This window comes from Sagittula sp. (assembly GCF_052825245.1).
The window spans coordinates 1-57,671 of sequence record NZ_JBRBWD010000006.1; the positions used below are offsets into that span (position 1 = coordinate 1).

The following is a 57,671-nucleotide window of genomic DNA, read 5'->3' on the forward strand; positions in this document are numbered from 1 at the left end:
CAACAATCGCCGCCTTCTCGAACCCATCGGGAACATTCCGCCCGCAGAGGCCGAGGCAAACTTCTACGCTGCTCGGGAAACATCAGGCATGGCCGCGTAACTAAGACAAATCAGCCTCCGGCAAACCCGGCGCGGTTCAAACCTTGCCGGGAGGCGCTTTGGTGTGCCGCGTTCAGCGCGGACATGTGTCACGTTCGTTGCACCCTGCCTGCGCCCGTCCGGGGGCCGACCGTCACGGCCCGCAAGAACGCTTGCGGGGTGCAGAGGCTCTGGCCCTTCGGTCATCGAACGCGGTGCCGAACGGTTGCCCGATCAGCAGCCGGTGCCGTGGACAACCACGCGCACTGTCTTCAGCAGGACGCGGAGGTCCGTGACGAAGGACAGGTCGCGCAGGTAGTCGGTGTCGAAACGGGCGCGCTCGGAGAAGCTCGACTCGTTGCGGACCGAGGTCTGCCAGAAACCGGTGATGCCGGGGCGCAGCGAGTAGTAGGCGGTGCCCGGGTAGATCTCGCGCTGGTTCAGCATCATCGGACGCGGACCGACCAGGGACATGTCGCCCACAAGAACGTTGAGGAGCTGCGGCAGCTCGTCGATCGAGGTCTTGCGGATGATCCGCCCGATCGCCGTGATCCGCGGGTCGCGGCGCAGCTTCTGGGTGAGATCCCATTCCATGCGCGCTTCGGGATTGGCGGCGAGGTAGGCGCTGAGCTGGGCGTCGGCGTCCGGCACCATGCTGCGCAGCTTCCACATGCGGAAGGTGCGGCCGTTCCGGCCGACCCGCTGCTGGCTGTAGAAGGGCCCGTGCCCGTCTAGCATGACCAGGCCGGCGAAGATCAGGGTGAGCAGGACGGCGGGCAGCGCGACCAGCAGGACCAGCGCAATGTCGAGCGCGCGTTTCAGCACGTCGCGGTACGGGGTGGCCCCAATGTTGCAGAAAAGCGTTTCGTCAATCAGCGCTTCGAATTTCGCCGTCGGCAACGGCTGACGAATATGCAGTGTCATGATGACCTCCTGTGCGTCGTGAAAGACGGGGAGGCACACCAGCAGTGATCCAGTTTTTCGGCATAGCTTCGCTGTCGCGCAGAATGCGCGTTACACAACACCGGGCCGTTTCAGGCGACGGTCAGATTACCGATAACATTTCAAGGCAGATCGCAGCAGACGTACCTCAATACTCCCAAAGTGGAAGCACCAACCCCCAAGTGCCGTGGAAAGTGGAACTGGGCAGAAGTATGTCAGAACCACGCGACAAGGCTCTTATGCCCCCGGGCTAAAATCCGGTCAACAAACGCTTTTTCATACACTTTCTGGTTGATCTGGCTTGTTGGGAAGCGCCCGAAAACACCCGAAATTTCGCATGATTTCGTCTACACGATTAGGTTGCGTGGTATCCTAACGAGTATCATCGAAGTGGTATTTTTTGGGCCTTACGTCGCAAAAGGATAGGTCAAATTTCACGGACGAATATGACGCGATTGCGCGTCATCAGTTGACAATAATCCGGTCAATATATGCAGTTTTGCGATACTGTCATTCTGCTTTGCGGCGTGGAGGCAGGATGGATCGGGAAATCGTTTCCCGTTTGGAAACCTGCCCCCGGGTAAAAGCCCGTCTGGGGGCCTGAAACGTGCCGATCGCACACAGTTGACCGAACACCCGTAACGCGCGCGTGATCGAGGGGTGTAAAACAATTCCCGGGAGAGCACTTTTGATCACGGAATGTTACAGAGGCCCGGAATGCGTGAGAATCGGTGCCCGAATCGCACCCGATCTCCGCCGCATTTCCGCCCGAATCTGCCCTTCGGCTGCCTTTTTCCCAGTTCCGCAGGGGCCAATTGTGGCAAGCCTCCGCCGGGGGCTGAGTTGAAAGACCTGTGGCCTGCGGATATGTCGTCCCAGACAGTTTCCACCGCGAGGGGCGCGCTGACATGGCCAATCACCTGCACCACGGCGATCTGCCCGACGACCTCGACCTCGGGCCGGTGGTGGCGATCGACTGCGAGACGATGGGCCTGCATCCCCACCGCGACCGGCTGTGTGTCGTGCAGCTGTCGGCGGGGGACGGGAATGCGCACCTCGTGCAGGTGGCGCGCGGCCAGACCGAGGCGCCCAACCTCGCCCGGCTGCTTGCGGACCCGGACGTGCTGAAGCTGTTCCACTTCGGGCGGTTCGACATCGCCGCAATGTACAATGCCTTCGGGGCGCTCGCCGCGCCGGTCTACTGCACCAAGATCGCCAGCCGGCTGGTGCGGACCTACACCGACCGCCACGGGCTGAAGTCGCTGACCCAGGAACTGCTGGGCGTCGATATCTCGAAACAGCAGCAGTCGTCGGACTGGGGGGCGGAGACGCTGACCGACGCGCAGAAGGACTATGCCGCCTCGGACGTTCTGCACCTCCACCGGCTGCGCACCGTGCTGGACGCGATGCTGGAGCGCGAGGGCCGGACGGAGATCGCCCAGGCCTGTTTCGACTTCCTGCCGGCGCGGGCAAAGCTGGATCTGGCAGGCTGGCCCGATACGGACATCTTTGCCCATGTCTGAAACCGCATCTTCGCGAAGGTCTGACCGCCAGGCGCCAATGCCCCGTGCCGCGTCCGCCGTCTGGCGCCGCCGCAGCGCGGGGGCCTGAGCCATGGCCCGGGCGAGCGGGGGCTATTCCCGCCTGATCGCGTGGCTCAAGATCCTCCTGCCGATCGCCGCGCTGGCGATGCTGTCGACGATCTTCCTTCTGGCCTCCGACCGGGAGGTGCTGGAGAACGTGCCCTTCGCCGAGGCGCTGCGGCAGGGCGAGACCGCCACCGAAGGGGTGTCCGATCCCTATTACTCCGGCACCACGCGCGACGGCGGCCTGCTGACCATGACGGCGCGCCGGGCCTGGCCGCTGGAGGATGGCGACATCCTGGCCGATCGGTACTCTGCCCGGATGCAGATGGAGGACGGATCGGTCATCCAGCTCGACTCCAGCAAGGCGACGATGCGGGAGGGCGAACGGAAGGCCTACCTCGACGATGGCGTTCGCATTGAAAGCTCGCTGGGCTATGTCCTCACGACGAACGCGATGGTCAGTGCGCTCGACTCCGTGAACGCCGAAAGCCTCGGCCCGGTGGAGGGCAACGGACCGGCGGAAGAGCTGGAGGCGGGCCGCATGGTCATTGCCCCGGCGGACGAGGATGGCGCGGTGCAAATCCACTTCACCGGCGGCGTGAAGATGATATACCGGCCCGCAGACAAGGAAGTTGACGAATGACCAAGGCATTTTTCGCGGCGATCTGCATGGCCCTTATTCCGGCCATGACGCTGGCGCAGTCGCAGGTGTCTTTCGGCGGGGGCGGTCAGGACACCAGTGCACCGGTCGAGGTCACGGCGGATTCCCTGTCGGTGAACCAGTCGGACGGCACGGCGCTTTACACCGGCAACGTGGTGATCGTTCAGGGCGACATGCGTCTCGCCGCGCCGCGCGTGCTGGTGATCTATTCCGAAGAGCGGTCCGAGATCACCCGGATGGAGGCGACCGGCGGCGTCATCGTGGTGCGCGGCGAGGAAGCCGCCGAAGGCGAGCGCGCCGACTACAACATCGATGACGGCCAGATCGTGATGTCCGGCAACGTGCTGGTGACGCAGGGCGACAGCGCGATGACCTCCGAACGGATGGTGGTCAACCTCGAGGACGGCACGGCGCAGATGTCCGGCCGCGTGAAGACCGTGTTGCAGCAGGGCAGCCAGGACGGGGGCCAGTAACGCGGATGTCCCCACCTGACTTGCGACTGACCGAAGGCGACAGCGGCCTGCGTGTGAGCCACCTGCGCAAAGCCTACCGGAAGCGCGTGGTGATCCGCGACGTGACCATGCGGCTGGACCGGGGCGAGGTGGTCGCCCTTCTGGGCCCGAACGGGTCGGGGAAGACCACGTCCTTCTACGCCATCGCGGGGCTGGTGAACCCCGACGCGGGCGAAGTGCTGATCGACGGGCACGACGCCACCTACCTGCCGATGTACCGCCGCGCCCGGCTGGGCATCGGCTACCTGCCGCAGGAAATGTCGATCTTCCGGGGACTGAGCGTCGAGGACAACATCGGCGCGGTGCTGGATATCTCGGAACCGGACACCCACAAGCGGCGCGAGCGGCTGGAGGAGCTGCTGGGGGAGTTTTCCATCGAGCACCTGCGCCGCGCGCCTGCGCTGGCGCTGTCGGGCGGCGAGCGCCGCAGGGTGGAGATCGCCCGCTGCCTTGCCGCCGATCCGAAGTACCTGCTGCTGGACGAACCCTTTGCCGGGGTGGACCCGATCAGCGTGGGCGACATCCGGCACCTGGTGGCGGACCTGAAGACGCGCGGCCTTGGCGTGCTGATCACCGACCACAACGTGCGCGAGACGCTGGAACTGGTCGACCGGGCCTACATCCTGCACGACGGGCAGGTGTTGATGTCGGGGACCCCGGAAGAGGTGGTGCAGAACGAGAACGTGCGCCGCGTCTACCTGGGCGACAATTTCCGCCTTGTGTGACCCTGTGGCGTGCCGCGGCGCAGCATCCTTTGCCCCGTGCACGAAAAATTCGCAAATCTGTCGTATGAGCGTCGGCGGACGCCCGGATTTGAACCACTCTGTCACTCCGGTTTGCATTGACACACGAGGGGCTTTCCACCTCAAATGGCAACATGGTGCTCTGTATTGCGGCATGTCAGATCTTCCGACTCCCGGCTTTCCGGGTCGGAAGCGCGCTGACCGCATGCGGGCGCCTTTCCTGAACCGGCACCTTTCCGGCCGGGGGTATGGCGCCCCCGGAGGAAGTGTCTGGTGATAAGAGAGAAGGACGGATCATGCGTTACCAGATCACGGGCAAACAAATCGACATTGGCGAAGCTTTGCAGACCCACGTTCAGACCGAGCTTGGCTCGGTGCTGGAGAAGTATTCCCAGCGCCCGACCGACGCGACCGTGATTTTTTCCAAGGCGGCCCATGAGTACGTGTGCGAGGCCGTCGTCCACCTTTCGAGCGGGCTGAATGCCGCTGCGAAGGGCCATGCCACTGAAATCTATGCAGCTTTCGACGCCTGCACCGAGAAGATGGACAAGCAGCTGAGGCGCTACAAACGGCGTCTGAAGGACCACCACAAGGACCGTACGGAACCTGTTGAATTTCTCGGGGCCTCTTCGTATATCCTCGCGCACGATGGCGCAGACGACGCTGCCGAACCCGAAACGCTTCAGCCGATCATCGTGGCGGAGATGGAGACCAAGATTCCCTCCCTGTCCGTCGGTGAAGCCGTGATGCAGATGGAACTGGCCGGCGCCCCGGTGCTGGTGTTCCGGAACGAAAAGAAAGACGGAGTGAATGTCGTCTACCGGCGCGACGATGGCAACATCGGCTGGATCGATCCATGATCCGTATCCCGTGTTGACCGGTAACCGATTTTCTCCAGAGGCTGGATGATGAAGTTTAGCAATCTGCTGAAACCGGATGCCGTGAAGGTCATGGGCTCCTGTTCGTCGAAGAAGCGGCTGATGCATGACATCGCCGACCTCGCCGAAAGCGCCCATGGCCTGCATGCCCAGCGGGTCGTCGAAGCCCTGATGGAACGGGAATCGCTGGGGCCGACGGGTGTCGGCCACGGCGTCGCCCTGCCGCACGCGCGGGTGTCGGGCCTCGACGAGGTGCTGGGTGTGTTCATGCTGCTGGAACGGCCGATCGACTTCGACGCCGTCGACCGGCAGCCGGTGGATCTGGTGTTCTCGCTCTTCGCGCCCGAAGAGGCGGGGGTCGAACACCTGAAGGCGCTGGCGCTGGTGTCACGCACATTGCGGGACGCGGGGCTTTGCACGAAGTTACGCGCCAATCCCGACCCGGCCACCCTTTTCACGATCCTGACGGAGTTCGAGACGGTCAAGGCCGCCTGAGCCCGCGACTGCCGGCAGGACGGGACTCTGGCTTCGCCATTCGCCCTCCCGCCGGCCCTTCAACCCGAATGTCCCATCGGCCCAAGCTGCCTGATCGGCGGCACGTCGAAACGTGGAATTCAGGTATTTGGACCAAGATGAAGATGCACGCGCCTCGCCCTTCATCTTGGCGGAAATACCTCGGGGAGCGCGAGGGGCGGAGCCCCTCGTACCGCTGACGCCGAATGCGTCAGCCCCAGGTATCGAAGCCGAAATTCAGGTAGTCGCGTTGGTAGGCGTCCTGGGCGAGGGCTTCGATCTCCTCGTCGTAGATCTGGGCGAGGCCGAAGGGGGCCTTGTTCGGGACGGATTCGGGGTCCGGCGGGGCGGGGTGGCCGACCTGCATGGCGAGCGCGGGCAGGTAGTCGGCGGCTTCGGTTTCGCGGACGATCATGTCGGGCAGGGTGAAGTCGCCCATGCCCTGGATGGATTGCGCCTGTGTCGCCCAGTGGCCGTCGACGCGGACGGCGGTCTGGCCGGAGAGGTTGGCCTTCACCCAGCGCAACCAGGCGGTGAAGGCTTCGCGGTGGGCGTTCACGTCATAGTCCGCGCCGGGTTCGCCTTCGGGGATCGGCAGGGCGTGCACGCGGCGGAGCGTCTGGCGGATGCCCCTGAAGCTGCCCTTGCCGGTGGAGAGGATCTTCGAGCAGAAGGCCTCGTGCGCGCGGGCGAGCGGGTGGCGGATCACGGTGAAGCTGCGGTGGCCGGGGCGTTCGCGTTTCCAGGCGCGCAGGCTGCCCTGGGTGAAGTCGCCGGTGAGCTGTCCGGGGTTCACGTCGTCGAGCGCCGCCATCCAGTCCGTCACCATGGTTTCCGGGCCCGAGCGGATCGGCATGTAGAGGAGCGGCGTCCTGGCGCAGGCGAGGTAGCCGGGCACGACCGGGCCGCGGCGCGGTTCGAAGTTGGGCGTCCGCGTCAGGTTGAAGCTGTCCTGCCGGGAGAGCGCCTTCTGCATCTCGTCGAAGTTCTCGACCTTTTCCGACAGCGGTTCGGGGTTCTGCCGTTTCAGCGCGGTGTTCAGGCTGTCGAGCTGCGCATTGCAGCCGAGCCAGCGCGCCAGCCCGTTCATCACAGCCACGTCCTGCAGGTCCTCGTAGGCGACGTAAAAGGCCGTCTGCGCCGTGGTCTGCAGGGCGTTCAGGAGTTTCACCTGGAAGGCCTGCAGCCCGTTCACATGCGCCTCGAACTCGCGCGCGTCGAAGCGGGCCTTCGCCTCCTTGCGCTTCTTAACGTTGGTCAGTTTCCACTGGCCGGTGGTGCGGGCGATCTTCCACGACACGTAGCTGTCGACCGGGTTCCGGGTCAGGACGATCTTGGCGATCTTCGGGTCGGTCAGCAGCGTGTCTAGGATGCGCGGGTCGTGGTCGTGGAAATAGCGGAAGCCCCCCAGCCCGCCGGGTGTCGCCATGCGGATCTGGGTCAGCAGGCATTCCGGGTCGCGGTCGCGTTCCGACTGCACGATGCCCAGCACGTCCGTGGCGTTGGGGTAGCCGATGAAATGCGGGTTGAACGCCTCGCCAAAGCAGGACAGCCCGTCGAAGGCGTTGAGGTTGGCTTCGAGGAAATTCGAGCCGGTGCGCATTTCGGCGAAGACGACGAAGCAATCGAACTTGGGCATGGATTATTTCTTTACGAGGTAGGGTTTGCGCGTGGTGCCCCGGCTGTTGCGCGGGGCGGGATCGACGGGGAAATCGCCCATCAGGTAGGGGTGCATGCCCTGGTTCTTGAGGTTCTGCAGGAACTGGCCGAAGCCGGTCAGGTCTTCAAGCCTCGGCGCTTCGGCCAGTCGGCGCAGGGATTTCTGTCCGATCTCGTCGATGATGACCTGCAGCGGCTCCATCGGGCTTTCGATGAATTCGGCCATGGACCAGATGCGGATGCGGGCCTTCACGTCCGGGCTGCGCAGCGTGTCGAGCATCCGGCTTTCGACCTTCTGGAGGCGCGCGGCCTCCGCCCGGATGTCGGCGAAGTTGGCGTTGGACTTGAAGAGCGGCACCGCCCAGGCGCCGGAAATCACCGAGATCTGGGCGTTGGGGTCGCGCGACACCGGCCAGAGGATCTGCGGGTTGTCGCGGGGGCCGTACTGGAAGCACTGGCGTTCGCCGCGGGTGTTCCAGATCAGGTTGGTCAGGAAGGCGCGCGGGTTGGCGTCGCGCAGCCTGGCATTGTCGGAGAGGGCGCCATTGATGAGCGTCTGGCCGCCGGTGAACTCTGCCCGTTCCGGGGCGTAGAGGTGGCCGTGCACCTGCGCGCCGGTGGCACGGGCCAGCCATTGCTCGAAGTCGATGAACAGCTCGGAAAAGCCCTGGAAGACGGAGTACTTGCCGGCGGTCACGCCGTTTTCCCAGCCGTAGTTCGGGAAGCGCGACTGCATGTAGAGGCCGGGGCGCCCGCGGGTCCTGCGGTCCACCGCCTTGGCGAAGATGCGGTCGATCTTGCCCGGGTTGGGTTCCTGCCGCGACATGGCGCGGTTGGGGTCGGTGAGGAAGGCATCGTAGAGCCGGTCGGCGTGCGGCCAGATCTTGCGCGCCACGAAGCAGTCGGAGCGGCGCAGCAGTTGCAGGTGGTCGTCGTAGAAGATGTGCGGCTTGCCTTGGAAATCGAACTTCGACAGCGTGAGCGAGCGGCTTTCGATCTGTGTGGAATAGACCCGCGCGAGTGTCTGGAAATAGCTCTCGTCCGGGATCCAGACGTGTTTGAAGTACGCGTCGTAGCGCCGCCGCTCCGGATCGCCGAGGATGGCCGACAGCGTCTGCCGCGTGAGGCACCACCACTGAGAGCCCATGTGCGGGATGATGCCGTTGGGGATGTGGCGCTTGTAGCCGGTCATGCGCTGCAGCTCGACGAAGCTGTCGAAGAGCATCCGGTTCTTGCGCCAGGAGAAGGGGAAATGCAGCGTGAAGCGTTCGTGGTCGAGCCCGCCCACCGTCCACGGCACGTCGGCGGTCGTGGCGCTTTCGATGAAGTCGGTGCGGGGGCGCTCGGCGAGGTAGCTGGTCAGCTCCTCCACCGGGCGCAGCGGCAGGCAGGAGCCGGAGGCGAGGTAGACGTGGCGCACTTCCTCGAAGCTTTTCAGCATCAGTTCGGACGCGTCCTGCGAGGCGGCGACCAGGCCCCAGGTGCCCCATTCGCAGCGGTGGCGTTTCGAGAAGAGGATGCCCGGTGTCTGCGACAGGCGTTCGCGGAAGGCGTTGTAGCTGGCGCGGGGGACGGCGCTGTCGACGTGGATGACCACCGGGCAGCCGCCCTTGGCCCAGTGCAGCGCCACCTGTTCGGCCCGGTCGAAGGCGGTGTGGACCAGCATCACGATGCCGACGCTCATGCCCAGTTCCCCTTGGACATGATGCCGAGGATCTCGAGCTGGCGCCAGTTGATGTACTTCTCCGACCACTTGCACCAGAGGTCGGGGTTCTCCTTCACCCCTTCGGCGTAGGCGATGTATTCGCGGGAGGCGCCGTAGTGCTGGCGGCGCTCAAGCTCTTCCTCGGCCTTCTTCGAGAAGGTGTCGAGGAACTTGGTGTGCAGGAGCACGCCCGACGCCTTTTCGCCGCCCCATTCGTCGTAGATCAGGTTCAGCCCGCGCGGCAGCAGGTTGTGGGTGGAGGACATGTAGGCGTACTTGCGGTCCCAGCGGACCAGCGGGATCTTGTTGAGGGCGGGCGCGGCCTCCGGCATCTCGGTGAAGAACATGCGGGCGCGGGGGCCGCCCTGGATCCAGAGGTTGCCGAACTGCGGGTTCTTGGAGATCGTGTAGTTGCCGGCGTCGAACCAGTTCGCGATCTCCAGCGGGTCCTGCCCGGCGCTGTAGGGATAGAGGTCGATCCGCCCCTTGGGATACATGTCGAGCAGCATCGCCGAGAACGACTTGATCGACGAGGCATCGAGCCAGTCGGTCAGGGCGCGCAGGGGCCGGGTGTCGCAGAACGGGTAAAGCAGAAGCTCGTCGGGATCGACGGTCAGGCACCAGTGGTCGTGCCCGTACTTCATCAGCAGCCAGTTCATCCAGTCCACGCCGAAACGCGACCGCTTGTAGCTGGCGCGGGTGGTCCAGACCGACACGTCCGGCTGGCGGCGCAGGTAGTCGAGCGAGCCGTCGTCGCTGTCGTTGTCCACGAACAGGAAGTGGTTCACCCCCATCTCGCGGTAATACTGGAGGAAGTACGGCAGGCGCACGCCCTCGTTCCGCTGGGTGGAGAACAGCAGCAGGTCGGAGGGGCGGATGTCGGCTGTGCGGTCGGCTACGGGCCTCAGGTCGCGGCGTTTACGGAACGCGCGAATACGGCAGCGTCGCCTCCGCAGCCGCAGCTTGTATGACTGCCAAGCACCCAACGTCTCTTGCCCTTCTCATCGGCCGGCGTCCCGGTCGAATGCCTCTGCTCCGGCTATCAGAGGTGCGTTAAGACTGCCTTGAAATGGTCGTCCCACGTCGGGGGCACCATGGGGGGCTGCGTCGCAACGCCTGCCTTGTGGTCTTGTGCCAGCTTCCTGATCGCCTCGATCCATAGATAACTGTCATTGACGTTCGCGTAAACGGGATAATCTCCCAGCACTTCGCGGAAGATAGGGAGGTCGTTGCAGATCACCGGCACGCCCATCACCGCGGCCTCCAGCGGCGGCAGGCCGTAGCCTTCGGTGAAGGACGGGAAGAGCATCCCGGCAGAGCCCTTGACCAGCGAGAAGACCTCCGCATCGCCGAGGTTGTTGTACTCGAACACGCGGGGCGGCTTCTGGTCGAGACGTGCAAAGACGTCCTCGCTCATCCAGCCCCGCCGCCCGATGATGACGAGATCGGCGTCGGGGATACGGTCCCAGATGTCCAGCAGCAGCCTGTGGTTCTTGCGGATCTCGATGGTGGAGAGGATCACGAAATAGGGGTTCTCGCCCGGCGGCGGGGCGGGCTTCACGTCGTGCACGGGCACGTCGATTCCCAGATGCCCGGTCACGGTGCGCGGCGTGCGCGGGGCGGCACACCGCAGGACGTCGTCCTCCGTCACTTTCGAGTTGCACAGGATCACATCGGAATAGTCGATCATGCGGTCGAAGAAGTCGGCGAAGCGCTTGCCGTTGCGCTCGTCGCAGAACTGAGGCCAGTCGAGCGGGATGGTGTCGTGCAGCATGGTCGCGATCGTCGGCTGGATGGTGCGAAGCGCGTCGAGGAACCGGCGGGTGGCCGTGGTCAGGCCGACGTTGAAGTAATGCGTGCCCTTCGGCAGGTGACGCCCCAGCATCTTCGGCAGCCGGGTCGAGCGGCAGCGGGCCAGTGCAACACGGCGCACGTCCGATTCCGCCGCCGCACGGTTTTCCGTGTATTTCCGGCGGAAGCGTGACAGCAAGTCGGGAGGGCCCCACCGGTTGTCCCGCACGCGGTCGCGCAGGTCGGCCATGCCCGCGCGGTCCAGAAGCAGATAGCCCACGGCGGTCCGCAAGATGGCGAAACACGGCACCGACGAGTCTTTGACGAAATAGTCGAGATAGGCGTATTCAACGCGGTCGACGCCGGTCAACCGGTCGCCGGCCCGCGAGACCAGGCGCGTCACCTCGAGGAGACGCGCCTGCCCGATTCCGTCATTTTTCATAGTGCCCGTTCCGGTGCCACCGCCACGCATCCGCGATCATCTGCGGCATCGTGGATCGGTGCGCAACCCAGCCCAGTTCTTCCTGTGCGCGGACAGAGCCGGAGACCAGCTTTGTCGCGTCACCGGCCCGGCGGGGGCCGTCGGAAGAGGGGACCTCGGCGTTGGTCACGGTGCCCGCGGCGGTGATGACCTCGCGCACGGAAAAACCCTTGCCGGTGCCAAGGTTGAACACCCGGCTGCCCTTGCCGTCCTTGAGCCACTTCAGCCCCAGCACATGCGCATCCACGAGGTCGCAGACATGCACGTAGTCGCGGATGCAGGTGCCGTCCGGGGTGTCGTAGTCGGTGCCGTTCACCGTCAGCGCCGGGCGCTGGCCGTCGACGGCCTCGAGCATGACGGGGATCAGGTGGGTTTCGGGGCGGTGGTGTTCGCCGATCTCGCCCTCAGGATCGCCTCCCGCCACGTTGAAGTAGCGGAAGATGACGTGGCGCAGGCCGTACGCGGCGCCGAAGTCGCGCAGGATGTCCTCTACCGCGCGTTTCGACGCGCCGTAAGCGTTCAGCGGCTCCTGCGGGGTGCTTTCGTCGAGCACGACATTGTCGTGCTCGCCGTAGGTCGCGCAGGTGGAGGAGAACACGAAGTCGAGGCAGCCGGCGGCCACCGCCGCCTCGATCAGGGTCAGCGAACCGCAGACGTTGTTGCGCCAATACATGCCGGGCTTTGCCATGGCCTCACCGACTTGGCTGAGCGCCGCGAAGTGCATGACGGCCGCGGGTTCGTACTTGCGAAACACCTCGTCCAGCCGGGCGCGGTCCATCAGGTCACCCTGTTCGAAGGGGCCGAACTTCACCGCGTCCTGCCAGCCGGTGACAAGATTGTCATATGTCACCGGCGTAAAGCCTGCAGCCTTCAGCGCCTTGCAGGCATGGCTGCCGATGTACCCGGCTCCGCCGGTAACCAGAACGTTCGTCACGGTCTTATTCGGCGGCCTTGCGGGTGGACATCAGTTCCTGGAGATAGCCTTCCAGCTCTTCGCGGAGGTCGTCGCGGGCAAGGCCGAAGGCGACCGTCGCCTGGAGGAAGCCCGCCTTGGAGCCGCAGTCGAAGCGCTGGCCGCGGAAGCGGAAGCCGTAGACGCCGCCGTCCTCCTTGCCGATCTCCTGAGCGATGGCGTCGGTGAGCTGGATCTCTCCGCCGGCGCCGGTCTGCTTCGCGTTCAGGTTCTTGAAGATCTGCGGCGACAGGATGTAGCGGCCGATGACGGCCAGGTTGGACGGTGCGTCCTTCGGTTCCGGCTTTTCGACCATCCCCTTCACCTTGACCATGGAACCCATGTCTTCCTCGACGTCGAGCACGCCGTAGGCCTTGGTCTTTTCCTGCGGGACTTCCATCGCCGCGACCATGTTGCCGCCGGTTTCCTCGTAGGCCTCGACCATCTGCTGGAGGCAGGGCTTTTCGGAGGCGATGACGTCGTCGGGCAGCATGACCGCGAAGGGTTCGTTGCCGACCAGCTTGCGCGCGCACCAGATCGCGTGGCCGAGGCCGAGCGCCTTGTGCTGGCGGATATAGGCGATCTCGCCGGAGTCCATGTTGGTGGACTTCAGGATGCTCAGCAGCTCGTCCTTGCCCTTCCTCTTCAGCTCCTGTTCGAGCTGCGGGGCATGGTCGAAGTAGTCCTCGAGCGCGCCCTTGCCGCGCGAGGTGACGAAGATGAATTCCTTGATGCCTGCTGCACGCGCCTCATCGATGGCGTACTGGACCAGCGGACGGTCCACGAGCGTCATGATCTCCTTCGGCACGGACTTCGTCGCGGGCAGGAAGCGGGTTCCGAGGCCTGCAACCGGGAAAATTGCCTTGGTGACCTTTTTGGGCATCCGTATGCTCCTTTTTTGCTATCGGATGGTCATTTCGAAATCGGTGTCTTGAGGTTGACCGGACCTTCGCGTGCAACCAATGAAAACGCCAGTAGTTTGGTTCCAATTTATGGCACATTTAGTGGGGTGACGCCAATAAATGGGCACGTTAACCACGAACGTTTTGTGTCCGAAGCACTTCTGAGTCAACCCTGCGTTGAAAACTCCAGGCCTGCCAGATACGGCCTTTCCGGAGGCTTCGCCCGAACAGTCCGCCGGTCTGTTCCCAGACGCCGGACTCGGTAAAAGCCACGCGGTGATAGCGGCTTCCGGGGCTCATTATATAGAGTGAAACGATGGCCCCTTCGGCGGCTTTCGCGGCGGCGGTCCTGCGCAGAGACGCCGCCTGCCAGATGTGTCCGGACAGCCGGATGCGCGGCGCGCCGGGCCGTCCGGGATAGGGCAGGAAACCCTGCGCGGCGCGGGGGATTTCGGGGCAGCGGTCGAGGATGCGCTCCGCGCCTTCGCGTCCGCCGCGCCGGAGTCCGCGCATCAGGCGCCGGACGTCCAGCGGATCGAGCGGCCCGCGCTGCATGTAGCCCAGAAGCCGCGCGCGCTGGTCCCCGACGAAGCGGTCCCATGCGGTGGCGCGTGCCTCTTTCGGACAGTGCTTGCGGAGGAACGCCTGCTGCGAGGCGCCGATCTCCGTCAGGTCGCGCGGGGTCCGGTCGGGGGCGCGGCGGGCGCTTTCGGCAAAGCCGTGGTGCACCTGCGCGAGCGGAACGATGGCCGTCGCCAGCCCGCGCCGCGCCAGCCGCAGGTTCAGGTCGGTTTCGTCGAGGTAGAAGCGGAACGCGGGATCGAAGCCGCCCATCCGGGCCAGCACGTCCCGGCGCAGCGCCATGTTGGTGCCCTCGGTCTTGATCGCGCGGCCGGGGGTGGGGTGCAGCACGGTCGGCTGCGTGTCCGACACGTCGAGCGGCGTGGCCTGGCCGGTGGCATCTACCGTGCGTGCGGTCCACTGGAAGGTGATGCCGTTACGCCCGATCACGAAGCCCCCTGCGGCGGCGACCTCTGCGATGTCGAACGGCGCGGCGAGGTGGGTCAGCCAGAGCGGTTCGGGCACGGCGTCGTCGTCGATGAAGGCGACGATCTCGCCGGCGGCGCGGGAAATCCCGAGATTGCGGGCCGCCGAGATGTTGGGTTCGTCGTAGGGGACCTGCTTGATCAGGTCCGCATCCGCCCGCTGCGCGAGCGCCGCCAGCCCGGCAGGGCAGGTGACGACGATGACCTCGAAACCCGGATAGTCGAGTTGCGAGATGCCGGTCAGGCAGCGCATGAGGGCAGCGGGCCGGTGCCTGCTGACCACCACGATGCTGACCGGCAAGGCCATGGTCAGCCCTTCTTCAGGTCGACCCCGGGTGCGAAGGCGATGAAGAACGGGTTGGCGAAGCCGTCCTTGCCGTAGGACAGCGCGGAGTGGTCGTCGAAGCGCACGACCTTGCCGCCCGCACCCGCAAGCACGGCGTGCCCGGCGGCGGTGTCCCATTCCATCGTGCGGCCGAGGCGCGGATAAAGGTCGGCCTCGCCGGTGGCGACAAGGCAGAACTTCAGCGAGGAACCGGCGGAGGTCATGTCCTTGACGTTGTACTGCGCGATGTAGTCGTCGGTGGCCTGATCACGGTGCGATTTCGAGGCGACGACCATCAGCGAGTCGTTGTTCGGCTCGGTCACGCGGATCGGCTTTGTCTCGCCCGGGGTGGCGGGGTCGAAGGGGCCCATTTCCTCGACCGAGTGGCCGACGGAATTGGTGTAGAACATGCGGCCCTTGGCAGGGGCATAGACGACGCCGCGCGTGGGCACGCCTTCCTCGACCAGCGCGATGTTCACGGTGAAGTCGCCGCGGCGCTTGATGAACTCCTTGGTGCCGTCGAGCGGATCGACGATCAGGAAGGTCATGGCGGAGGTGTCATGCGAGGCGGCCTGCTCCTCGGTCACGAGCGCCACGTCGGGGAAGACCTCGCGCAGCCCGGCAGAGATCAGGGCGTCTGCGGCCTCGTCGGCCTCCGTCACGGGGGAGGCGTCCGACTTCGTCTTCACCTCGAAATCGGGGGAGTCGTAGATTTCCATGATCTTGTCGCCCGCTTCGAGGGCGAGGCGGCGCATGACGGTCATCAGTTCCGAATAATTCATGGAAAGCTCCTTTGGCGCCCCGGTCCCGCGTCCGGCGGCGATTTATTGATTTGCAACGCTACTGGCCTTATGCTGCCGTTTACAAAGAACGGCAAGGATGCCGCACGATATGGCAGAGCAGAGCGCTGCAGAATGCACGCGCATCACGGAGCAGGCCTATGTTTCAATCAACAACGCGACCGAAGTCCAGTCTGGGCTCGGCGTTGAACATCGCCGAACTGGTGTATCACAACTCGGTTCGCGCGGTGCGGAAGGCGCATGGCAACGCCTTCATGGCGATCTTCATGAACATGCTCCAGTCGATCATCTTCGTGCTGGCCTTCTACTTCATGTTCCAGATCATGGGGATGCGCAGCGCCGCGCTGCGGGGCGACTTCATGATCTACATCATGACGGGCGTCTTCCTCTACATGACGCACACCAAGACGATGGGCGCGGTCGCCGGATCCGAAGGGCCCGCCAGTCCGATGATGCAGCACGCGCCGATGAACACGGCCATCGCCATCGCCGCCGCCATGGTGTCGACGCTCTATATCCAGGTTCTGTCGCTGTTTGCGATCCTCTTCGTCTACGACGTGGCCTTCAACCCCTTCGTCATGCAGGAGATCTATGACCCGATCGGGTGTCTCGCGATGCTGTTGCTGTCGTGGTTCTCGGGCGCGGCGATCGGCATGGTGGTGCTGGCGGTCAAGCCGTGGTTCCCGACGCCGGTCAGCATCCTGTCGACGGTCTACCAGCGGGCCAACATGATCGCCTCGGGCAAGATGTTCGTGGCCAACACGCTGCCGGGATACATGCTGGTTATGTTCGACTGGAACCCGTTGTTCCACACCATCGACCAGTCCCGCGGCTATGCTTTCGTGAACTACGTCCCGCGCAATTCAAGCTGGGAATACGCGTTCTACCTGTCTATCGTCCTGGTGATGATCGGGCTGATGGGGGAGTTTTACACCCGCAAGCATGCCTCGGTTTCCTGGGGCGCGCGGCGCTGAGGACTGCTGCGCCCCGGCCTATGGGAGGGCAGGGACAATGCGCGGATTTCTGGCAATTCTGGTAACGCTCTGGACGGCGGTTTCGGCCGCGGCGCAGGACGGGTCGCTTCCGGCGCTGCACCGGGTGACCGGCGTGGCGGCGGACGACGTGCTGAACGTGCGGGCGGGGCCTGCGGCGGATACGGAAATCGTTGGCACGCTGGCGCCCGGTGCGACCGGGGTCGAGGTTATCCGGACAGAGGGCGGCTGGGGCCTCGTGAACGCAGGCGAGCGGGCGGGCTGGGCGGCCTTGCGGTTCCTGGAGGCGGAGCCGGGCGGCACGCTGGCCGAGGCCGGCGCGCTTGGCTGCTTCGGGACGGAGCCGTTCTGGAACCTGCGGATCGCGCCGGGCGCGACGGCGGTCCTGACCTCGCCGGAGAACATGGAGGGCGACGGCTACGGAATCGGCGGGCTGAGCCGGATGCCTTCACCGCTGGAGAAATACCTGGTGGACGGCAGCGGGCCTGCGGGCGCGGTCACGGCGATCATCCAGCGCGCCGAATGCAACGACGGCATGTCGGACCGGGCCTTCGGGCTGGATGTGTCCGTGGTGCTGTCCGGCGAGGGCCGGCGGGTGCTGTCGGGCTGCTGCACGCTGGGCGAGTGAGCCGCCGCTTTACGGGCGCCCCGACTGGTGCCCCGGCGGGCACCAGCGGCCCACCCTCCAAGCCGCGGCCCGTGACCAAGCGGCTCAGGTGACGACGCGCAGGGTCAGGTTCAGCCGTCCGCCGTCGGGGAACAGCGTGGAAGTGCCGGGGCGCAGGCGGTCGATGCCGTGGAACGCGCGGCGGGACGGGCCGGTGAGCAGCACGAGGTCGCCCGACGCCAGCCGGACGGAGCGCGTGGGATCGCGGCGGCTTTCCCCGCCCATGCGGAAAAGCGCGTCGTCGCCCAGCGAGACCGAGAGCACCGGGCAGTCGTAGTCCTGTTCGTCCACGTCCTGATGCAGCCCCATGCGGGCGTCTTCGGCGTACCAGTTGATCAGGCAGCATTCCGGCGGGCGCGGGCTTTTGGCGTAGGTGTTCCAGAGCGCCATGATGCTGTCGGGGATCGCGGGCCAGGCCGTGCCGTTGGGGTGGGTTTCCTCGTAGCGGTAGCCCTTCGTGTCACTGATCCAGCCGAACCGGCCGGCCGCGCTCATCCGCACCGACATTGGCCCGCGGCGGGTGCGCGGGCGGAAAAGCGGGGCCTGTTCCAGCACCTTGCGGACGTCGGCCACCACCCGTTCCTGGGCGGCGCGGTCGAGGGCCGCGGGGAAAATCTCGAAACCTTGGCGGGAAATACGCTCCATGCGTCACATCTGGCGCCTTGAAAACGATCTGCCAAGGATTTGTCGCGTAATGAACGTCCCGGAAGGCCCGAATCCACGCAAATTGGCCCCTCGCGGACGCTTGGCAAAGGTGGAGGGCCTCCTTATATACCCTCCGAACGCGCTGGCGGGGCCACCGCCCGCGTCAACCGATGCGGGGCGCGGATGCCGAAACGGGTCCATGGCCTCGCGGTATCGCCTGAACTTGAAAAAGGGATCGAAAACATGGGTAAGGTAATTGGCATCGACCTCGGGACCACCAACTCCTGCGTCGCCATCATGGATGGCAGCCAGGCCCGGGTGATCGAGAATGCCGAAGGCGCGCGCACGACGCCTTCGATCGTTGGTTTCACCGAAGACGAGCGGCTGGTTGGCCAGCCCGCGAAGCGTCAGGCGGTGACGAACCCGGAAAACACCGTCTTTGCCGTGAAGCGCCTGATCGGCCGTCGCACCACCGACGCCGAGGTGACGAAGGACAAGGACATCGTTCCGTACAAGATCGTCGACGGCGGCAACGGCGACGCATGGGTCGAGATTCGCGGCGAGAAATACTCGCCGTCGCAGATCTCTGCCTACACGCTGCAGAAGATGAAAGAGACCGCCGAGTCCTACCTTGGCGAGGAAGTCACGCAGGCGGTCATCACCGTTCCGGCGTACTTCAACGACGCCCAGCGTCAGGCCACGAAGGACGCGGGCAAGATTGCCGGTCTCGAAGTGCTGCGGATCATCAACGAGCCGACGGCAGCCGCACTGGCCTACGGTCTGGACAAGAAGGACGCCAAGACGATCGCGGTCTATGACCTCGGCGGCGGCACCTTCGACGTGACCATCCTCGAGATCGACGACGGCCTGTTCGAAGTGAAATCCACCAACGGCGACACGTTCCTCGGCGGTGAAGACTTCGACATGCGGATCGTCAACTACCTCGCGGACGAGTTCAAGAAGGAGCACTCCGTCGACCTTCGCAAGGACAAGATGGCGCTCCAGCGTCTGAAGGAAGCGGCCGAGAAGGCGAAGATCGAGCTTTCGAGCGCGACCCAGACCGAGATCAACCAGCCGTTCATCTCGATGGGCTCCGGCGGTACGCCGCTGCACCTCGTGATGAAGCTGACCCGTGCGAAGCTGGAAAGCCTCGTCGGCGATCTCATCAAGGCGTCGATCAAGCCCTGCCAGGCGGCCCTGAAGGACGCAGGCCTGACCACCTCCGACATCGACGAAGTCGTTCTGGTCGGCGGTCAGACCCGCATGCCGAAGGTCATCGAAGAGGTGACCAAGTTCTTCGGCAAGGAGCCGCACAAGGGTGTGAACCCGGACGAAGTCGTCGCGATGGGCGCCGCCATCCAGGCTGGTGTTCTGCAGGGTGACGTGAAGGACGTGGTCCTTCTGGACGTGACCCCGCTGTCGCTGGGCATCGAGACACTGGGTGGCGTGTTCACCCGCCTGATCGACCGCAACACGACGATCCCGACGAAGAAGTCCCAGGTCTTCTCGACCGCCGAGGACAACCAGAACGCCGTGACGATCCGCGTGTTCCAGGGTGAACGCGAGATGGCTGCCGACAACAAGATGCTCGGCCAGTTCAACCTCGAGGACATCCCGCCGGCACCGCGCGGCATGCCGCAGATCGAAGTGACCTTCGACATCGACGCCAACGGCATCGTGTCGGTTGGGGCCAAGGACAAGGGCACCAACAAGGAACAGAAGATCACGATCCAGGCGTCTGGCGGTCTGTCGGACGACGACATCGAACGGATGGTCCGCGAAGCCGAGGAGAACGCCGAAGGCGACAAGGCCCGCAAGGAGCTTGTCGAGGCGAAGAACCAGGCGGAAAGCCTCATCCACTCGACCGAGAAGTCGATCGAGGAGCATGGCGACAAGGTCGATCCGTCGACCATCGAAGCCATCGAGCTGGCGGTTGCCGCGCTGAAGGACGACCTGGAGAAGAACGACGTCACGGCTGACAAGCTGAAGTCGGGCATCCAGAACGTGACCGAAGCGGCGATGCGTCTCGGCGAGGCGATCTACAAGGCGCAGGCCGAAGGCGGCAACGACGACGCGGACATGGGTGGCGACAGCCGCAACTCCGCGTCGGACGACGACAACATCGTCGATGCCGACTTCGAGGATCTGGACGACAACAAGCGGGCCTGAGGCACGCGCCCGGAAACTCAGAAGGGGCCGGTCCGGATGCCGGGCCGGCCCTTTCGTTCTGACCGAGGGTCAGATTGTTCGGGCCGAGAGGAGGACTTGAATGTCCAAGCGTGACTATTACGACGTGCTCGGGGTCAAAAAGGGCGCCTCTGCGGAAGAGCTGAAGAAGGCCTACCGGGCCAAGGCGAAGGAGCTGCACCCGGACCGCAACAAGGACAACCCTGACTGCGAAGCACTCTTCAAGGAAGTGAACGAAGCCTACGACGTCCTGAAGGACGCCGAGAAGAAGGCGGCTTATGACCGTTTCGGCCACGCGGCCTTTGACGGCGGCATGGGCGGCGGTCCGCGTCCCGGTGGCGGTGCCCACGGCAACGCGGATTTCGCCAGCGCCTTTTCGGACGTGTTCGACGATCTGTTCGGCGACTTCATGGGCGGCCGCCAGGGTGGACGGCAGCGGGCGGCGCGCGGCGCCGACCTGCGCTACAACCTGCGGATCAGCCTTGAGGATGCCTTCAACGGCATGGCCAAGACGATCAACGTGCCGACCTCCGTCCAGTGCGGTGTCTGCAACGGCACCGGCTCCGAGGGCGGATCGGAACCCACCACCTGCCCGACCTGTTCGGGCATGGGCAAGGTGCGCGCGACGCAAGGGTTCTTCACGGTCGAGCGGACCTGTCCGACCTGTTCGGGCATGGGGCAGATCGTCAAGAACCCCTGTGGCAAGTGCCACGGTGCGGGCCGTGTCCAGAAGGACCGGGCGCTGTCGGTCAACATCCCGGCCGGGGTGGAGACGGGCACGCGCATCCGGCTGGCCGGCGAAGGCGAGGCGGGGATGCGGGGTGGCCCTCCGGGCGACCTTTACATCTTCATCGAGGTGGAGCCGCACAAGATCTTCGAGCGTGAGGGCACGGAACTGCACTGTCGCGTTCCGGTGTCGATCACTGCGGCAGCACTTGGCGGCGACATCGAGGTGCCGACCATCGACGGCGGCCGCTCGCGCGTGAAGATCCCTGCCGGATCGCAGTCCGGTCGGCAGATGCGTCTGCGCGGCAAGGGGATGCCTGCCCTCCGGGGCGGTCTGGCCGGTGACATGTTCATCGAGCTTGCGGTGGAGACACCCGTCAACCTGACCGCGCGCCAGAAGGAACTGCTGAAGGAATTCGACGAGCTGTCCGAGGACAACAACCCGGAAAGCTCCAGCTTCTTCAGTTCGGTCAAGAACTTCTGGGATTCGATGAAGGGGTGAGGCCCCGCGGGCTGCTCCGGCCAAGCGGCCGGGGTCCTGTGACATCTTCGGGGCGGGGCGGATCATCTGTCCCGCCCTTTGTCTTGAGGGGCGGTCTTGCCGGAAAATTGCCGACAGGAGAGACACTTGGAACGATTTCAACCGACCCGGGGTTCACCCTAGAGTCATTTACCGAGTCATTGGGGAGCGGCGCACAGGATGTTCGACTGGATCACGAGCCTTATCGACGGCATGGGCGCGTTCGGCGTCGCCCTGCTGATGTTCCTCGAGAACGTCTTCCCGCCGATCCCCTCGGAACTGATCATGCCGCTGGCCGGGTTCAACGCCGCGCGGGGCGACATGTCGTTGTGGCTGGTGATCGTGTCCGGCAGCATCGGGTCGCTTGCGGGGGCCTATCTCTGGTACTGGATGGCGCGCAAGATCGGTTTCGACCGGGTGTGCAGCCTGTCGCACAAGCACGGCCGCTGGCTGTCGATCTCTCCGGACGAGCTGGACCGGGCGAACGGCTGGTTCGACCGGCACAAGGGCAGCGCCGTGCTGATCGGGCGCCTGATCCCGACCGTGCGGACGCTGATCTCGGTTCCCGCCGGGGTGCGTAGGATGCACCGGGGCAAGTTCCTCGCCTACAGCGCGGTCGGCACCTTCGCATGGACCACGGCGCTGACGATGGCGGGGTACTGGCTGGAAAGCGGTTACGACGTCGTGTCGGCATGGCTCGACCCGGTGTCGACGGCTGTCGTCGTCGGGCTGGTGGCGATCTACGTCTGGCGCGTGGCCACCTACAACCGCCGCAATCCGCAGGAAGCCTCCGGCAAGGTCGAGGAAACGAGTTAACCACTTGTTCACGGCGCGCGGTGCAGGCTGGCAGCATGACCCGCGCGCGATCCTTCTCCGACTCACAGGCGGCGCTCTTCGATCACGAGGAGGCGCCCTTGGCCGCACTGGCACCGGCGGAGAAGCTGCCGTCCTACATCAAGGATCACCGCGCCCGGCTGAGGGAACGCTTTCTGTCCGGGGGGGCGGATGCCCTGCCGGATTACGAGATGCTCGAACTGGTGCTCTTCCGGGCGATCCCCCGCCGCGACGTGAAACCGCTGGCGCGGCAGTTGCTGGAGGTCTTCGGCGATTTCAACGGCGTCCTGTCGGCCCCCGCCGCCCGGCTGGCAGAGGTCAGCGGCGTGGGGGAGGCGGTGGTCTGCGAGCTGAAGATCGTGGAGGCGGCGGCCCATCGGCTGGCCCGGTCCCGGGTGATGCAGAAGCAGGTTCTGTCCAGCTGGGACGCCCTGCTGGCCTATTGCCAGACCGCCATGGCGCACGGCGAGATCGAGCAGTTCCGGGTGCTCTACCTCGACCGCAAGAACGTGCTGATCGCGGATGAGCGGCAGGCGCGCGGGACGGTGGATCACGTCCCGGTCTACCCGCGCGAGGTGGTCAAGCGGGCGCTGGAACTGAACGCCTCGGCGCTGATCCTCGTGCACAACCATCCATCGGGTGACCCGACGCCCTCGTCGGCGGACATCGAGATGACGGCGCAGATACAGGCGGCGGCGGAGGTGCTGGGCATCGTGCTGCACGACCACCTGGTGATCGGCAAATCACGGGAGCTGAGCTTCCGGTCGGAGGGGCTGCTTTAGGCCGCGTCAGGGCGTCACTTCACCCAGACTTCCACACGCCGGTTCACCTGCCGCCCCCAGGAGGTGTCGTCGCAGGCCATGGGCATCGCCTCTCCGAAGGCATCGAGGGCCAGTTCCACGCGACTGAGGTCGGCGGTTTCGGCGGTGACCTCGACGGCGGCCTTGACCGCCTCGGCGCGGCGGCGGGCGATGGTCAGGTTGGCATCCGCAGGCCCGGCCCCGTCGGAGAAGCCGACAAACAGCAGCTTGCGCCCGTCGTAACGCCCGGCCTCCAGATCGTGCGCCAGTTGCAGCACGTTGGAGCGGGACTGCGCATCCAGCCGGGAAGAGCCGGTCTCGAACCGGAAGGAGGTCGTCAGGCGGCGCATGGGCACCAGCGTGCCGGTCAGGCGCTTGAGGGTGGTCAGGCCGCCCTCTCCCTGCGCGGTGAGGATGGCGTTGGACAGCCGGTCGCCCTGCAGGTCGGCGCTGATCTCCTCGGCGGCCTGATCGACGAAACCGGCGCGGCGAATGACGATCTGGGCCTGCGGGCTGCGGGTGAAGCGCAGGAAGTCGCGCGCCAGCGCCGGCAGCCGCCGGGCAGGCACGTAGAGGAAGGCCGGGGCGGTCAGCGGATAGTCCTCGGTCTTTACGGCGCGGCGCGCTGCACGCATCTGGAAGCCGCAAGGCCCCGTGAGGTCCAGCGCCTTGGCGTTGCCGATGTCGGAGAAGCTGGCCAGCCCGATGCCGAAGGGATCGCGCGTCACCGCCGTCGCCAGGGCCGTGTTGGAGCGGTGCCGCCGCGCGGGGCCGAGCGTTGCGCGGGCGGGCTTCAATAAGCGGTCCTCGATGCCCTGCGCGAGGCCGGAGGCCTCGTCGCGCATGTGCACGGTGATCGGCGCGTCGGGGCCGCCGAAAGCCTGCCAGTTCGACTGGCTGCCGGAGAGGATGGCCACGAGATCGGACATGGACAGCGAGTCGACCGGGTTGCCCGGCGCGACGATCGGCACCACCGCGTCGAGGGCCAGGACCGTCGAGCGGGTGGACAGCGTCAGGTCGCCCAGCCCCGCCTCGCGCGCGCGGCGCGCCTCTTCCCGGCGGATTTCGCGCAGGGCCATGACGATGTCGGCGTCGTCCGCCAGAAGGTCGGCAAAGCCTTCGTCGGTGTTGGAGACGTGGACGTGGAATCGCCCCACCGTCTTGCCGGTGTCGTCGCTGGTCAGGTCGTAGCGGAAATGGGTGTCGTCGACCTTTGTCCGCTCTGCCGACATGGCGTTGCGCAGGGCAAAAGCCTCGATAAGGGCGGGCAGGAGGACCCGCCCGATGGTGGCGGAGCCGGAGACCTCGATCTCGGCCACGTAGTCGACAAGGGAGGGACAGCCGATGCCGGTGCAGCTGACGCCGGAGCCGTCCACCGTCAGCACGCCGAACTGGGTGTCGATGCGGTAGAATTCGCCGTCGAAGCCCAGGAGGTTGCCGCTCAGCTCGATGGAGCCGTCGCGGGACCGCAGCACGATGTCCTGTGCAAACGCCGAAGCGACCTGCATGAAAAGGAAAAGTGCGGCGAAAACCGCCGCACGTCTGATCGTCATGAAGGTCCTCGTCAGGCTTGTCGTTACCTCGCGGCGATTGTCAGGTCTTCGACGAGGTTTTTCAACACAAGAAAGTCACCGGCGCTTGTGCAGTCTGGCATGTCGAGCGTCAGGTTGCGGGTCCGCAGCTTGGCGTCGCCCCGCAGTTCGAGGGTTTGCGCCTCAACCGGCTGGTTGCAGTTGGTTGCGGTGATCTCTGCCTCGACGGTCAGGTGCACGTCGCCGCTGCGCTGAGCGGTGCCGGTCGGGAAGGAATAGACCTCTGCCCGCAGGGCATCGGGGGCATCGGAATGGCCGAGCACCGTCATGAAACCGCCGTTGCCCTTTGCGGCAGAGCCGAGGTCGCCTGCCGCGCCGGACCAGATGTGGCCGGGGCCGAAGTAGTCCTCGGTGAATTCGCGGGCGTGCAGGCCAAGACCGGCATCGCCTTTCCACTGCACCACGACGCGGTCGTAGAACGGCAGGGAAGACACCTCGGTCATCGCGGTGGCGCCGTCGCCGGAGGCGAAGCTGGCGATGAAGAGGGCGTTTTCCGCCAGCGCCGGAACGGTCACGTTCAGGGTGCCGTCAGCGTCGGTCACGTCGGTGAACATCATGCCGTGGTGGTGCAGGGTCACGCGCTCCGACGCGTTGCAGGGGGCGGAGAGCGTGAGGTCGACCATCGCGCCGGCGGTCGCAGCGGCTGTCATGGAGATGTCGCAGGACGCCACGGGGGCCGGTTCCCGCGAGGGGGCGGGGAGGGTTTCCATGTCGCGGTCATTGGCGGCGGCCAGGGTGATCACGGCCTCCTCTTCAACCTCGGGCTCGGGGGCACGGGGTGCCATCGCCGGGATTCCGGTCATGGCACCGGGCATCGCGGCAACAGCGGGGGCGGCGACAAGCGTCACGGGGGCCGGGCTGGTGGTGCCCATGTCCTCGGCCAGCGGGGAGCGCGCGGCGCCGATGTTGCCGGAGGAGGTGGGCGTCACGCCGGTCACGGCGACCTGCTGCCCGGTGGGGGCCAGCGCCTGCTGTTGGCCGGGCAGGGCCACGCCGTACTGCATGATGTAGCCGATCCCCAGCGCACAACACAGGGTGACGCCGCCAAGCACGAGGCTCTTCTTGTGGTTTTTCGTCAGTTCCAGCAGCTTGGACATTCCTTGGCTCCTGTCCTTTAGGGTCGGGGACGAAAATCGCTCGGAAACGTGGCCATCGTTGGGCTGCAAGGCGGACAGATCGCGGCGTTTCGCCTATTTGGCGAAAAAATTAAGGAATTGTCACGGGATAATGCAAGAAACGAAGGGGTGCCCGTGGGTCACGGACACCCCTTTCTTAACCATTTGCGACTCGGGTCAGGTCAGGCTGCCGTGGCAGTGCTTGAACTTCTTGCCCGAACCGCAGGGGCACGGATCGTTGCGGCCGGGATTGCCCCAGGTCGTCGGATCGGTCTCGTCGAACGCGGGCGCCGCGCCATCGGGGGCGGTGGCGTTCTCGTCCGGCAGGGCCGCCTGGGTGGAGGCCGCGTCGGCACGGGCCTTGAGCGCGCGCTGCATCGCCTCCTGCTGCTGGCGCAGCTCCTGCATCATCTTCTGGCGCTCTTCCTCGGTCATCGGGCGGACCTGCGCGAGCTGTTCGGTCACCGTCTCCCGCAGGCTTTCCAGCAGGTTCTGGAAAAGCTGGAAGGCCTCGGTCTTGTACTCGTTCAGCGGGTCGCGCTGTGCGTAGCCGCGGAAGCCCACGACGGAACGCAGGTGTTCCAGCGTCAGAAGGTGCTCGCGCCACTTCTTGTCGATGGTCTGCAGCAGGACCTGCTTCTCGATGGAGCGCATGGTCTCCGGTCCGAAGGCTTCCTGCTTCTCGGCCATGATCTTGTCGGACTCGTCGCGCAGCCGTTCGGCGATCACGTCCTGGTCGACGCCGTCCTCGTCGCCCCATGCCATCACCGGAGCATCGACGCCCAGCTTCTCGATGCAGGCGGCGTAAAGGCCCTGCATGTTCCACTGGTCGGCGTAGGTCTTTGGCGGGCAGTAGGTATCCACCAGCTCGTCGATGATGTCGTGGCGCATGTCGGTCACGATCTCCGACAGGTCTTTCGCCTCCATGATCTCGCGCCGCTGGGCAAAGATCACCTTCCGCTGGTCGTTCTGCACGTCGTCGAACTTCAGCAGCTGCTTGCGGATGTCGAAGTTGCGGCCCTCGACCTTCGCCTGCGCGCGTTCGAGCGACTTGTTCACCCAGGGGTGCACGATCGCCTCGCCTTCCTTCATGCCGAGCTTGCCCAGCACGTTGTCGAGACGGTCGGAGCCGAAGATCCGCATCAGGTCGTCTTCGAGCGAGAGATAGAAGGAGGAGCGGCCCGGGTCGCCCTGACGGCCCGAACGGCCGCGGAGCTGGTTGTCGATCCGCCGGCTTTCGTGGCGCTCCGTCGCCAGCACGAAGAGACCGCCTGCTTCCTTCACGGCGCCTTCGTCGGCGGCATGGGCCTGCTCGATCTCGGCGCGGATCTCGTCGGGGTTGCGGTCCGGGTGGGCGGCGATGGCTTCCATCACCTTGAACTCGACGTTGCCGCCCAGCTTGATGTCGGTGCCGCGCCCCGCCATGTTCGTCGCGATGGTCACCGCACCCAGCTTGCCGGCATCGGCGACGATCTGCGCCTCCTGCTCGTGCTGGCGGGCGTTCAGGACATTGTGCTTCAGCCCGACTTCCTGAAGCATGCGGCTCAGCATTTCGGACTTCTCGATGGAGGTGGTGCCGACGAGAACCGGCTGGCCCTTCTTGTGCGCCTCGCCGATCTCCTCGACGATGGCGGCGTACTTCTCGCGCGCGGTGCGGAACACCTTGTCGTCGTCGTCAATGCGGGCGATCGGGCGGTTGGTCGGGACCTCGACGACGCCCAGGCCGTAGATTTCCATGAATTCGTCGGCCTCGGTCACGGCCGTACCGGTCATGCCGCCCAGCTTGTCGTAAAGACGGAAGTAATTCTGGAAGGTGACCGACGCCAGCGTGACGTTCTCAGGCTTGATTTCCAGCCCTTCCTTGGCCTCGATGGCCTGGTGCAGGCCGTCCGACAGGCGGCGTCCGGCCATCATGCGGCCGGTGAACTCGTCGATCAGCACGACCTCGCCGTCGCGGACGATATAGTCCTTGTCCTTCTGGAACAGCTTGTGCGCCCGGATCGCCTGGTTGACGTGGTGCACGACGGTCGTGGATTCCGGATCGTAGAGCGTCTGCCCCTCAGGCAGAAGGCCGCGGGCGTGCAGGTGCTCTTCGAGGTACTCGTTGCCTTCGTCGGTGAAGGTCACGTTGCGGGTCTTCTCGTCGACCTCGTAATGCTCTTCCACCAGTTCCGGGATCAGCTTGTCGACGGAGATGTAAAGCTCGGACCGGTCCTCGGAGGGGCCGGAGATGATCAGCGGCGTCCGCGCCTCGTCGATCAGGATGGAGTCCACCTCGTCGACGATGGCGTAATAGTGGTCGCGCTGGTGGATCTGGTTCAGCTCCGACTTCATGTTGTCGCGGAGGTAGTCGAAGCCCAGCTCGTTGTTCGTCGCGTAGGTGATGTCGCAGGCGTAGGCCTGGGCCTTCTCGTCCTCGGGCTGGCGCGGATAGACCGTGCCGCAGGTCATGCCGAGCGCGTTGTAGACCTTCGACATCCATTCGGCGTCGCGCGTGGCGAGGTAGTCGTTCACCGTGACGATGTGCACGCCGCGCCCGGTCAGCGCGTTCAGGTAGGCCGGGAAGGTGGCGACCAGCGTCTTGCCCTCGCCGGTCTTCATCTCGGAGATGTTGCCCTGGTGCAGGAAGATCCCGCCCATCAGCTGCACGTCGAAGGCGCGCAGGCCAAGCGCCCGCCTCGCGGCCTCGCGGCAGTTGGCGAAGGCTTCCGGAAGGATGTGGTCAAGGCTTTCGCCCTTCGCCACACGTTCCTTGAATTCGGCGGTTTTCGCGATCAGGCCGGCGTCGTCGAGCTTCTCGAACTCGGGCTCCAGCGCGTTGATCTTTTCCACCAGCGGGCGGGTGGTCTTGATCTTGCGGTCGTTCGGCGTTCCGAACACCTTGCGCGCGATTTTTCCCAACATGCCTGGTTACCTGTTCCCGGTTTCGTGTGCGGCATCTGCTTGCCCGCCTCGTACCGAGCCCATATGACAGGCCAGGAGACCGGCCACGCAGGGCCCTTGCGGCATGTAGTCGGCAGGCCGGAAAGTGTCAACGCCGCCCGCTATCACGGGACAGGCATCAGGAGGACGGTATGTCTAAAACCACGCAAGGTCGGGTCACTCTCACGCTCAGCACGGCGCTGCTTGCGCTGACGCTGGCGATGCCCGCGGCGGCGGAAAGCGCTGGACAGGGACAGGAAACCACGACCGAAGGCCACTCGATGGATGCGACCGGGCAGGGCTCCGGCATGATGGCCGAAGGCGCGGCCGCTGAAGAGCCGGCCGAGGAGGCCGCCCCGTTCACCGCCGAAGACCTCGGGCGGGTCGTGGCGACGGTGGGCGGCACCGACATCACCGTTGGTCACATGATGGTCGCCAAGGCCAGCCTGCCGCAGCAGTACCAGCAGATCCCCGACGCCCAGCTCTGGGACGGCCTGCTGCAGCAACTGATCCAGCAGGAGGTCCTCTCGCAGTCCAAAGACGCCGAGGAGACCGACCTCGTCCGGCTGTCGATGGAGAACGAGCGCCGCTCGCTGCTGGCGGCTGTGGCGATCACCACCGTGGCAGACCGCGCCGTGACCGAGGAAGAGGTGCTTGCGATCTACCAGCGCGACTACGTCGATGTTGAGCAGGGCAAGGAATACAACGCCTCGCACATCCTTCTGGAAACCAAGGAGGCAGCCGAAGAGGTCCTGGCCGAGGTCAAGGGCGGTGCCGACTTCGCCACCGTCGCGCGCGAGAAGTCGACCGGCCCCTCCGGCCCCAACGGCGGCTCGCTGGGCTGGTTCGGCGCCGGCATGATGGTGGAGCCCTTCCAGGTCGCGGTTGAATCGCTCGCCCCCGGCGACGTCACCGGCCCGGTGGAGACCCAGTTCGGCTGGCACGTCATCAAGTTGAACGAGACGCGGACCCAGGAAGCGCCGGAGCTCGAGACGGTGCGCGCGGAAATCGTGCAGCAGATCCAGCAGGATAAGGTAGAAGAACACATCGACTCGCTGATGCGGCAGATGGACGTCACCCGGATGCCGCAGGGCACCGTCGATCCGTCGATCCTGTCCGAGACGCAGCTTCTGGAGAACTGAGAATGCCGCCGAAGTCCCCGCTTGCCCCGGAAACCTTTCCGGACCTTCCCGTCATCGCGGGCGTGCGCCTGTCTGCCGTTGCGGCAGGGGTGAAATACAAGAACCGCACCGACGTGATGCTGGCCGTGCTCGATCCGGGCTCGGTCGTGGCGGGGGTCTTCACCCGCTCGGCGACGCGCTCCGCCCCGGTCCTCGACTGCCAGGCCAAGCTGGCGGGCGAGGGCGGTGAAGGTGCTGCGATCCTCGTGAACTCCGGCAACTCCAACGCCTTCACGGGCCGGGCCGGCGACGGCTCGGTCGCGGCCATCTGCGCGGCAGTCTCCGCCGCCACCGGCCTCCCGGCGGAACGCGTCTTTACCGCCTCGACCGGCGTGATCGGCGTCCCGCTGCCGCATGACCGCATCATCGCGAAGCTCGACGAAGCGGTCTCCGCCCTCTCGGCAGAGGGCATCTCCGACGCGGCGGCGGCCATCATGACCACCGACACCTTCCCCAAGGGCGCTTCTGCCGAGGTTTCGGTGGGCGGCAAGACCGTGAAGATCGCCGGGATCGCCAAGGGCTCCGGCATGATCGCGCCCGACATGGCGACCATGCTGGTCTACATGTTCACCGATGCGAAGATCGGCCGCGCCGACCTGCAGAAAATCGTGTCTGAGGCCAACGCCCGCACCTTCAACAACATCACCGTGGACAGCGACACCTCCACCTCCGACTCCCTTATCATGGGGGCCACGGGGGCATCTGGCGTCGATGTGACCGGCAATGCCGACTTCGCTGCGGCGGTGGAGGACGTGATGCGCGACCTCGCCCACCAGGTGGTCCGCGACGGCGAGGGCGCCACCAAGTTCGTGACCGTCACCGTGACGGGCGCGGCCACCGATGCCGACGCCCGCACACATGCCCTGTCCATCGCCAACTCGCCGCTGGTCAAGACCGCCATCGCAGGTGAGGATCCGAACTGGGGCCGCATCGTGATGGCCGTGGGCAAGTCCGGCGCCGCCGCGGACCGCGACCGGCTGACCATCCGCTTCGGCGATGTGCTTGTCGCGGAAAAGGGCTGGGTCGCCGAAAGCTATGCCGAGGAACAAGGTGCGGCGGTGATGAAGCAGGCAGAGATCCCGATCAATGTGGACATCGGTCTGGGCACCGGCACCGCCACCGTCTGGACCTGCGACCTGACCCACGGCTACATCACCATCAACGCCGATTACCGCTCGTAATCCACCGAACCGGCGCCCGCTCCTTCATCTTGGCCGAAATACCTCGGACTCGTGGGGGGCTGGCCCCCCACGAGCCTGCGCCAAAGGGAGCGCCGCCCATGAAGATCGTCCTCGTTTCCGCCGTAGCCCTCATCGATCCCGACGGGCGCGTGCTGCTCGCACAGCGCCCTGAGGGCAAGTCGATGGCCGGCCTCTGGGAATTTCCCGGCGGCAAGGTCGAACCCGGCGAAACGCCGGAGGCTGCCCTGATCCGCGAACTTCAGGAGGAACTGGGGATCGAGACCTGGGACAGCTGCCTTGCGCCGCTGACCTTCGCCTCTCACACCTATGAGACATTCCACCTGCTGATGCCGCTGTTCGCCTGCCGGAAATGGAAGGGCGTGGTGCAGGGCAAGGAGAACCAGGCGCTGAAGTGGGTGCGGGCGCAGCAGCTCAAGGATTACCCCATGCCACCGGCCGATATCCCGCTGATTCCGATTCTCCGCGACTGGTTGTAAGGTTCCGGTTTGTCCACAGGTTAAGGTGGATTTTCGGTATGAAAGTTGAAAAATTCACCTAATCGTTTCCTGCGTGCACAATAAACCCGCGGAAACGTGTCATTTCTGTGACTTTAGAAGATAGTAATTTTGTCCGGTTACGGTATATTCGGCTGGGTCATCTGTGTCTGGGAGGATTTGACATGCTGAAGACGATCACGATCGGAAACTACATTTCCGTCCAGGGTATGCTTGAACAGCAACTGCCCGACGGTCGGATGTCGGTACGCGTAGGTAACACGGTCTACACGGGACACCCCGTGATGGGCAAAGCCGCCGCCTGACGACGGCTTGGTGACAGCGCCCTTCGGGGCGGTTTTATGCGATTGGCGAAAAGGCTCCCGTTTGTTCGGGGGCCTTTCGTTCTTTCAGGCCGTCCGGAACGCGCAACCGTCTGCCTGGGAACAAAGGAAAAGGCCGCAACCCGGATGGGTCGCGGCCTTGTTCATGTCTTGGGTGCGTCCGGGATCAGTCCAGCGTACGCACGATCTCTTCACGCTCGAAGATCTCGATGACGTCCTGCGGGCGGATGTCGTCGTAGTTCTCGAACGCCATGCCGCATTCCTGGCCGGAGATGACCTCGGCCACCTCGTCCTTGAAGCGCTTGAGCGTCTTCAGCGTGCCCTCGTGGATCACCACGTTGTCGCGCAGGAGGCGGACACCGGCAGAGCGGCGTGCCACACCTTCGGTGACCAGACAGCCCGCGACCTTGCCGACGTTGGAGACCTTGAAGACCTCCTTGATCTCGGCGTAGCCGATGAAGTTCTCGCGCACTTCGTTGGACAGCAGGCCGGAGGCCGCCTTCTTCACGTCGTCCACGAGGTCGTAGATCACCGAGTAGTAGCGGATCTCCACGCCCTTCTGGTTCGCGGCATTCCGCGCCGGTGCGTTGGCACGGACGTTGAAGCCGATGACCGGGCAGCCCGACGCTTCGGCAAGGCCGACGTCGGTTTCGGTGATGGCGCCGACACCCGAGTGCAGCACGCGCACGCGCACCTCGTCGTTGCCGATCTTCTCCATCGCCTGAACGATCGCCTCGGCAGAGCCCTGAACGTCCGCCTTAACAAGGATCGGCAGTTCGGAGACGTTCTCGTCGTCCTTGGCCTTCTGCAGAAGCTGGTCCAGCGTGGTCGCTGCACCTGCGGCTGCGCGCTTCTCCTTGGCGGCGTGGGCACGGTATTCCGCGATCTCGCGGGCCTGTGCTTCGGTTTCCGTCACGTTGAGCACGTCGCCGGCTTCGGGTGTGCCGTTGAGGCCCAGGACCTCGACAGGCACGGAGGGGCCGGCTTCCTTCACGCGTTCGCCCTTGTCGTTGATGAGCGCACGGACCTTGCCGTACTGCTCGCCCACGACGAAGATGTCGCCCTGCTTCAGCGTGCCCTTCTGCACCAGAACGGTGGCCACGGGGCCGCGGCCCACGTCGAGCTGCGCTTCGATCACGGCGCCTTCGGCGGCACGGTTCGGATTGGCCTTCAGTTCGAGGATCTCGGCCTGAAGCGCGATGGCTTCGAGCAGCTGATCCAGGCCCTGGCCGGTATGCGCCGAAACCTCGACGTCCTGCACGTCACCGGACATCTCTTCCACCACGACTTCGTGCTGGAGAAGGTCGGTGCGCACCTTGGTCGGGTTCGCGGAATGCTTGTCGACCTTGTTGATCGCCACGATCATCGGGACACCCGCCGCTTTCGCGTGGGAAATCGCCTCGACCGTCTGCGGCATCACGGCGTCATCCGCCGCAACCACCAGCACGACGATGTCCGTCACCTGTGCACCACGGGAGCGCATGGAGGTGAAGGCGGCGTGGCCCGGGGTGTCGAGGAACGACAGCACCTGGCCGTCTTTCGTCGTCACCTGGTAGGCGCCGATGTGCTGGGTGATCCCGCCGGCTTCGCCGGAGGTCACGTTGGTCTGACGGATCGCGTCGAGCAGCGAGGTCTTGCCGTGGTCGACGTGGCCCATGATCGTGATGACCGGCGGACGCGGCAGAAGATCTTCTTCCTTGTCCTCGACCGATGCGATCACGTCCTCGACGTCGGAATCGGAGACGCGGGTCACGCGGTGGCCAAATTCCTCGATGATGAGTTCGGCGGTGTCCGCGTCGATCGACTGGTTCTGCGTCGCCATGATGCCGGACTGCATGAGTGCCTTCACCACGTCTGCCACGCGCTCCGCCATGCGGTTCGCGAGTTCGGCGACGGTGATCGCCTCGGGCAGCTTGACGTCGCGCACGACCTTCTCGCGGTTCTGCTGGCCGCCCATCGCCTTCTGGCGCTGACGTTCCTGCTTGCGCTTCATCGCGGCGAGCGACTTTTGACGGCCACCCTCGCCACCGGAAAGCGCCTGGTTCAGGGTCAGCTTGCCCGAGCGGCGACCGGAATCGTCGCGGCCACGGCCACGGCCGCGGTCGTCGTTCTCGTTCTCGCGGCGGGCCGGCGGAGCCTTGTCCTTGACGTCGCGCGCCTTGCGGGCGGGCTCGCCTTCGGCGGGCGCGGGCTGGGCAGCGGCCTGAGCGGCGGCTTTCGCCTTGCGCTCTTCGGCTTCCTTCGCCTCGCGGACCTTGCGGGCCTCGTCTTCCGCCTTGCGGCGCAGGGCTTCTTCGGCCTCGCGCTGCTCGCGTTCTTTCTGTTCCTTTTCGGCGCGGAGGCGCTCACGCTCTTCGGCGCGGGCTTTTTCCTCTTCTTCGCGCTTGGCCTGTTCGTCGGCCTCGCGGGCCTTGGCGGCCTGAAGCGCCTTCAGGCGGCGCTCCATCTCTGCATCGGTAATGCCGGCCGGCCGCTTGCCCGAGCCGCCCACAGGGCCGCCCTTGCCGCCGCCTGCACCGGCTGCCGCACCGGCACCCGGCTTCGGCACCACAACGCGCTTGCGCTTGGTTTCCACCACGACGTTCTTGGTGCGTCCATGGCTGAAGCTCTGCTTCACGCTGCCGGACCGGCCGCCACCACGAACCCCCAGGGTTTTCTTGCCGTCGTTATCGCTCATCAAACGTCTTCATCCTTTCCGGCGGGTTTCGCCGCCGCGAGCCGCTTTCGCGTCCATCGGTTCGGGCGCAACGCGGAGTCCTTTCAAGCGCATGGCTTCCTCTACAATACGCGGCACGAGTCCGCCAGAGCCAAGCGCGGCGTGTATAACAGTTTGTCGACCGAAGGCCGCGCCCAACTCGTCCGCGGTCAGCCAGCCGATATATCGCCCGCCGTAAGGCGTGCTCAATTTCGTTTTGCCCCGGCCAGAGCCGTCTTCGGCCTGGATCAGGACAGAGGCCTCCTCCATCTGGAGCATGGCCTTAACCTTCTCGTAACCCGCTATGGCTTCCCCCGATTTGCGGGCCAGCGAGATCAGGTCGATCACGCGTCGGGCCAGCATCTGTTCGAGAAGATCCGCCAGGCCGTCAGGAACCTGAACGGGTTGCTTCGCGGCGCGGGAGAAAAGGCCCTTCTTAACGGCTTTTTCCAGCGCGGCGCGGTCAGCAGAGACATATAGGCCTCTTCCGGGCAATTTTCCAGCCAGATCGGGCACAATCCTTCCGTCGGGGCCCGCGACAAAGCGCACGAGCCCGTTCTTCGGTTGCACTTCGCCCGTGGCGATGCACTTCCGTTCAGGTCCGTCTTCGCGGTTGGTGTCGCGGCCCCCTCGGGTCAATCGCTTACTCCTCGGCCTCTTCGGTGGCTTCTTCTTCCGTTTCCTCGGAAGACGAAACCAGCTCTTCGGGGTCGACCCAGCCCAGCATCACGCGGGCGGTCATCACCATGTTCTGCGCTTCCTCGAGGTCGATGCCGAACTTCTCCAGCAGGCCGTCGTCCTTGACGCGCTGACCGTCCTGGGTGGTCCAGCCGCCGGCCAGCTCCCAGTCGGCGCAGGTGGCGAAGTCCTCGAGCGTCTTCACGCCGTCCTCGGCGAGGGCGACCACCATCTGCGGGGTCAGGCCCTCGAAGGCCAGCAGGGTGTCGTCGGCGCCAAGTTCGCGGGCCCGGGCTTCCGCCTTGCGGGCCTGCTCCTCGAGGTATTCCTGGGCACGGGTCTGAAGCTCCGCCGCGGTGTCCTCGTCCACGCCGTCGATGACAAGCAGTTCGTCCATCTCGACGTAGGCGACTTCCTCGAGGTTGGTGAACCCTTCGGAAACCAGCAGCTGGGCAAAGAATTCGTCGAGGTCCAGCGTGTCCATGAACAGCTGCGTGCGCTCCTCGAATTCCTTCTGGCGGCGCTTCGATTCCTCTTCCTCGGTCATGATGTCGATATCTAGACCGGTGAGCTGCGAGGCCAGACGCACGTTCTGACCGCGACGGCCGATGGCGAGCGAAAGCTGCTCGTCCGGCACCACGACCTCGATGCGCTCGGCTTCTTCGTCCAGAACGACCTTCGACACTTCGGCCGGCTGCAGCGCGTTCACGAGGAAGGTCGGCACGTCCTCGTTCCACGGGATGATGTCGATCTTCTCGCCCTGCAGCTCGTTCACGACGGCCTGCACGCGGGAACCGCGCATACCCACGCAGGCGCCGACCGGGTCGATGCCGTTGTCGTAGGAGATCACGGCGATCTTGGCGCGGGAGCCCGGGTCGCGGGCCACGGCCTTCACCTCGATGATGCAGTCGTAGATCTCCGGCACTTCCATCTTGAAGAGCTCGCGCATGAATTCCGGCGCGGTGCGCGACAGGAAGATCTGCGGGCCACGGGTCTCGCGGCGGACGTCCTTGACGTAGCAGCGGATGCGATCGCCCGGGCGATAGCTCTCGCGGCCTATCTTCTCGTTGCGGCGCAGGATCGCCTCGCCCCGGCCCACGTCGACGATGACGTTGCCGTATTCCTCGCGCTTGACGAGGCCGTTGATGATCGTGCCGGCGCGGTCCTTGAATTCCTCGTACTGGCGGTCACGCTCCGCTTCGCGGACCTTCTGGAGGATGACCTGCTTGGCGGACTGCGCGGCGATGCGGCCCAGTTCGACGGGCGGGACTTCCTCGACGTAGGTGTCGCCGATCTTCGGGTCGGCCATGTACTGCTTGGCCTGCTGGACGGTCAGTTCCGCCTGGTAGTTCTCCAGCTCCTCGTCCTCGACCACGGTGCGGACGCGGGTAAAGGTCGCGCGGCCGGTCTTGCGGTCGATGGAGACGCGGATGTCCATCTCCGCGCCGTAGCGGGACTTTGCCGCACGGGCGAGGGATTCTTCCATCGCCTCGACCACGAGACCGGGGTCGATCATCTTCTCGCGCGCGACTGCCTCGGCGGTCTGCAGGAGCTCCAGCTGGTTTGCAGAGGTGATTGCCATCTCTTATTCCTCCTCGGGCGTGTCGGCCTCGATGTCGTCGTACTTGTTTTCGTCCAGTGCGGCCGTCTTTCTGGCCTTGAGCATCTCGCGGACCAGCTCGTCGGTCATCACCAGCTTCGCATCGGCGAGCCAGTCGAACTGCAGGCCGATCGTGCCCTCGTCCACGTTGATCAGAACCTCGGAGCCTTCGACCCCGGCCAGGATACCACGGAACCGCTTGCGGCCCTCTATCAGTTCGTCGGTTTCCAGCTTGGCTTCATAGCCTTCATACGTGTCGAAATCCTTGAGCCGCGTCAGCGGTCGGTCGATCCCCGGAGAGGAGACCTCCAGCGTGTAGGCTTCGACGATCGGATCCTCGACGTCGAGCACGGCGGATACGGCGGTCGATATCGCCGCGCATTCGTCGACTTCGATCCCGCCCTCGGGACGTTCGGCCATGATCTGCAGCAGCGGCGTGTTGCCACCCTGCAGGCGGATGCGGACAAGTTCGAACCCCATGTCCTCGATGACCGGGGCGAGGATCTCGGCAAGGCGCATGTCCATGCCGGTCTTTGCGATCATATTGGTCATTTCTATCGGGCCTTTCGGGCGCAGAAACAAAAAAGCGGGCCAGCGGCCCGCTCATCTTATCGGTGGGCGCTGCGGCCTCGCGGCCCCAGCTCCTCGCTGTTGAAGGCGATATAGGCGAGCGCGGCGCGGGACGCAAGCGGATTCGCTGCCGCGGCGGCGGAGGGGGGGCGCCGCCCCCCGCCTTCGGCTCCCCCCGAGGTTTTTTCGCCAAGATGAAGACACGGGCGCGTCCCCCCCTTCATCTTGGTCCAAATACCTCGGGGGAGCCCACGCAGTGGGCGGGGGCGGAGCCCCTTTCAGGTCATGACATCCGGCGCGGTCCGGCCGGACCGTTCCTTGAGGCCGGTCAGGTCGTCCACGGCCGCGGCGATAGGGGCGAGCGCTTCCTGCGTCTCGATCGTCAGGTCTCCGGACGGGGCCTCGTAGCGTTCCAGGTAGACGCGGATCGTGGCGCCTTCGGTGCCGGTGCCGGAGAGGCGCATCACCGCCCGGGCACCGTCGTCGAAGAACACGCGCATGCCCTGGTTGTGGCTGACGGAGCCGTCGACCGGGTCGGTGTAGGAGAAGCTGTCGATCTTCTCGATCCCCGCGGGCAGCGGGCCGTCCGCCCTGGTCTTGAGGTCGGCCATGATGCCTTCGGCAATGGCGCTGTCCACGGCTTCGTAGTCGTGGCGGGAGTAGTAGTCGCGCCCGTAGGTCTGCCAGTGGTCCAGCAGGATGTCCTTCACGCTCATCTTGCGCTTCGCAAGGATGTTGAGCCAGAGCAGCACCGCCCAGAGGCCGTCCTTCTCCCGCACGTGGTCGGAGCCGGTGCCTGCGCTTTCCTCGCCACAGAGCGTGGCCTTTCCCGCATCGAGCAGGTTGCCGAAGAACTTCCAGCCGGTGGGGGTCTCGTAGGCGCCGATGCCAAGCTTGTCGGCCACGCGGTCGGCGGCGCGGGAGGTGGGCATGGAGCGGGCGACCCCGGTCAGGCCGCGCTCATACCCCGGGGCCAGCGGCGCGTTGGCGGCCAGCACCGCAAGGCTGTCCGAGGGTGTCACGTAGATTCCCTTGCCGAGAATCATGTTGCGGTCGCCGTCCCCGTCGGAGGCGGCGGCGAAGTCAGGACCATCCTCCGACATCACCATGTCGACCAGCGGCTTGGCCCAGATCGGGTTGGGGTCCGGGTGGCCCTTGCCGAAGTCGACCGACGGCACGCCGTTCAGCACGGTGCCTTCGGGCGCGCCCAGCATCCCTTCGATGATCGCCTTGGCATAGGGGCCGGTGACCGCGTGCATCGCGTCGAAGCGCAGGGTAAAGCCGTCCGCGATCAGCGCCCTGATGGCGTCGAAGTCGAAGAGCGTCTGCATCAGCGCCGCGTAGTCCGTCACCGGGTCGACGATCTCGACCGTCATGCCGCCCAGCGTGGTCTCGCCGATGGCCGAGAGGTCGAGGTCCGCGGTGTCCAGCGTGTAGTATTCCGTCAGCGTCAGCGTCTGGTCGAAGATCGCCGCCGTCACCCCTTCGGGTGCGGGGCCGCCGTTCGAGATGTTGTACTTGAGGCCGAAATCCTCGTCGATGCCGCCGGGGTTGTGGCTGGCCGACAGGATCAGCCCGCCGTCGGCGCCTCGCACCCGGATCAGGTTCGACGCGGCGGGCGTCGACAGCAGCCCGTGCTGTCCGACGATGGCCCTCGAAGCGCCGCCCGCGGCTGCCATGCGCAGGATGGTCTGGATGGCCTCGGCGTTGAAGTAGCGCCCGTCACCGCCGACAACGAAGGTCTTGCCCGCGCAGCCGCCGATGGCGTTGAAGATCGACTGGACGAAGGCCTCGACATAGCCCGGCTGCATGAACACACGGGTCTTCTTGCGGAGCCCCGAGGTGCCGGGTTTCTGTCCCTCGAAGCGCGAGATCGGTTTGGTCACGGGTGTCATCGGGCAAAGTCCTTTCCGTTCAATCCTCAGCCGCCGGCGTGCTGTCCGACTCGGGCCTTTGCGGCAAGGTATCGCGAATCTGCGCCGCGTTGGCCAGTTCCGCCACAGGGACCGGCAGTCGGCGGCGCCAGTTGGGGTGTTGGTCTATGGTTCCGGGGAGGTTCTGTGCCTCCACCTGACCCAGAAGGTCGTCGAGTTGCAGCGCGGTCAGGACGCTCGGCCCGTTCAGGAGCGCGCCGTGGATGGCGCGGGCGATCTGCGCGGGGCCCGCGTCGAAGGGGATGTTGCACATCTCGCGCAGCCCGGCGCGCTGGCTCGACCGCTGGTCCAGCCGGGCGCGGGTTTCGGCTTCGGACTGCCAGCCCATGGTCTGCCACCAGCGGATGTCGGTGCCGTACCAGAAGCCCCGGAGCGTCGGCGTGTCATGCGTCCCGAAGCAGGCCAGCGCGTGCGGGCGCAGGTCGGCGGCGGGGACAAGCGTGCCGTCGTCGTGGGTTTCGTACTGCCAGACGGAATAGGACAGCAGGCCGGCGGCGTTCATCCGTTCGCGGAAGCCTGCGGGCACAAGCCCGAGATCCTCGCCGATCACGAGGCAGCCGGTGCGCCGCGCCTCGATGGCGATGACCGACAGCAGGGCGTCGAAGGGCTGAGTGACGTAGCCGCCGGGGCTGCCGTCCTCCGGCTGCCAGTAGGCGCGGAGGAGGCCGAGCGCATGGTCGATTCGCAGGATGCCCGCGCGGGACATCAGGCGGTGCAGCATGTCGCGCAGGGGATGGTAGCGGTTGGCGGTCAGCCGCTTCGGCGCATGCACGGCCAAGTTCCAGGACTGGCCCTCGGGGTTCAGGTAGTCCGGCGGCGCGCCGATGGAGACGCCGGTGGCCACCGTTTCGGGGTTCATCCAGCTTTCGGCGCATCCGGGCCGCGATCCGACCGCGAGGTCGAGGTAGAGCCCGAAACCCATGCCCGCCGCCTTGGCGCGCCGTTGTGCGGCCTTTGTCTGAGTCTCGGCCTGCCATTGCGTCCAGGCGTGAAAGCGGGCGCGGGTGCCCGCGGCCTTCGTCGCCTCGGGGCCGGGTTTGCGCAGGCGGGCGGGCCAGGTGCGGCTGTCCTCGCCGAACTGTTCGCTTAGCGCCTCGTAGGCGGCGAAATCGGAAAGGTCCGGGTGCGCGGCGAGGTAGGCGTCGAAGTCCGGGTCGCCCTCGAAGGCGGCATAGGCGGCTTCCAGCCCGGCGCGGTGCTGTTTGCGGAAGGCGATATAGTCGATCAGGTCGGCAGGGGGTGTCGGCCCGAGGCCCTGCACCGCGATGTGGTCCGTGCTGAGGAAACCGCGGTGCGTGGGCGAGTAGGGCGAGAGCATGTCCACCGCCGCCCAGCCCAGGGCGTGGATGGGATTGATCCCGAGGAACTGCGAGCCCATCGGCGCCAGCGCCTCCGCGGCCTCCGCGAGGTCCGCGTAGGAGCCTAGCCCGCCGTTGCGTTCCGAGCGGAACCCGTAGAGCGCGCCGACGACGCCCCAAGCGCGTGGCACGCGCGCGAGGTCGGCGACAGAGGGGGCACCGGAGGCGGGACGCACGAGGACAAAGACCTCCTCCGTCCAGCCCTGCCCCTCGCCGTTCAGCACGTAGTAGCCGAAGGGCAGGGGCGGGATCGGCTCGGTCGGTCCGCCCGATGCCCGCTCCGTTCCGTTTTCGTCCGCGACCGTCCACGTGCAGGCCACCGGGAGGGCATGGCTTTCGCCCTCCGTCAGGAGCAGCTCGGCGGGCAGGTGCCTTGCGGCTTCGGTGGCGCGCAGGGCGGCGAGTGCCTCTGTCGCCTCCGATTCGGAAGACACGGGCGTGCCCGTGGCGCGCAGCAGGGCGGTCAGGGTCTCGGGCGCCGCGGTCAGGTAGCGCCCGGACAGGTCGTGGAACCCGGGATGGATGCCGTTCGCCTCGGCCAGCGCGCGGAGCGCTTCGGTCATGCCTCGGCCTCGACGGCGGCAAAGGCCGACAGGGAGCAGCGCGGAACGGTGATCTTCGGCTCTGCGATGTCCAGCGGGCTTTGCAGGTCGGTGGAGGTGTCGATTTCCCGCCGCCAGTGGCGCGGGGCGATGTCGGGAAGCTCCAGCTCCTGATCGGCGTTCTCCCGGTTGAAGGCCAAGAGCAGCGTGTCCGGAGAGGCGTCGCCCTCCGGGTTCTCGGCGGAGCCGCGCAACAGGATACAGAGCGACGACAGGCCCGGGTCGCGCCAGTTCAGCGCAGAGCCGTCGAAGGCCCGCCATTCCACGTCCTTCGTCCCGTCCGACCGGGTGGCGCCGTGCAGGAACCGGCTTTGACCGAGCGTCGGGTGCCCCTTGCGGACGGCGGACAGCGCGGCGGTGAATTCGATCAGGTTGCCGTCCATCGCCTCCCAGTCGAGCCACGAGGTCTCGTTGTCCTGACAGTAGGAGTTGTTGTTGCCGTTCTGCGTGTTGCCGCCCTCGTCCCCGGCCAGGATCATCGGCGTGCCCTGGGACAGCATGATCGTGGCCAGCATGTTGCGCACGCGCTGACGGCGGGCGGCGTTGATGTCGGCGTCGTCGGTCGGCCCCTCGACCCCGAAGTTGTCGGAGAAGTTGTCGTGGTGGCCGTCGCGGTTGTCCTCGCCGTTCGCCTCGTTGTGGCGCTCGGTGTAGGCGGTGACGTCGGCGAGTGTATACCCGTCGTGTGCAGCGCCGAAGTTGACCGAGGACCAGGCCCTGCGACCGCGCGTGTCGAACAGGTCCGCGGACCCGAGGATCGCGCCGCCGAGGTCCTGCGCCGCCCGTGCGTCGCCCCGCCAAAAGCGGCGCAGCGTGTCGCGGTAGCGGTCGTTCCATTCCGCGAACTCCGGCGGGAACTGGCCCAGCCGGTAGCCGCCGGGGCCGATGTCCCACGGCTCGGCGATCAGCTTCACGCCCGAGAGAACCGGGTCCTGCCGCAGCGCGTCAAGGAAACCGCCGTGCCGGTCGAAGCCCTGCGGTTCCCGCGCCAGCGTCGTGGCCAGGTCGAACCGGAAGCCGTCGACGCCGTAGGCCTGCACCCAGAACCGCATGGAATCGAGGATCAGCCGGAGCACGAAGGGGTGCGAGCAGTTCATCGTGTTCCCGGTGCCGGTGTCGTTCACGTAATACCTGGGCTGGCCGTCCAGCAGGCGATAGTAGGAGGCGTTGTCGATGCCGCGGAACGACAGGGTCGGCCCGTTCTGGTCGCCCTCTGCGGAATGGTTGTAGACCACGTCGAGGATCACCTCGATCCCGGCAGCATGGAAGCGGTCCACCATGTCGCGGAAACCCTTTACCCCCGAGGGGCCGAGGTAACGCGGCTCCGGCGTGAAGAAGGCGACGGTGTTGTAGCCCCAGTAGTTGGTCAGGCCACGCTCCAGCAGGACGCCCTCGGGCTTGAGCGCCTGCACGGGCAGCAGTTCCACCATGGTGACGCCCAGCTTGGTCAGGTGTTCGAGCATCGCGTCGGAGGCCATGGCGTCGTAGGTCCCGCGCTTTTCCTCCGTGATCATCGGGTGGGTGATCGTGGTGCCCTTCACATGGGCCTCGTAGATCAGCGCATCATCCCAGCCGCGCCGGAGCGGGCGTGCGTCCAGCGGGAAGGTATCGGGGTGAGAGACGACCGACTTCGGCACGAAGGGCGCGGAATCGCGCTCGTCGAAGCTGAGGTCGTCGCTGCCCGGCGTGTAGCCGAACATCGCGGGGTCCTGGGTGAACCCGCCGTGCAGTTCGCGGGTGTAGGGGTCCAGGAGCAGCTTGTTCGCGTTGAAGCGGTGGCCCCGGTCGGGGGCATAGGGGCCGTCGACCCGGTAGCCGTAGAGCTGGCCCGGCGCCAGTCCGGGGACGTAGCCGTGCCAGATCGCGCCGGAGCGTTCGGGCAGGTCGATGCGATGGGTCTCCGTCTCGCCGTCCTCGGAAAAGAGGCAGAGTGTGACCTTGTGGGCGTGGTCGGAGAACAGGGCGAAGTTCACCCCCTCGCCATCCCAATGGGCGCCCAGACGGTTTGGGCGGCCCGGTCTTGTCGCGTAAGTGTCGGTCATGATGCGGTGAGGATCTCGTAAAGGGTGACGTAGGACTTGGCGGACTCCTCCCAACCCACCGGATGACGCATGGCGGCACGCATCATCTCTTTCCAGACGCCGGGCTGCGCATAAAGTTCCATCACCCTGTCGAGCGTCGCCGAGATCGCCTCGGGCGTGACCTCGTCCATGACAAAACCGGTCGCGGTTTTGACCGCGAGGGCGGCGGCATTGGCGTCGATCACCGTGTCCGCCAGCCCGCCTGTCCGCGCCACAACCGGCAGCGTGCCGTAGCGCAGGCCGTATAGCTGCGTCAGCCCGCAGGGTTCGAACCGGGACGGAATCAGGATCGCATCGGCGCCCCCCTGCATGAGGTGCGAGAACGCCTCGTCATAGCCGATGTAGGTGCCGACCTTGCCGGGGAAATCCTGCGCCGCCTTGGTGAAGGCGGCCTCCAGCCCCGGTTCGCCGGTGCCCAGCACAGCCAGTTGGCCGCCCGCCTCCACGAGGTGCGGGATCGAGGCGGCCAATGCGTCCAGCCCCTTCTGTTCGGTCAGCCGGGAAATGACGCAAAACAAGGGACCGTCATGGTCAGGGTCCAGCGATAGACGCTCGGCCAGCGCCGCGCGGCTTTGCCGCTTGTTCTTCGGGTTTCTTGCGTCGTAGGGCGCGGGCAGGGCGGCGTCGTCCCCGGGGTTCCAGACGCCTGTGTCGATGCCGTTCAGGATGCCGGTCAGGCTGTCTGTCCGGGCCTGAAGCACGCCCTCCAGACCCATCCCGAACCGCGGGGTCAGAATCTCGCGCGCGTAGGTCGGCGAGACGGTGGTGACGTGGTCCGCATAGACAAGCCCGGCCTTCAGGAAACTCACGTCGCCATAGTATTCGAGGCCGTCGGCGTGGAACCAGTCGCGCCGCAGGCCCAGCTCGTCCAGTACATGCGCGCCGTACCGGCCCTGGAAGGCGATGTTGTGGATGGTCACCACGGTCTTCGGCACCGTGCGGCCCGTCTGTTTCAGATAGACCGGGGCAAGGGCGGCCTGCCAGTCGTGGGCATGCAGCACGTCCGGCGTCCAGCCCGCCAGCCCGTCGAAACAGATGCGCGCCGCCGCCTGCGCGAGGCTGGCAAAACGGCGGTGGTTGTCGTGCCAGTCGAGGCCGTCCGGGCCGTTGTACGGCTTGCCCGGGCGGTCGAAGAGTTGCGGCGCGTCGAGCAGGAGCAGCGTCAGCCCCTCTGCCTCCACCTGTACCAGCCGCCCCGTGCCGCCCGGCAGATCGCCGAAGGTAGCCACCTCGATCCCCTTGGCCAGCAGCGGGAACAGCGCGGGATAGGCCGGCAGCATCACCCGCGCATCCACGCCCGATGGTGCCAGCGCGCCGGGCAGCGCGCCGACCACGTCTGCAAGTCCCCCCGTCTTGACGAAGGGGGCGCATTCCGAGGTGACCATCAGGACGTTCATGCGAGGCTTACTCCAGGGCGTCGATCATTTTCTGGGTGACAAGGCAGATGCCGTTTTCCGTCCTGCGGAAACGCTTGGCGTCCAGTTCCGGATCCTCGCCGATGATGAGGCCCGGGGGAATCTTAACGCCGCGGTCCAGCACCGCGTTCTTGACGAAGGCCCGGCGCCCGACCTCCACGTAGGGCAGGGCGACCACCCCTTCGAGTTGCGAGAACGAATGCGTCCGGCAGCCGGTGAACAGCAGGCAGCGATAGAGCGAAGAGCCCGACACGATGCAGCCGCCCGCCACCATGGAGGACACGGCCTGCCCGCGGCGGCCTTCCTCGTTGTGGATGAACTTGGCCGGCGGCACGAGTTCCGAATAGGTCCAGATCGGCCAGTCGGTGGCGTAGATGTCCAGCGCAGGGTCGAAGTCGGTCAGGTCGATGTTGGCCTTCCAGTAGGCATCGACCGTGCCGACGTCGCGCCAGTAGGGCTCGCTCTCCAGCCCCGACATCACGCAGGATCGGCTGAACGGATGGGCATAGGCACCGCCCTCGGCCACGATCGAGGGAATAATGTCCTTGCCGAAGTCGTGCTCTGACGCATCGTCGGGGCGGTCCTTTTCGAGGATCTCGTAGAGGTACTCCGCCTCGAACACGTAGATGCCCATGGAGGCCAGCGACCGGGTGTCGTCGCCGGGCATGGTCGGCGGATCGGCGGGCTTCTCGACGAAGCTGAGGATCTTGTCGGACTTGTCCACGTCCATGACGCCGAAGCCCTTGGCCTCTTCCTTCGGCACCTCGATGCAGCCGACCGTGACCTTGGCCCCGGTCTTCACGTGCTGCTCGATCATGTAGGAATAGTCCTGCTTGTAGATGTGGTCGCCCGCCAGGATCAGGATGTACTTCGGCCCGTAACCGCGGATGATCGAGATGTTCTGCGTGACCGCGTCCGCCGTGCCCTTGTACCAGTTCTCCTCGTCCAGCATCTGGGAGGCGGGCAGGATGTCGAGCCCCTCGTTGCGCTCGGCCCGGAAGAAGGACCAGCCGCGCTGCAGGTGACGGATCAGGCTGTGTGCCTTGTACTGGGTCGCGACGCCGATGCGGCGGATACCGGAGTTCACCGCGTTGGACAGGGCAAAGTCGATGATCCGCGTCTTGCCGCCGAAGTAGACAGCGGGCTTGGCCCTGACGTCCGTCAATTCCTTCAGGCGACTGCCTCGTCCGCCGGCCAGCACATAGGCCATGGTCTGCTGCGCGAGACTGAATCTGTCGTTGTTCATCGTTTTCCCCCCTTGAAGGTTCTCTTCCGGCCGTCAGCTCCCGGTTCCGGTCCCGGAGTATTTGAAGAACACCGTGGCCAGCGGCGGCACCGTGATCTCTATGGAGTTGCTGCGCCCGTGGGCCGACACCTCTTCGGAGGTGCACCCGCCCGGGTTGCCCTGCCCGGATCCGCCATAGACCGGCGCGTCTGTGTTCAGGACCTCGTCCCAGTGGCCGTTGCGGGTCACCCCGATCCGGTAGCCGTGGCGCGTCACCGGCGTGAAGTTGGCGACCACCAGCACGGGCGCACCGTCAAGGCCCTGACGGGTCCAGGCAAAGATGCTGTCCTCGGCGTTGCCGCCATCTATCCATGTGAAGCCGTCGGACCGGGCGTCCAGTTCGTAAAGCGCGGGCGCGGCGCGGTAGAGCGCGTTCAGGTCCCGGACCAGCCGCTGCACACCGGCGTGCGGCGCGTAGTCCAGGAGGTGCCAGTCGAGGCTCCGGTCGTGGTTCCATTCGCCGTACTGCGCGAATTCGCAGCCCATGAAGAGCAGCTTTTTGCCCGGATGCCCCCACATGAAGCCGAGATAGGCGCGCATGTTCGCAAATTGCTGCCATTCGTCGCCGGGCATCTTGCCGAGCAGGCTGCCCTTGCCGTGCACCACCTCGTCATGGCTGATCGGCAGGATGAAGTTCTCCGAGAAGGCGTAGTGCAGCCCGAAGGTCATCTTGTCGTGGTGATACTTCCGGTTGATCGGGTCCTCGGCCATGTATCGCAGGGTGTCGTTCATCCACCCCATGTTCCACTTGAAGCCGAAGCCGAGGCCTCCGGTGTCGGTCGGGGCCGAGACGCCGGGAAAGGCGGTCGATTCCTCCGCGATGGTCATGATGTCGCCATGGGCGGCATAGACCTGTTCGTTCATGTGCCGCAGGAAATCGATGGCCTCGAGGTTCTCGCGTCCGCCGTGCTTGTTCGGCACCCACTCGCCCGCCTTGCGGGAATAGTCGCGGTACAGCATGGAGGCCACGGCATCCACGCGCAGCCCGTCGATGCGGTATTCGTCCAGCCAGAACTTCGCGTTGGCGATCAGGTAGTTGGCAACCTCCGCCCGGCCGTAGTTGTAGACCAGCGTGTTCCAGTCGGGGTGGTAGCCTTCCTTGGGGTCCGCGTGCTCGTAAAGCGCGGTGCCGTCAAAGCGGCCAAGGCCGTGGCTGTCGGTCGGGAAGTGTCCCGGAACCCAGTCGATGATGACCCCCAGCCCCGCCTGATGCGCGGCGTCGATGAAGGCGCGGAAATCGTCCGGTTTGCCGAACCGGGAGGTCGGCGCGAACAGTCCGACGGGCTGATACCCCCACGATCCGCCGAACGGATATTCGGAGATCGGTGTCAGCTCGATATGGGTGAAGCCCATGTCGGCGGCGTAGGCCACCAGCTGTTCCGCATGTTCGCGGTAGGTCAGGGGGCGGTCGCCATCCTCCGGCACGCGCCGCCAGCTTTCGAGATGCACCTCGTAGACGCTGATCGGCTTGTCGTAGCGCTGCATTGCCCCGCGGCCTTCGATCCAGCCCGCGTCGTTCCATTCGTAGCCGGACAGGTCGCGCACGACCGAGGCTGTCTTGGGCGGCAGTTCCGACCCGAAACCGACCGGATCGGCCTTCAGCGGCATCAACGCACCGTCGAGGTTCAGGATCTCGTACTTGTAGACCGTGCCGTCACCCTCTCCGGGAAGGAAGATCTCGTGCACGCCGGTCTGGCCGCGCCGGCGCATCACGTGCCGCCGTCCGTCCCAGTTGTTGAAGTTCCCGACGACCGAGACGCGCCGGGCGTTGGGCGCCCAGACGGCGAAATGTGTGCCCTTCACGCCATCATGTTCGGTCACATGCGCGCCGAGCGCCCGCCAGAGCTGCCCGTGGGTGCCTTCACCAAGGAGGTATTCGTCCAGTTCGCCCATGACCGGCCCGAAGGCGTAAGGGTCTTCCTCGACCCAGGTCTCGCCCGCCTCCGACATGCGGAGCGTGTAGGCGAAGCGGTTCTTGCGGCGGGGGATCGCCCCGGCGAACAGATCGTCGCGCACCCTTTCCAGCGTCGCGGCGGCGCGGCCGGTCTTGCGGTCCAGCACCTCCACCGCGGCGACGCCCGGACGCAGCACGCGGACGACGATGCTGCCGTCCACGTCGTGCATCCCGAGAACGGAAAACGGGTCGGCGTGCTGTCCGGACAGCAGCCGGTCCGCGTCCGCAGGTTCTATCAAGTTCATTCGGCGGCCTCCTCCCCGGCGCCGAGGCGCGATCCGACATGCCAGATGTCGCGCGCATACCCCTTGATCGTCCGATCGGAGCTGAAAAAGCCCATCGACGCCGTGTTTACCAACGCCATGGCAGCCCAGTTGCGGGCGTTCTTGTACGCCTCGTCGGCGCGGCGCTGGGTATCGTAGTAACTGTCGAAATCGCATGTCACGAGGAAATAGTCGCTGTCATAGAGCATCCCCACAAGCCCGTGATAGCGACCCTGGTCCTGCGGGCAAAAGCGGCCCTCGACGATCTGGCCCAACACGCGCTGCAGGCGCGGCGAGGCGTCGATGGCGGCGCGGGCGTACCCGGGCTGCATGCGGCGCTCCATCACCTCCTCGGCGGTCAGGCCGAACAGGAAGAAGTTCTCCGGCCCGACATGTTCGCGGATTTCCACGTTCGCGCCGTCGAGCGTGCCGATGGTCAGCGCGCCGTTCAGGGCGAACTTCATGTTGCCGGTGCCAGACGCTTCCTTGCCCGCGGTGGAGATTTGTTCCGACAGGTCGGCGGCGGGGATCAGCACCTCTGCCATGGTGACGTTGTAGTTCGGCGGATAGACGACCTTCAGCAGGTCCTTCGTGATCTCGTCCGAGTTGATGACCGCGGCCACGTCGTTGATCAGGTGGATGATCTCCTTGGCGACGTGATAGCCGGGCGCGGCCTTGCCGCCGAAGATCTTGACCCGCGGTGTCCAGCCGGCATCCGGGTGCGCCCGCATCTCGTTCCAGAGCGCGACCGTTTCGAGGATGTTCATCAGCTGGCGCTTGTATTCGTGGATGCGCTTGATCTGCACGTCGAACATGGCGTCCGGGTCGATGGAGATGCCCATCGTCTCTGTCACCCAGTTGGCCAGCCGCACCTTGTTGGCGCGCTTCGCCGCGACGAATTCCTCCTTGAAGGCCACGTCGCCGGTGCGCGACTTGAGCTTTGACAGGAGGTCCAGATCGGTGACCCAGCCGTCTCCCAGTTCGCGGGTGATCAGCCCGGACAGCGCCGGGTTGCAGGTCTTCAGCCAGCGGCGCTGCGTGATGCCGTTGGTCTGGTTCACGATGCGCTGCGGGTGGATCCTGTGCAGGTCGTGGAAGACGGTCTTCTTCACCAGATCGGTGTGCAGCGCGGAGACGCCGTTGACCTTGTGCGCCATGATGAAGGCCAGTTCGCCCATGTTCACGTTGCCATGGTCGAGGATCTTCGGCGCGCCCTCGTGGCGGCGCAGGTGGTCGGCGTCGATCTCGCGGATGATTTCCAGATGGCGGGGCAGCACGCGCCCGAACAGCCATTCCGGCCAGCGCTCCAGCGCCTCCGGAAGGAGCGTGTGGTTGGTGTAGCCAAGGCAGCGGCGGGCCAGCGCGATGGCCTCGTCCATGCCGAGGTCGTGCTTGTCGACCAGAAGGCGCACCAGTTCCGGGCCGGCAATCGCCGGGTGCGTGTCATTGAGCTGGATTGCGGCGGCATCGGGCAGGGTGCGGATGTCGGAATGGGTCGACAGGAAGCGCCGCAGCAGGTCCTGGATGGAGGCGGAGGTGAAGAAGTACTCCTGCTTCAGGCGCAACTCCTTGCCCGTCTCCGTCGTGTCGTCGGGATAGAGGACGCGGCAGATCGTGCGCGCCAGCGCCTCCGACCGGCCGGCGGCGAGGTAATCGCCGCGGTTGAAGCTGGCGAGGTCGAAGACCTTCGTGGGCATCGCCGCCCAAAGCCGCAGCGTATTCCCCCAGCGCCCTTCCCAGCCGATAACCGGCGTGTCGTAGGCGGTGGCGATCACCGTCTCCGAAGGGTGCCAGTGCGCCTGGCCGTCGTGATGCTCCACGTGGCCGCCGAAGCTGATCGGATACTGCACCTCGGGGCGCTCGAACTCCCAGATGTGGTCCTGCTGGAGCCATGTCTCCGGCCGTTCGACCTGCTGACCCTCGACGAAGTCCTGCTCGAAAAGCCCGTGCTCGTAGCGGATGCCGTAGCCCATCGCCGGAATGCCGAGCGTCGCGAGGCTGTCCATGAAACAGGCCGCGAGCCGCCCGAGTCCGCCGTTGCCGAGCGCCGCGTCGGGTTCGTCCTTCACGATGGTTTCGTAATCCTGACCAAGCTCCTTCAGCGCGGCCTTCGCCTCGTCGACCAGCCCGAGGTTGGAGGCCATGTCCTCCACCAGTCGCCCGATCAGGAACTCCATCGACAGGTAATAGACCCGCTTCGCGCCCGAGCTGTAGGCCTCCTGCGTGGAGGGAATCCAGTTGTCCACCATCCGGTCGCGCAGGGCACGGGACAGCGCCATCCGCCAGTCGTAGACGGAGGAATGCTCCGCGTCCTTGCCAAGGCCGTAACGCAGATGGCGCAGGATTTCGTCTTTCATGGGAGAGGTCCTCGGCGGTGTTTCATTGTTTCATTCAACACTAGCTTGGACGACCGGCAAGTCAGCCGATAGTTCCGATACCGCTAACATCTGACGAATGCCCGAGTTAATGGCAAGCCTCCTGACCGTCGGAGCGTGTGTGCGGCGCCCGCGATCGCGCGGGCGCCTGTTTGTCAGGCAGCCTTGGGTGCAAGCTGCTGTTCTTCGACCGGCGGCGGTTCCAGCGCGCCGGTCATGATGGCAACCGCGTCCGACATGGAGATCTTCTTCGGATCGACCACCGCGTGACGCTTGCCCAGGCGGTGGATGTGCACTCGGTCGGCCACCTCGAAGACGTGCGGCATGTTGTGGGAGATCAGGATGATCGGAATGCCCTTGGCGCGCACGTCCTGGATCAGCTCAAGCACGCGGCGGCTTTCCTTCACCCCAAGCGCCGCCGTCGGTTCGTCCATGATGATGAACTTCCGGGCGAAGGCGGCGGCACGGGCCACGGCGACCCCCTGACGCTGGCCGCCCGAGAGCGTCTCGACCGCCTGGTTGATCGACTGCACGGTCATCAGGCCGAGGTCGGTCAGCTTTTTGCGGGCGAAGTCCTCCATCCTCTTCTTGTCGAGCTGGCGGAAGACCGAGCCCATGATGCCCGGCTTCCGGAGCTCCCGCCCGGCGAACATGTTGTCCGCGATGGAGAGCGCCGGAGACAGGGCAAGCTGCTGGTAGACGATCTCGATCCCCATTTCCCGCGCGTCGAGCGGAGAGTGGAAATGGACCGGCTTGCCCTCGATCTTGATCTCGCCCTCGTCGGGCTGGACCGCGCCGCAGATCGCCTTCACGATGGAAGACTTGCCTGCGCCGTTGTCCCCGATCACCGCCAGCACCTCGCCGGGGAAGAGATCGAAGTCCGCATGGTCGATGGCGGTCACGTGGCCGTAGCGCTTCACGATGTTCCGGCCTTGAACGACGGGCTGAATGGTCATGCCGATGCCTTTCTGATCCACTGGTCCAACGCGACGGCGCCGATGATCAGCACGCCGATGAGGAGGTACGTCCATTGTGCGTCCGCGCCGAGCAGCCGCAGCCCGAGGGTGAACACGCCCACGATGAGCGCCCCGAAGAGCGAGCCCATGACCGCGCCGCGCCCGCCGAAGAGCGAGATGCCCCCGATCACCACGGCGGTGATGGATTCGATGTTGGCAAGCTGGCCGGACGTCGGAGAAACGGACCCGATCCGCCCGATCAGGGCCCAGCCGGCAAAGGCGCAGATCAGCCCGGATGCCATGTAGACGGAGATCAGGACCTTGTTGGCCTCGATGCCCGAGAGCTCCGCCGCTTCCTTGTCGTCACCGACTGCGTAGACGTGTCGGCCCCAAGCGGTCTGGTTCAGCATGTAGGCGAGGAACAGGAACAGCAGCAGCATGAAGATCGCGCCGTAGGTCAGGCGGGCGCCGCCAAGGGCGATGACCGTGCCGAAGAACTGGAGCATCGGGGCCTGGGCTTCGATGTCCTGCGCGCGGATCGTCTCGTTCGCGGAGTAGAGGAAGTTGGTCGCCAGAACGATCTGCCACATGCCGAGCGTAACGATGAATGGCGGCAGCTTGACCTTCGCCACCAGCCAGCCGTTGATGAAGCCCATCAGGGTCCCGCAGGCAAGCCCGCAGAGGATGGAGACCGGCGCCGGGATGCCATAGCGGAAGGTGAACTGGCCCATCACGACGGACGACAGCACCATGATAGCGCCGACCGACAGGTCGATGCCCGCCGTCAGGATGACCAGCGACTGGGCCGCTGCCACGATGCCGACGATCTGCACCTGCTGGAGGATCAGCGTCAGCGCGAAGGGCGAGAAGAACTTCGACCCCAGAAGCAGGCCGAACACGACGATCGACAGTACGAGAACGATGAGCGGAACCAGGGCGGGCGTCGAATGCAGCGCCCCCTGGATTTTGGGCACAAGACCTTTGCGTCGTTCGAATTCCGCGACAGAACTGGTGGCGCGCGACAACGACGACTCGTAGTCCTGCCCTTTTGAGGCAGTCTCGGACATGGGGGCTCCTCCCTGAGATGTGGCTGCGTCTTTGGTGCGCGCCTGCCTTCAGCCTAAACCCGTGGCAGCCCGCGCGTCCATGGTGAAGGGGCGGAGGTCGCCCCTTCGGATTTTGTCAGGCGCCGCAGCGCCTTGGCCGCGGGATCAGCCCCAGCAGCGCTCGGTGCCCTCGGCAACGGAAATCGACTCGACCCCTTCGACGGGCTCGTCCGTGACCAGCGAGACGCCGGTGTCGAAGAAGTCCTTGCCCTCGGTCGGCTGCGGTTTCACGCCGTCCTTGGCCCATGCGGCAATCGCCTCGATGCCCTTGGAGGCCATCAGGAGCGGGTACTGCTGGGAGGTGGCGCCGATCACGCCGTCCGCAACGTTCTGCACGCCGGGGCAGCCGCCGTCGACGGAGACGATCAGCACGTCGTTCTCGCGGCCGATCGACTTCAGCGCCTCGTAGGCACCTGCGGCGGCGGGCTCGTTGATGGTGTAGACGACGTTGATCATCGGATCCTTGGCGAGGAGGTTCTCCATCGCCTTGCGGCCGCCTTCCTCGTTGCCCGCGGTCACGTCGTTGCCGACGATGCGCTCGTCTTCCTCGTCGCCCCACTTGTTCGGGTCGCCGAGTTCGATGCCGAAGCCCTGCAGGAAGCCCTGGTCGCGCAGGACGCCCACGGTCGGCTGGGACACGGCGAGGTCGAGCATCGCGATCTTGGCGTTTGCGGCCTCGTCGCCCAGCTTGGCGGCGGCCCACTTGCCGATCAGTTCACCGGCGAGGAAGTTGTCGGTGGCGAAGGTCGCGTCAGCCGAGTCGATCGGGTTCAGCGGGGTGTCGAGCGCGATCACCAGGATGCCAGCGTCACGTGCCTGCTGCACGGCGGGGACGATGGAAGAGGTGTCGGATGCGGTCAGCAGAATGCCCTTGGCACCGTCCGCGATGCAGGTCTCGATCGCCTGCACCTGGGTTTCGTGATCGCCGTCCACCTTGCCTGCGAAGGTCTTCAGTTCGATCCCGAGCTCTTCGGCCTTGGCGGTCGCGCCTTCCTTCATCTTCACGAAGAACGGGTTGGTGTCCGTCTTGGTGATCAGGCATGCGCTGGCCGACATGCCGTGGCTTTCCGCAGCGGCGCCGGTGGCGAATGCTGCCAGTGCCAGGGCGGTGCCCGTCAGAAGCTTTTTCATGTGTATCCTCCCAGATCGTCGCGGGGCCGGTGCGCGACACGATGTGGCCCAGAATCCGGTGTTCCGGCTCTCTGTCCCGACAAGAACAGATTCGACGCCAAGCTGTCAACAATAAATAAATCAGATGTATTTATTATTGACAGGCGCGCGCTGCCGCGCGAGATTTCAAAGGTGGGTCAGGGCGTCGATTAAGGAAAAAAATCCTGCTGCGACGCGGCATTAGCTGCTACAGTGCAGCGAAGGCGCCCTGACGGGAGGATAGCACAAAAGGTCGATGGCATCATGAGGGAAAGTGTTCAGGGAGGGGATGCGACCCCGGTCGTTCTGGATGGTGCGCGCGGCTCCAACCAATCCGGCGTGCGGGCGCACAACGAACGGCTGGTTCTGACGCTGATCCGTCAGGTCGGCCCGCTCGCCAAGGCAGAGATCGCGCGCCTGACCGGACTGTCCGCCCAGACCGTTTCGGTCATCATGCGTGGGCTCGAATCGGACGGTCTCCTGAAAAAGGGCGAACCCGTGCGCGGCAAGGTCGGCCAGCCGTCGGTCCCGATGAACCTCGCGCGGGACGGGGCCTATTTTCTTGGGTTGAAGGTCGGGCGGCGGAGCCTTGACCTGATCCTGACCGACTTCCGCGGACATGTCGAAGGTCGGGTCAGCGTCACCCACCGCTATCCGAGCCCCGACAATGTCATCGCCTTCGCGAACGAATCGATAGAGAAACTGCTGGGCAAGCTCTCTGCAGCGCAGCGCGCCCGGGTCGCCGGTCTGGGGATCGCGATTCCCTTCCGCCTACACGACTGGGCGCAGCCACTCGGCGTCGCACCGGAGGACATGGCCGACTGGCGGGACCGCGACATTGCCGTCGACATCGCCAACCGCTGGGACTTCCCGGTCTACCTGCGCAACGATGCATCCGCCGCCTGCGGGGCAGAACTGGTCTTTGGCGACAAGAACCGGCCGCGTGACTTCCTGTACTTCTTTATCGGGTTTTTCGTCGGCGGCGGCATGGTGCTGGACAACACGCTGTACACCGGGCGCACCGGGAATGCCGCGGCGCTCGGTTCAATCCCGATCGGGATGGAGGGGGCGAAGGTGCACCAGCTTGTCGATGTCGCGTCGCTCATCACGCTGGAACAGATGGTGATCGCGGCCGGCGGCCAGTCGGAGATGATCTGGTCGACGCCACAGGCCTGGCAACTGGACGATGCGGTTCTGGAGCCTTGGATGCAGCGGGCCGTCGACGGGCTGGCCTATGCCATCCTGTCCGCCACCTGTCTCATCGACTTCGAGGCGGTGATGATCGACGGCTGGCTGCCCGAAGCGGTCAGGTCCGAAATCGTCAGGCGGACACGTGAAAGGCTCGACGAGATAAGCGTGGCCGGGATCGACGTGCCGGAGATCAGGCCCGGCACTATCGGCCACGACGCGCGTGCCCTGGGCGCCGCCAGCCTGCCGCTGTCGGATCGTTTCCTTGTCGACCGGAACGCCTTCCTGAAGGCCTGAGATAGGGGCTGATCGGCAGGAGACCATCACTTGGTCATCTTTGCCGGTGTGTCGGACGGCCCCTTTTGTCGGCTGCGGATCGACATGCGCGAGGGCCGCACATCATCGAAGGCGCACCAAGCCTGACAGATTTTGAGATCAAAAGCGCGCCTCGGGCTTCCGTCCCGCCGTGCTTCGCGACACGACTGTCACATGCTTTCCCTTGCAGAGAGACTGACATGACCATCCGCATCGCCGTCATCGGAGCCGGTATCATGGGCGCCGACCATGCCCGCATCGTGGCCGAAGACCTTCCCGGCGCGACCCTTCAGGTTCTTTGCGACAAGGACGAGGCCCGCGCCCGCAAGGTTGGAGAGGCGCTTGGTGCGCAACACATCGCAACCGACCCCGAAGCCGTCGTCGCGTGCGACGATGTCGATGCGGTCATCATTGCGTCGCCGGACTTCACCCACGCGCCGCTCAGCCTTGCCTGTATCCGGGCCGGCAAGAAGGCGATGTGCGAAAAACCCCTGTCGCAATCCTCGGCCGAATGTCTCGAGGTCATGAAGGCAGAAGAGGCCGCTGGGGAACGGCACATCATGGTCGGTTTCATGCGACGCTACGATCCCGCCTACATCCAGATGCGCGCCGCGCTGACCGGAGGCGCCATCGGAACTCCGCTGATGATGCACAACTGGCACCGCAACGGATCGACGCCCTCTGCCGATTTCACCGGGGCCATGGCGATCACCAACTCCGCGCCGCATGAATTCGACATCCTGCGCTACATGCTCGGGTCGGAGGCCGTGACCATCACCGCAAGCCAGCCCCGGCGGTCCGACGACAAGGTGGCCCCGGTGGTCATGGTCATCCAGACCGGCGACGACCAGATCGTCACCGTCGAAGTGAACAACAATGCGGCCTATGGTTATGATGTGAAGGCGGAGCTGGTGGGCGAGAGTGGCTCCATCGCCACGAACCATGTCACCTACACCCGGATGGACAAGGACGCGGTCAAGACGCAGGCCCATGATCCCGATTGGCGCGACCGCTATGCGGAGGCCTACCGGCAGCAGAACAAGGCCTTCCTGAAGTGGGTCAGGGGCGGCGAATACCCGGAACTGGCGGCCTCCGCCTGGGACGGCTACGCGGCCTCGCTGATCGCAGAGACCGGCGTGAAGGCACTGGAGGCGGGCACCCGTCAGGACATCGCCCTGATCGAACGGCCGGCCTTCTATTCGCAGCGGTAGGCGCGCGGCCTGTCGCTCCGGCTGGGGTGGCAGACGGAGCGCCCCGCATGGGCGGAAGGAAAGACGCGCGGCCCTGGCCTGGGTGTCATGAAGGTATCGGGAAACTCTGCTTGCTTTGAAAGGGCAGGTCTCGCCTTATGGGAGAGCGACCCTTTTCATTTTGCACAAGCTCATTTCCCGGAGGTCCCATGGCCCAGCTTCCCAAGCGTGTGGCGCGCGACAGCCTGCAACGACTGGCCGTTTTCAACCGCAAGATCGCCGAAACCGACCCGGCGCTTGCCGAAGAGGCACTGGACATTACCGCCGATCTGACCGGCACGCGCAGCGCGCACGATCTCGATGGGATATTCCTGAAGGAAAGCATCATCCTGCGCCGCAACCGTCCGGTGCTGGACGTGCGCGACAACGCGGCGGTGCTCGAATTCGCCTCTGACACCGAAAGCGACGTGTGGAAGGCGCGCCTTGCCGCCGCGGCGGGTGCGCTGGATCCAGCCATCCGCGCCGTCGGTCGGATCAACCTGCACAACGCCCCCTTGTCATGGGTCGGCACCGGCTGGCTCGTGGCCGAGGATATCGTCGTCACCAACCGCCACGTCGCACAGGAGTTCGCGCAGGCAGGTGGCGACGGCTTTACCTTCACCCAGTCCGGCGGGCGCCCGATCCGGGCAGAGGTCGACTTCCTATCGGAGTTCGACAATCCCGACACCCGCGTCTTCCGCCTGACGCAGGTGCTGCACATCACGCCCGCTCCGGGGCCCGACATCGCCTTCTTCCGGGTTGAGCGTGCCGCTGGCGACCATCGCCTCGCCGAACCGATTCCCTTGGCCGAGACGGCGGTGCAGACACACAATGCCGCCGTCATCGGCTATCCCGCCTTTGACAGCCGCATCCCGGACTTCACCCTGATGGAGGACATCTTCGGCGCCCGCTATAACCACAAGCGGCTTGCGCCGGGTGCTGTCACGTTCCTGGAGGACAGCCGCCTCTACCACGACTGCACGACGCTTGGCGGCAACTCCGGGTCTGCCGTGATCGACCTCGACAGCGGGCAGGCGCTGGGGCTGCATTATTCCGGCGCATTCATGCGAACCAACTACGCGGTGCGGTGCGATGTGGTGGCGGAGGCGCTGCGCCAGGTCACCACCGGCAGACGGCCCGCCCG

The 57,671-nt window shown here is 65.6% G+C and carries 46 protein-coding genes (1 of these 46 running past the window's edge); 19 read left to right on the forward strand and 27 right to left on the reverse strand.

Translation table 11 applies throughout. The features are described 5' to 3' along the window. Positions 1–312: 312 nt before the first annotated feature. Positions 313–1,002 carry a sugar transferase gene (locus ACU0DV_RS00730; protein WP_446242351.1) on the reverse strand — a complete coding sequence of 230 codons (690 nt, stop codon included), beginning with the start codon at positions 1,000–1,002 and terminating at the stop codon, positions 313–315. 926 nt (positions 1,003–1,928) lie between these two features. On the opposite strand from ACU0DV_RS00730, the gene ACU0DV_RS00735 reads away from it, so the two are divergent. The 6 genes from ACU0DV_RS00735 to ACU0DV_RS00760 all read left to right on the forward strand — a co-directional run bounded on the left by ACU0DV_RS00735 (position 1,929) and on the right by ACU0DV_RS00760 (position 5,895). After that, positions 1,929–2,543 (forward strand): ribonuclease D, encoded by a 615-nt coding sequence (locus tag ACU0DV_RS00735; protein WP_100928865.1) that lies wholly within the window; start codon positions 1,929–1,931, stop codon positions 2,541–2,543. A gap of 91 nt (positions 2,544–2,634) precedes the next feature. Continuing rightward, the gene (locus tag ACU0DV_RS00740) at positions 2,635–3,249 is read left to right on the forward strand and encodes a hypothetical protein (protein ID WP_100928866.1); all 615 of its coding nucleotides are present in this window, start codon (positions 2,635–2,637) and stop codon (positions 3,247–3,249) included. Then, complete coding sequence (gene lptA / locus ACU0DV_RS00745) at positions 3,246–3,740, forward strand: lipopolysaccharide transport periplasmic protein LptA (RefSeq protein WP_100928867.1); 495 nt, start codon at positions 3,246–3,248, stop codon at positions 3,738–3,740. The genes ACU0DV_RS00740 and lptA overlap by 4 nt, the downstream gene beginning before the upstream one ends. Before the next feature lie 5 nt (positions 3,741–3,745). Beyond that, on the forward strand, positions 3,746–4,504 hold the full coding sequence (gene lptB, locus ACU0DV_RS00750) for an LPS export ABC transporter ATP-binding protein (protein ID WP_446242350.1): 759 nt from the start codon (positions 3,746–3,748) through the stop codon (positions 4,502–4,504). 314 nt (positions 4,505–4,818) lie between these two features. After that, entirely contained in the window at positions 4,819–5,382 is a 564-nt protein-coding gene (hpf, locus tag ACU0DV_RS00755) for a ribosome hibernation-promoting factor, HPF/YfiA family (protein WP_100928869.1), read from the forward strand. Positions 5,383–5,430: 48 nt separating this feature from the next. Further along, a complete protein-coding gene (locus tag ACU0DV_RS00760; protein WP_100930931.1) occupies positions 5,431–5,895 on the forward strand; it encodes a PTS sugar transporter subunit IIA in 465 nt (154 codons plus the stop codon). Between the two features lie 229 nt (positions 5,896–6,124). Here the strand turns inward: ACU0DV_RS00760 and ACU0DV_RS00765 are convergent, their stop codons facing one another. The 8 genes from ACU0DV_RS00765 to cysQ form a co-directional block, all read right to left on the reverse strand. After that, positions 6,125–7,552, reverse strand: a complete 1,428-nt coding sequence (locus tag ACU0DV_RS00765; protein WP_446242349.1) for a nodulation protein NodH — start codon at positions 7,550–7,552, stop codon at positions 6,125–6,127. Positions 7,553–7,555: 3 nt separating this feature from the next. Beyond that, positions 7,556–9,256: a DUF5927 domain-containing protein gene (locus ACU0DV_RS00770; protein WP_100928871.1), complete on the reverse strand. Its 1,701-nt coding sequence runs from the start codon at positions 9,254–9,256 to the stop codon at positions 7,556–7,558. After that, positions 9,253–10,263, reverse strand: coding sequence for a glycosyltransferase family 2 protein (locus ACU0DV_RS00775; RefSeq protein ID WP_100928872.1), 1,011 nt, complete (start codon positions 10,261–10,263; stop codon positions 9,253–9,255). The genes ACU0DV_RS00770 and ACU0DV_RS00775 overlap by 4 nt, the downstream gene beginning before the upstream one ends. Before the next feature lie 56 nt (positions 10,264–10,319). Next, on the reverse strand, positions 10,320–11,510 hold the full coding sequence (locus ACU0DV_RS00780; RefSeq protein ID WP_446242348.1) for a glycosyltransferase family 4 protein: 1,191 nt from the start codon (positions 11,508–11,510) through the stop codon (positions 10,320–10,322). Beyond that, entirely contained in the window at positions 11,500–12,483 is a 984-nt protein-coding gene (gene galE / locus ACU0DV_RS00785; protein ID WP_446242347.1) for a UDP-glucose 4-epimerase GalE, read from the reverse strand. The genes ACU0DV_RS00780 and galE overlap by 11 nt, the downstream gene beginning before the upstream one ends. A gap of 4 nt (positions 12,484–12,487) precedes the next feature. Next, the gene (gene galU, locus ACU0DV_RS00790) at positions 12,488–13,384 is read right to left on the reverse strand and encodes a UTP--glucose-1-phosphate uridylyltransferase GalU (RefSeq protein WP_100928875.1); all 897 of its coding nucleotides are present in this window, start codon (positions 13,382–13,384) and stop codon (positions 12,488–12,490) included. A 148-nt stretch (positions 13,385–13,532) separates the two neighbouring features. Continuing rightward, positions 13,533–14,756: a glycosyltransferase family 2 protein gene (locus ACU0DV_RS00795; RefSeq protein WP_446242346.1), complete on the reverse strand. Its 1,224-nt coding sequence runs from the start codon at positions 14,754–14,756 to the stop codon at positions 13,533–13,535. Positions 14,757–14,758: 2 nt separating this feature from the next. Then, entirely contained in the window at positions 14,759–15,556 is a 798-nt protein-coding gene (gene cysQ, locus ACU0DV_RS00800; RefSeq protein WP_283981867.1) for a 3'(2'),5'-bisphosphate nucleotidase CysQ, read from the reverse strand. 158 nt (positions 15,557–15,714) lie between these two features. On the opposite strand from cysQ, the gene ACU0DV_RS00805 reads away from it, so the two are divergent. Then, entirely contained in the window at positions 15,715–16,548 is an 834-nt protein-coding gene (locus ACU0DV_RS00805) for an ABC transporter permease (protein ID WP_100928878.1), read from the forward strand. Positions 16,549–16,585: 37 nt separating this feature from the next. After that, complete coding sequence (locus ACU0DV_RS00810) at positions 16,586–17,194, forward strand: COG3650 family protein (RefSeq protein WP_446242345.1); 609 nt, start codon at positions 16,586–16,588, stop codon at positions 17,192–17,194. Between the two features lie 84 nt (positions 17,195–17,278). Here ACU0DV_RS00810 and ACU0DV_RS00815 read toward each other — a convergent pair whose 3' ends face one another. Continuing rightward, positions 17,279–17,878 (reverse strand): alpha-ketoglutarate-dependent dioxygenase AlkB family protein, encoded by a 600-nt coding sequence (locus tag ACU0DV_RS00815; RefSeq protein ID WP_446242344.1) that lies wholly within the window; start codon positions 17,876–17,878, stop codon positions 17,279–17,281. Positions 17,879–18,121: 243 nt separating this feature from the next. On the opposite strand from ACU0DV_RS00815, the gene dnaK reads away from it, so the two are divergent. The 4 genes from dnaK (at position 18,122) to radC (ending at position 22,927) form a co-directional block, all read left to right on the forward strand. Further along, the gene (gene dnaK / locus ACU0DV_RS00820) at positions 18,122–20,047 is read left to right on the forward strand and encodes a molecular chaperone DnaK (RefSeq protein WP_100928881.1); all 1,926 of its coding nucleotides are present in this window, start codon (positions 18,122–18,124) and stop codon (positions 20,045–20,047) included. A gap of 100 nt (positions 20,048–20,147) precedes the next feature. After that, a complete protein-coding gene (dnaJ, locus tag ACU0DV_RS00825) occupies positions 20,148–21,293 on the forward strand; it encodes a molecular chaperone DnaJ (RefSeq protein ID WP_100928882.1) in 1,146 nt (381 codons plus the stop codon). 198 nt (positions 21,294–21,491) lie between these two features. Next, the gene (locus tag ACU0DV_RS00830; RefSeq protein ID WP_446242343.1) at positions 21,492–22,127 is read left to right on the forward strand and encodes a DedA family protein; all 636 of its coding nucleotides are present in this window, start codon (positions 21,492–21,494) and stop codon (positions 22,125–22,127) included. A gap of 35 nt (positions 22,128–22,162) precedes the next feature. Continuing rightward, the gene (radC, locus tag ACU0DV_RS00835; RefSeq protein WP_370313202.1) at positions 22,163–22,927 is read left to right on the forward strand and encodes a RadC family protein; all 765 of its coding nucleotides are present in this window, start codon (positions 22,163–22,165) and stop codon (positions 22,925–22,927) included. Between the two features lie 14 nt (positions 22,928–22,941). Here radC and ACU0DV_RS00840 read toward each other — a convergent pair whose 3' ends face one another. The 3 genes from ACU0DV_RS00840 to secA form a co-directional block, all read right to left on the reverse strand. Beyond that, positions 22,942–24,498: a substrate-binding domain-containing protein gene (locus tag ACU0DV_RS00840; protein ID WP_370313201.1), complete on the reverse strand. Its 1,557-nt coding sequence runs from the start codon at positions 24,496–24,498 to the stop codon at positions 22,942–22,944. A gap of 23 nt (positions 24,499–24,521) precedes the next feature. Beyond that, complete coding sequence (locus ACU0DV_RS00845; RefSeq protein ID WP_446242342.1) at positions 24,522–25,634, reverse strand: translocase; 1,113 nt, start codon at positions 25,632–25,634, stop codon at positions 24,522–24,524. A gap of 195 nt (positions 25,635–25,829) precedes the next feature. After that, complete coding sequence (secA, locus tag ACU0DV_RS00850) at positions 25,830–28,556, reverse strand: preprotein translocase subunit SecA (RefSeq protein WP_283981873.1); 2,727 nt, start codon at positions 28,554–28,556, stop codon at positions 25,830–25,832. Between the two features lie 170 nt (positions 28,557–28,726). On the opposite strand from secA, the gene ACU0DV_RS00855 reads away from it, so the two are divergent. The 4 genes from ACU0DV_RS00855 (at position 28,727) to ACU0DV_RS00870 (ending at position 31,756) form a co-directional block, all read left to right on the forward strand. Further along, positions 28,727–29,716, forward strand: coding sequence for a peptidylprolyl isomerase (locus ACU0DV_RS00855; RefSeq protein ID WP_283981874.1), 990 nt, complete (start codon positions 28,727–28,729; stop codon positions 29,714–29,716). A gap of 2 nt (positions 29,717–29,718) precedes the next feature. After that, the gene (gene argJ, locus ACU0DV_RS00860) at positions 29,719–30,936 is read left to right on the forward strand and encodes a bifunctional glutamate N-acetyltransferase/amino-acid acetyltransferase ArgJ (RefSeq protein WP_100928889.1); all 1,218 of its coding nucleotides are present in this window, start codon (positions 29,719–29,721) and stop codon (positions 30,934–30,936) included. A gap of 98 nt (positions 30,937–31,034) precedes the next feature. Continuing rightward, positions 31,035–31,433 carry an 8-oxo-dGTP diphosphatase MutT gene (gene mutT, locus ACU0DV_RS00865; RefSeq protein ID WP_100928890.1) on the forward strand — a complete coding sequence of 133 codons (399 nt, stop codon included), beginning with the start codon at positions 31,035–31,037 and terminating at the stop codon, positions 31,431–31,433. Positions 31,434–31,615: 182 nt separating this feature from the next. Continuing rightward, positions 31,616–31,756 carry a hypothetical protein gene (locus ACU0DV_RS00870; RefSeq protein ID WP_198521699.1) on the forward strand — a complete coding sequence of 47 codons (141 nt, stop codon included), beginning with the start codon at positions 31,616–31,618 and terminating at the stop codon, positions 31,754–31,756. A 184-nt stretch (positions 31,757–31,940) separates the two neighbouring features. On the opposite strand, the gene infB is transcribed toward ACU0DV_RS00870, so the two are convergent. The 14 genes from infB to ACU0DV_RS00940 form a co-directional block, all read right to left on the reverse strand. After that, positions 31,941–34,451 (reverse strand): translation initiation factor IF-2, encoded by a 2,511-nt coding sequence (infB, locus tag ACU0DV_RS00875; protein ID WP_100928891.1) that lies wholly within the window; start codon positions 34,449–34,451, stop codon positions 31,941–31,943. 9 nt (positions 34,452–34,460) lie between these two features. After that, on the reverse strand, positions 34,461–35,108 hold the full coding sequence (locus ACU0DV_RS00880) for an RNA-binding protein (RefSeq protein WP_100928892.1): 648 nt from the start codon (positions 35,106–35,108) through the stop codon (positions 34,461–34,463). A 4-nt stretch (positions 35,109–35,112) separates the two neighbouring features. Beyond that, entirely contained in the window at positions 35,113–36,729 is a 1,617-nt protein-coding gene (nusA, locus tag ACU0DV_RS00885; RefSeq protein ID WP_446242341.1) for a transcription termination factor NusA, read from the reverse strand. A gap of 3 nt (positions 36,730–36,732) precedes the next feature. Then, on the reverse strand, positions 36,733–37,299 hold the full coding sequence (gene rimP, locus ACU0DV_RS00890) for a ribosome maturation factor RimP (protein WP_100928894.1): 567 nt from the start codon (positions 37,297–37,299) through the stop codon (positions 36,733–36,735). A 296-nt stretch (positions 37,300–37,595) separates the two neighbouring features. Next, positions 37,596–39,212, reverse strand: a complete 1,617-nt coding sequence (locus ACU0DV_RS00895) for an alpha-D-glucose phosphate-specific phosphoglucomutase (protein ID WP_446242340.1) — start codon at positions 39,210–39,212, stop codon at positions 37,596–37,598. A gap of 19 nt (positions 39,213–39,231) precedes the next feature. Next, entirely contained in the window at positions 39,232–41,172 is a 1,941-nt protein-coding gene (locus ACU0DV_RS00900) for a 4-alpha-glucanotransferase (protein WP_446242339.1), read from the reverse strand. After that, positions 41,169–43,253: a glycogen debranching protein GlgX gene (glgX, locus tag ACU0DV_RS00905; RefSeq protein WP_446242338.1), complete on the reverse strand. Its 2,085-nt coding sequence runs from the start codon at positions 43,251–43,253 to the stop codon at positions 41,169–41,171. Before glgX ends, ACU0DV_RS00900 begins: the two co-directional genes overlap by 4 nt. Continuing rightward, positions 43,250–44,689, reverse strand: a complete 1,440-nt coding sequence (gene glgA / locus ACU0DV_RS00910; RefSeq protein WP_446242337.1) for a glycogen synthase GlgA — start codon at positions 44,687–44,689, stop codon at positions 43,250–43,252. Before glgA ends, glgX begins: the two co-directional genes overlap by 4 nt. A gap of 7 nt (positions 44,690–44,696) precedes the next feature. Continuing rightward, a complete protein-coding gene (glgC, locus tag ACU0DV_RS00915; protein WP_100928899.1) occupies positions 44,697–45,953 on the reverse strand; it encodes a glucose-1-phosphate adenylyltransferase in 1,257 nt (418 codons plus the stop codon). A 33-nt stretch (positions 45,954–45,986) separates the two neighbouring features. Beyond that, a complete protein-coding gene (gene glgB, locus ACU0DV_RS00920; RefSeq protein ID WP_446242336.1) occupies positions 45,987–48,191 on the reverse strand; it encodes a 1,4-alpha-glucan branching protein GlgB in 2,205 nt (734 codons plus the stop codon). Then, positions 48,188–50,566, reverse strand: a complete 2,379-nt coding sequence (locus tag ACU0DV_RS00925) for a glycogen/starch/alpha-glucan phosphorylase (protein WP_283981881.1) — start codon at positions 50,564–50,566, stop codon at positions 48,188–48,190. Before ACU0DV_RS00925 ends, glgB begins: the two co-directional genes overlap by 4 nt. Before the next feature lie 173 nt (positions 50,567–50,739). After that, positions 50,740–51,540 carry an ATP-binding cassette domain-containing protein gene (locus ACU0DV_RS00930; RefSeq protein WP_198521700.1) on the reverse strand — a complete coding sequence of 267 codons (801 nt, stop codon included), beginning with the start codon at positions 51,538–51,540 and terminating at the stop codon, positions 50,740–50,742. Beyond that, entirely contained in the window at positions 51,537–52,607 is a 1,071-nt protein-coding gene (locus tag ACU0DV_RS00935; protein ID WP_100928903.1) for an ABC transporter permease, read from the reverse strand. Before ACU0DV_RS00935 ends, ACU0DV_RS00930 begins: the two co-directional genes overlap by 4 nt. Before the next feature lie 144 nt (positions 52,608–52,751). Continuing rightward, a complete protein-coding gene (locus ACU0DV_RS00940; protein ID WP_100928904.1) occupies positions 52,752–53,777 on the reverse strand; it encodes a sugar ABC transporter substrate-binding protein in 1,026 nt (341 codons plus the stop codon). Between the two features lie 282 nt (positions 53,778–54,059). Between ACU0DV_RS00940 and ACU0DV_RS00945 the strand changes: the two genes are divergently transcribed. From ACU0DV_RS00945 to ACU0DV_RS00955, 3 genes are all read left to right on the forward strand, one after another. Further along, complete coding sequence (locus ACU0DV_RS00945) at positions 54,060–55,280, forward strand: ROK family transcriptional regulator (RefSeq protein ID WP_254698072.1); 1,221 nt, start codon at positions 54,060–54,062, stop codon at positions 55,278–55,280. A 218-nt stretch (positions 55,281–55,498) separates the two neighbouring features. Beyond that, positions 55,499–56,509 (forward strand): Gfo/Idh/MocA family oxidoreductase, encoded by a 1,011-nt coding sequence (locus ACU0DV_RS00950; protein ID WP_446242335.1) that lies wholly within the window; start codon positions 55,499–55,501, stop codon positions 56,507–56,509. A gap of 188 nt (positions 56,510–56,697) precedes the next feature. After that, positions 56,698–57,671 carry the 5' end (the start) of a DNA/RNA non-specific endonuclease gene (locus ACU0DV_RS00955; protein WP_446242334.1) on the forward strand. 1,042 nt of this gene lie beyond the right edge of the window, so 974 of the gene's 2,016 nt are visible here — the first part of the coding sequence; the start codon lies at positions 56,698–56,700; its stop codon lies off the right edge, out of view.

What these genes read in the sequence shown, in the direction of transcription:
- ACU0DV_RS00830 (WP_446242343.1), top strand. Translation starts at nt 21,492, where the DNA reads ATGTTCGACTGGATCACGAGCCTTATCGACGGCATGGGCGCGTTCGGC.
- ACU0DV_RS00760 (WP_100930931.1), top strand. Translation starts at nt 5,431, where the DNA reads ATGAAGTTTAGCAATCTGCTGAAACCGGATGCCGTGAAGGTCATGGGC.
- ACU0DV_RS00930 (WP_198521700.1), bottom strand. Translation starts at nt 51,540, where the DNA reads ATGACCATTCAGCCCGTCGTTCAAGGCCGGAACATCGTGAAGCGCTAC.
- ACU0DV_RS00735 (WP_100928865.1), top strand. Translation starts at nt 1,929, where the DNA reads ATGGCCAATCACCTGCACCACGGCGATCTGCCCGACGACCTCGACCTC.
- infB (WP_100928891.1), bottom strand. Translation starts at nt 34,451, where the DNA reads ATGAGCGATAACGACGGCAAGAAAACCCTGGGGGTTCGTGGTGGCGGC.
- mutT (WP_100928890.1), top strand. Translation starts at nt 31,035, where the DNA reads ATGAAGATCGTCCTCGTTTCCGCCGTAGCCCTCATCGATCCCGACGGG.
- glgB (WP_446242336.1), bottom strand. Translation starts at nt 48,191, where the DNA reads ATGAACTTGATAGAACCTGCGGACGCGGACCGGCTGCTGTCCGGACAG.
- ACU0DV_RS00770 (WP_100928871.1), bottom strand. Translation starts at nt 9,256, where the DNA reads ATGAGCGTCGGCATCGTGATGCTGGTCCACACCGCCTTCGACCGGGCC.
- ACU0DV_RS00840 (WP_370313201.1), bottom strand. Translation starts at nt 24,498, where the DNA reads ATGACGATCAGACGTGCGGCGGTTTTCGCCGCACTTTTCCTTTTCATG.
- ACU0DV_RS00900 (WP_446242339.1), bottom strand. Translation starts at nt 41,172, where the DNA reads ATGACCGAAGCGCTCCGCGCGCTGGCCGAGGCGAACGGCATCCATCCC.
- ACU0DV_RS00945 (WP_254698072.1), top strand. Translation starts at nt 54,060, where the DNA reads ATGAGGGAAAGTGTTCAGGGAGGGGATGCGACCCCGGTCGTTCTGGAT.
- glgA (WP_446242337.1), bottom strand. Translation starts at nt 44,689, where the DNA reads ATGAACGTCCTGATGGTCACCTCGGAATGCGCCCCCTTCGTCAAGACG.
- glgC (WP_100928899.1), bottom strand. Translation starts at nt 45,953, where the DNA reads ATGAACAACGACAGATTCAGTCTCGCGCAGCAGACCATGGCCTATGTG.
- ACU0DV_RS00765 (WP_446242349.1), bottom strand. Translation starts at nt 7,552, where the DNA reads ATGCCCAAGTTCGATTGCTTCGTCGTCTTCGCCGAAATGCGCACCGGC.
- ACU0DV_RS00870 (WP_198521699.1), top strand. Translation starts at nt 31,616, where the DNA reads ATGCTGAAGACGATCACGATCGGAAACTACATTTCCGTCCAGGGTATG.
- galU (WP_100928875.1), bottom strand. Translation starts at nt 13,384, where the DNA reads ATGCCCAAAAAGGTCACCAAGGCAATTTTCCCGGTTGCAGGCCTCGGA.
- lptB (WP_446242350.1), top strand. Translation starts at nt 3,746, where the DNA reads ATGTCCCCACCTGACTTGCGACTGACCGAAGGCGACAGCGGCCTGCGT.
- ACU0DV_RS00730 (WP_446242351.1), bottom strand. Translation starts at nt 1,002, where the DNA reads ATGACACTGCATATTCGTCAGCCGTTGCCGACGGCGAAATTCGAAGCG.
- ACU0DV_RS00805 (WP_100928878.1), top strand. Translation starts at nt 15,715, where the DNA reads ATGTTTCAATCAACAACGCGACCGAAGTCCAGTCTGGGCTCGGCGTTG.
- ACU0DV_RS00935 (WP_100928903.1), bottom strand. Translation starts at nt 52,607, where the DNA reads ATGTCCGAGACTGCCTCAAAAGGGCAGGACTACGAGTCGTCGTTGTCG.
- secA (WP_283981873.1), bottom strand. Translation starts at nt 28,556, where the DNA reads ATGTTGGGAAAAATCGCGCGCAAGGTGTTCGGAACGCCGAACGACCGC.
- ACU0DV_RS00780 (WP_446242348.1), bottom strand. Translation starts at nt 11,510, where the DNA reads ATGAAAAATGACGGAATCGGGCAGGCGCGTCTCCTCGAGGTGACGCGC.
- dnaK (WP_100928881.1), top strand. Translation starts at nt 18,122, where the DNA reads ATGGGTAAGGTAATTGGCATCGACCTCGGGACCACCAACTCCTGCGTC.
- ACU0DV_RS00925 (WP_283981881.1), bottom strand. Translation starts at nt 50,566, where the DNA reads ATGAAAGACGAAATCCTGCGCCATCTGCGTTACGGCCTTGGCAAGGAC.
- ACU0DV_RS00815 (WP_446242344.1), bottom strand. Translation starts at nt 17,878, where the DNA reads ATGGAGCGTATTTCCCGCCAAGGTTTCGAGATTTTCCCCGCGGCCCTC.
- nusA (WP_446242341.1), bottom strand. Translation starts at nt 36,729, where the DNA reads ATGGCAATCACCTCTGCAAACCAGCTGGAGCTCCTGCAGACCGCCGAG.
- ACU0DV_RS00895 (WP_446242340.1), bottom strand. Translation starts at nt 39,212, where the DNA reads ATGACACCCGTGACCAAACCGATCTCGCGCTTCGAGGGACAGAAACCC.
- argJ (WP_100928889.1), top strand. Translation starts at nt 29,719, where the DNA reads ATGCCGCCGAAGTCCCCGCTTGCCCCGGAAACCTTTCCGGACCTTCCC.
- glgX (WP_446242338.1), bottom strand. Translation starts at nt 43,253, where the DNA reads ATGACCGACACTTACGCGACAAGACCGGGCCGCCCAAACCGTCTGGGC.
- lptA (WP_100928867.1), top strand. Translation starts at nt 3,246, where the DNA reads ATGACCAAGGCATTTTTCGCGGCGATCTGCATGGCCCTTATTCCGGCC.
- ACU0DV_RS00845 (WP_446242342.1), bottom strand. Translation starts at nt 25,634, where the DNA reads ATGTCCAAGCTGCTGGAACTGACGAAAAACCACAAGAAGAGCCTCGTG.
- hpf (WP_100928869.1), top strand. Translation starts at nt 4,819, where the DNA reads ATGCGTTACCAGATCACGGGCAAACAAATCGACATTGGCGAAGCTTTG.
- ACU0DV_RS00950 (WP_446242335.1), top strand. Translation starts at nt 55,499, where the DNA reads ATGACCATCCGCATCGCCGTCATCGGAGCCGGTATCATGGGCGCCGAC.
- ACU0DV_RS00940 (WP_100928904.1), bottom strand. Translation starts at nt 53,777, where the DNA reads ATGAAAAAGCTTCTGACGGGCACCGCCCTGGCACTGGCAGCATTCGCC.
- rimP (WP_100928894.1), bottom strand. Translation starts at nt 37,299, where the DNA reads ATGACCAATATGATCGCAAAGACCGGCATGGACATGCGCCTTGCCGAG.
- radC (WP_370313202.1), top strand. Translation starts at nt 22,163, where the DNA reads ATGACCCGCGCGCGATCCTTCTCCGACTCACAGGCGGCGCTCTTCGAT.
- cysQ (WP_283981867.1), bottom strand. Translation starts at nt 15,556, where the DNA reads ATGAATTATTCGGAACTGATGACCGTCATGCGCCGCCTCGCCCTCGAA.
- ACU0DV_RS00740 (WP_100928866.1), top strand. Translation starts at nt 2,635, where the DNA reads ATGGCCCGGGCGAGCGGGGGCTATTCCCGCCTGATCGCGTGGCTCAAG.
- ACU0DV_RS00795 (WP_446242346.1), bottom strand. Translation starts at nt 14,756, where the DNA reads ATGGCCTTGCCGGTCAGCATCGTGGTGGTCAGCAGGCACCGGCCCGCT.
- ACU0DV_RS00810 (WP_446242345.1), top strand. Translation starts at nt 16,586, where the DNA reads ATGCGCGGATTTCTGGCAATTCTGGTAACGCTCTGGACGGCGGTTTCG.
- dnaJ (WP_100928882.1), top strand. Translation starts at nt 20,148, where the DNA reads ATGTCCAAGCGTGACTATTACGACGTGCTCGGGGTCAAAAAGGGCGCC.
- ACU0DV_RS00855 (WP_283981874.1), top strand. Translation starts at nt 28,727, where the DNA reads ATGTCTAAAACCACGCAAGGTCGGGTCACTCTCACGCTCAGCACGGCG.